Genomic DNA, 57671 nt, shown 5'->3' on the forward strand with positions numbered 1-57671 from the left:
AGGCCATGGCCCGTATGCGTAACGCCCTGGACGAAATCGTGGTTGATGGCATCAAGACCAACATCCCGCTGCATCGGGACCTGGTTCGTGATGAAGGCTTCTGCGAAGGTGGTGTGAACATTCACTACCTGGAACACAAACTGGCCAACCAGTAAGTGCTCCACCCAACAAAACCGCCTTCGGGCGGTTTTGTTGTTTCTGCACACCTGTTTTCCAGGATGCACACAGTCCAAATGTGGGAGGGGGCTTGCTCCCGATAGCGGTGGATCAGTTACAGATACTGAGGCTGGCACACTGCAATCGGGAGCAAGCCCCCTCCCACATTTGGTCCGCATTCACTCAGTAATGTCGTCTTATGCTGTTCGCTCGCGTAAACTTGCGCGCTTTCGCGACCTCGCTCGTCGCACACTCATTTTTTCAAAGGTGCCCGCCATGCCTTGGCTGCAAGTCCGTCTCGCCATCAGCCCAGAACAAGCCGAAACCTATGAAGACGCTTTCCTCGAAGTGGGCGCCGTCTCGGTGACCTTCATGGACGCCGAAGACCAACCGATCTTCGAACCGGAACTCAACACCACCCCGCTGTGGTCCCACACTCACCTGCTGGCCCTGTTCGAAGACGGCACCGATGCCGCCGCCGTGCTGGCCCATATGGAACTGCTCACCGGCGGCCCGCTGCCTGAGCATCACAGCGAAGTGATCGAAGACCAAGACTGGGAGCGCAGCTGGATGGATAACTTCCAGCCGATGCGTTTCGGTCAGCGTCTGTGGATCGTGCCGAGCTGGCATGCCGCCCCAGAGCCTGACGCGGTCAACCTGCTGCTCGACCCCGGCCTAGCGTTCGGCACCGGCACCCACCCCACCACCGCACTGTGCCTGGAATGGCTCGACGGCCAGGACCTGACGGACAGCAACGTGCTGGACTTCGGCTGCGGCTCGGGGATCCTGGCGATTGCCGCCCTGCTGCTGGGCGCAAAGGAAGCCGTGGGCACCGACATCGACGTGCAGGCTCTGGAAGCCTCCCGCGATAACGCCGGGCGCAACAACATTCCTGAAGGCAAATTCCCGCTCTACCTGCCTGAAGACCTGCCCCAGGTGCAGGCCGATGTGCTGGTGGCGAATATCCTCGCCGGGCCGCTGGTTTCCCTGGCACCGCAACTGTCGAGCCTAGTTAAGCCGGGTGGGCGTCTGGCGCTGTCGGGCATCCTTGCCGAGCAAGGCGAAGATGTCGCTGCCGCCTATGCCCAGGATTTCGAGCTGGATCCGATCGCTAACCGCGATGGCTGGGTACGCATCAGCGGGCGTCGGCGCTAGAATGAGCGCTTGCCTGAATCGGATGGCCGCATGACCGACAGTTTCGTCACCCAGTGCCCGCATTGCCAAACACGCTTTCGCGTCAACCACGCTCAATTGAGCGTGGCCCGTGGCGTTGTGCGCTGCGGCTCGTGCCTGCAAGTGTTCAACGCGGCTCGCCAGTTGCTGGAGCAGCGCGCCCATGCGCCGGAGCCTGAACAACCGGTGATCGCGCTGCCCCCTGAGGCACCGCGCGCCATCAGCCAAAAGCAATGGACCGCCGAAGAGCTGGACCTCGACAACCTGGACCTGGACGAAGAACTGGCCAAGCTGGAGCGCCGCGAGATTCAGCACACGCTGCCCGTGGGCGCGGAGCGTCGCCAACCGGGTGCCGAGCGCAGGCAGAAAGAAGACGCCCTTAGCGCCAGCCGCGAGACCGTCAAGGCCGAAGAAGAAAAATGGGCCGCCAGCCTGTTCAGCGAGCCGCCTGAAGAGCGCACCAACGTCTCGGAAGACGAACCGGAATCGACCAAAGTCCCAGCAACCAAGCAGCGCACCGAACCGTCCATGTCGCATCACATCGACACTATCGACGACGAAACGCCGTTGCGCGCTTCGCCCGATGATGACGACATCGACCCACCGTTCACCCCGCTCACCCAGTCAGCGGACGAACCGGAACCCGAAGAGCGTCCCCAGTTTCGCCGCAAACGCCCACGCCCCGAGGCCGGCGTTCACGACGACCTGCTTCAGGACCTCGAAGACGATCCGCTGCACCTGTATGCACAAAAACGCCCGCAGGGCTTGGGCCGCCGCCTGATCTGGATGCTGCTGGTGCTGATCGCCGCGGCCGGTCTGGCAGGCCAGTACATTGCCTACCAATTCGACGACCTGGCCCGCCAGGACGCTTACCGCCCATGGTTCCAGCAACTGTGCCCCACACTGGGCTGCACGGTGCCGTCACGGGTCGATATCGCCCATATTAAGAGCAGCAACCTGGTGGTGCGCAGCCACCCGGAATTCGCAGGAGCGCTGGTAGTGGATGCAATCATCTATAACCGCGCGACGTTCTCCCAGCCGTTTCCGCTGCTGGAGCTGCGTTTTGCCGACCTCAATGGCAGCCTGATTGCCAGTCGTCGCTTCAAACCCGCCGAATACCTCAGCGGCGAGTTGGCCGGTGTTAGCGAAATGCCATCTCAGACCCCGATCCATATCTCCTTGGACATCCTTGATCCGGGCAACAAAGCCGTGAATTACAGCCTGAGCTTCCACTCACCCGAGTGAGGCGACCCATGCGCCGAAGCTTGACGGTGGATTATTGACTCGGCGCCGCGCATCCAAACCGGTGGCGATAAAGAAATAACTGTTCAGATTTTATCCAATCCAGCCTTTATCCAGTCATCGAGAGCGGGTATCATGCCAACCCTTTTTCGAACTCTAATGATCCGGCCCCACAACAGGGAAGTCCTATGTCGGCGGTACGCATCGGCCCATATACATTGCAGAACGGCTTGATCCTCGCCCCAATGGCGGGCGTCACCGACCAGCCCTTTCGTCAGCTGTGCAAGCGTTTGGGCGCGGGTCTTGTAGTCTCGGAAATGGTCACCAGCGACATGAGCTTGTGGAACACCCGCAAATCGCGGATGCGCATGATCCACGAAGGTGATCCCGAGCCCCGCTCGGTACAGATCGCCGGCGGTGATGCGCAAATGCTGGCGGATGCGGCCCGAGCCAATGTGGAGTTGGGCGCACAGATTATCGACATCAACATGGGCTGCCCGGCCAAGAAGGTCTGCAACAAGGCCGCCGGTTCCGCACTATTGAAAGATGAGCAGTTGGTTGCCGAGATCCTGCAGGCCGTTGTCGCCGCAGTGGATGTGCCGGTAACCCTGAAGATTCGTACCGGCTGGGACCGGGACAACAAAAACGGCCTGACGGTGGCGAAGATCGCCGAACAGGCAGGCATTACAGCGCTGGCAGTGCATGGCCGCACACGCGCCGATCTATACACCGGTGAAGCCGAGTACGACACCATCGCCGCAATCAAGCAGGCAGTGTCGATGCCCGTGTTTGCCAATGGCGACATCGACTCAGCCGAAAAAGCCCGGCGCGTGCTGCACGCCACCGGTGCCGATGGTTTGTTGATTGGCCGGGCCGCCCAGGGGCGTCCATGGATTTTTCGTGAGATCGAACATTTTCTGCGCACCGGTGAAGTCTTGCCTGCGCCGGAGTTGGTCGAGGTGGAACGTATTCTGCTTGAGCATCTGGCTGCACTTCACACCTTCTATGGAGACGTGATGGGCGTGCGCATTGCTCGCAAGCATGTGGGTTGGTATCTCGCAACCCTGCCGGGCGCCAGGGAGTTTCGCGCCGGGTTCAATCGTTTGGATGAAACGCAAGCACAGGTCACCGCCGTTCGTGAGTTTTTTGCCGAGCGAGACAAGAGCCTGAGAGCAGGGGACGGAGAAGGGGTGGCCGCATGACGATGATGACCGAGACTTTAGTGAGTGGAACAACACCCGTGAGCGACAACGTCAATTTGAAACAGCACCTCAACACGCCGAGCGAAGAAGGCCAGACCCTTCGCGGGAGTGTCGAGAAGGCGCTGCATAATTATTTCGCCCACCTTGAGGGCGCTTCCGTCACGGACGTGTACAACCTGGTGCTCTCCGAAGTCGAGGCGCCCTTGCTCGAATGCGTGATGAACTACGTCAAGGGCAACCAGACCAAAGCCAGTGAGCTGCTGGGCCTCAACCGTGGCACCCTGCGTAAAAAGCTCAAACAATACGATTTGCTGTAAGCATTCAATCCAACCAGAAAGGCGCCCGCGTAAAACCGGTCGCCTTTTTTGCTGACTCCTTTGCTTTTGATGGAAATTGAAATGACCGACCAGACTACCCGCCTGCCGATCCGCCGCGCCTTGATCAGTGTCTCCGACAAGACCGGGATCCTCGAATTTGCCCGGGAGCTGGAAGCCCTGGGCGTGGAAATCCTCTCCACAGGCGGGACCTTCAAACTGCTGCAGGACAACGGCGTGGCCGCAGTAGAAGTCGCGGACTACACCGGTTTCGCAGAAATGATGGACGGTCGGGTCAAGACCCTGCATCCGAAAATCCACGGCGGCATCCTCGGCCGTCGCGGCATCGACGACGCCATCATGACCGAGCACGGCATCAAGCCGATTGACCTGGTAGCGGTTAACCTCTACCCGTTCGAAGCCACCATCAACAAGCCAGGCTGCGACCTGCCGACCGCCATCGAGAACATCGATATCGGCGGCCCGACCATGGTTCGTTCGGCAGCCAAGAACCACAAAGACGTGGCCATCGTGGTGAACGCCGGTGACTACGCCCAAGTACTGGAAAGCCTGAAAGCCGGCGGCCTGACCTACGCCCAGCGCTTCGACCTGATGCTCAAGGCGTTCGAACACACCGCCGCCTACGACGGCATGATCGCCAACTACATGGGCACCGTGAACCAGGCCGCCGAGACCTTGAGCACAGAAGGCCGCAGCCAGTTCCCGCGCACCTTCAACAGCCAGTTCATCAAGGCCCAGGAAATGCGCTACGGCGAGAACCCGCACCAGAGCGCGGCGTTCTACGTGGAAGCCAAACCTGCCGAAGTGGGTATCGCCACTGCGACCCAACTGCAAGGCAAAGAACTGTCCTACAACAACGTGGCCGACACCGACGCCGCGCTGGAATGCGTGAAGAGCTTCGTCAAGCCGGCCTGCGTGATCGTCAAGCACGCCAACCCATGTGGCGTGGCCGTGAGCCCGGACGCGGAAGGCGGCATCCGCCAGGCGTACGAACTGGCCTACGCCACCGACACCGAGTCGGCGTTCGGCGGCATCATTGCCTTCAACCGTGAACTGGACGCCGAGACCGCCAAGGCCATCGTCGAGCGTCAGTTCGTTGAAGTCATCATCGCCCCTTCCGTCAGCGAAGAAGCCCGCGCCATTGTGGCTGCCAAAGCTAACGTGCGTCTGTTGGCCTGCGGTGAGTGGTCGGCTGACCGCGCCGCAGCCTGGGACTACAAGCGCGTCAATGGCGGCTTGCTGGTACAGAGCCGCGACATCGGCATGATCGGCAGCGAAGACCTGAAAGTGGTGACCAAGCGCGCCCCTACCGAGCAAGAGATCAACGACCTGATCTTCGCCTGGAAAGTCGCCAAATACGTTAAATCCAACGCCATCGTCTACGCCAAGAACCGTCAGACCATCGGTGTCGGCGCTGGCCAGATGAGCCGCGTGAACTCGGCGCGTATCGCCGCGATCAAGGCTGAGCACGCTGGTTTGCAGGTTGTAGGTTCGGTGATGGCATCCGATGCGTTCTTCCCGTTCCGTGACGGCTTGGACAATGCAGCCAAGGCCGGCGTAACCGCCGTTATCCAACCGGGCGGATCGATGCGCGACGCAGAGGTTATCGCCGCTGCTGATGAAGCTGGCATCGCCATGGTCTTCACCGGCATGCGCCACTTCCGTCACTAAACACCACTGCTTTCCTACTGTAGGAGCGAGCGGGACGCCTAGTTCTTGCTCGCGAAAAGCCCGAGAACGCCACGGGGAGTCAGATGCCCCCCGTTATCGTTGACGATCTTCGCGAGCAAGAACTAAGCGTCACCCTCGCTCCTACAGAAAGCACAGCGTTTCACAGAGGTTTTTGAAATGAATGTTTTGATCATTGGCAGCGGTGGCCGTGAACACGCCCTGGCCTGGAAAGTTGCCCAGGACCCACGTGTCCAGAAAGTTTTCGTAGCACCCGGCAACGCCGGTACCGCCATTGAAGCCAAGTGCGAAAACGTCGCCATCGACGTGCTAGCCCTTGAGCAACTGGCCGACTTCGCCGAGAAAAACGTCTCCCTGACCATCGTCGGTCCGGAAGTCCCTCTGGTCGCCGGTGTTGTGGACCTGTTCCGCAGCCGTGGCCTGGACTGCTTCGGCCCTACCGCTGGCGCTGCCCAGTTGGAAGGTTCCAAAGCCTTCACCAAGGATTTCCTGGCACGCCACAAAATCCCGACCGCCGACTACCAGAACTTCACCGAGATCGAGCCGGCCCTGGCTTACCTGCGTGAAAAAGGTGCGCCAATCGTGATCAAGGCCGATGGCCTGGCCGCCGGTAAAGGCGTGATTGTCGCCATGACCCTGCAGGAAGCCGAAGACGCCGTGCGCGACATGCTCGCCGGTAATGCCTTTGGTGACGCCGGTTCGCGCGTTGTCATCGAGGAATTCCTTGATGGCGAAGAAGCCAGCTTTATCGTGATGGTCGATGGCAAGAACGTACTGCCGATGGCCACCAGCCAGGATCACAAGCGCGTCGGCGACGGCGACAGCGGTCCGAACACCGGCGGCATGGGCGCCTACTCCCCTGCCCCGGTGGTCACCAGCGAAGTGCATCAACGCGTGATGGACTTGGTGATCTGGCCGACCGTGCGTGGCATGGCCGATGAAGGCAATGTCTACACCGGTTTCCTCTACGCCGGTCTGATGATCGACAAGGCCGGTAACCCGAAAGTCATCGAGTTCAACTGCCGCTTCGGCGATCCGGAAACCCAACCGGTGATGCTGCGCCTGCAATCGAGCCTGGTGCTGCTGGTGGAAGCCGCCCTGGCTCAAGCCCTGGACAAGGTTGAAGCACAATGGGATCCACGCCCGAGCGTTGGCATTGTGCTGGCGGCCGGCGGTTACCCTGCCGACTACGCCAAGGGCGATATGATTGAAGGCCTCGACGCTGCCGCTTTGCTGGAAGGCAAGGTGTTCCATGCGGGCACCGCGCTCAAGGATGGCAAGGTTGTGACCGCCGGTGGCCGTGTACTGTGCGCCACGGCAATGGGTGCCAGTGTCGACGCTGCGCAGCAACAGGCTTATGCACTGGCCAAGAAGATCGACTGGAAAGGTTGCTTCTATCGCACGGACATCGGCTACCGCGCCATTGCCCGCGAGCGTGGCGAAACCCAGTAACACTAGCTATCCGTTCGGTTAGGCAAGGGCCCAAGGCCCTTGCCGTATAAGGCTGCCCCGCGCATAGTTAACCGTGCATCAACCTACGAAGGGATTTCGCCGTGCGCTGGCTCAGGATCGCCATAGGTTTCACTGTCAGTCTGCTGACGCTGCTCTGCTTGCTCCCGGCCCAGGCCGCCGCGCAAGGCAGTGGCTGGGTAGTATTGCTTGATGAACAGGCCGACCTGCAACTGAGCGACATCCGTTCGCCCCGCTACACCAATCAATTCAGCCCCATCGAACTGGACCGCGTTACTGCTGCGCAGCCGGACGGTGCGTTGTGGGTGCGGTTCAAGCTGCAACCCGGCAAGCACGAACAAGTGCTGCGGATATTCGCTCCGGACCTGTCGCACCTGAGCCTCTACGTGCTGGACGGCGACACACTGGTCGAGCAACAAAGCACCGGCACCCGCCAGCCCCAGTCGGAACGCCCGTTACCCAGCAGCGACTTCATGCTACCGATGCCCCAAAGCCAGAAACCTCTTGAGGTCTACCTGCGTCTGGTGTCGGAACACGAACTTCGCCCCTATATCACCCTGGAACCGGCCGTGCTGGTCGCCGCCGACCAGACCCAGACGCTGATCTACGGCCTGCTGTTCGGCTGTCTGTTGATGCTGATCCTGCACAACCTCACACGCTTCGCTTACCACCGCTCGCGCAGCAGTCTATGGCTGGCAGCATCCGAACTGTTGTTGATGCTCAGCCTGGCGCTGCTGCTCAACCTGGTGGGCCCATGGCTGCCGAATTGGCACGGGATTCAGACCCCTGGCGCCTACCTGGCCCTGCTGCTGACCGCACCGTGCGGGCTGATGTTCGCCTATCGTTTCTTCATGCCCCTGGGTCCACACCCGCTGAACAAATTGTTGATGGCCGATATCCTGTTTATCGTGCTGTGTGGCCTGCTGTTGTTGTTCGTCAACACCCTGCCGCTGAACATCATGACCTACGCGCTGGTGGCGCTGGCGGGCCTGAGCATGCTGTTTGTCTCGTCATATCACTGGCAGAAAGGCTACCGCCCGGCACGCTTGTTCGTAGCCGGCATGGTGGTGTTCAACATCGGCACGCTGATTATCCTCCCCGCGTTGCTGGGTCTGACGATGGTGTCGCCCCAGGGGTTGATCATCACGCTGCTGGCGTTCATCTGCCTCAGCGGTCTGTTGATGAGCCTGGCCATGGGCGAGCGCCAGCGCGCGATTGTTGAGGCTCGCTTCAGCCTCAGTCGCGACCTGGCCGCCAGCAACGCCGAGATTGCCGCCAAGGCCGAGTTCCTGGCCAAGATCAGCCACGAAATCCGTACCCCCATGAACGGCGTGCTGGGCATGACCGAGTTGCTGCTGGGCACGCCGTTGTCGGTGAAGCAGCGCGACTACGTGCAGACCATCCACAGCGCCGGCAACGAGTTGCTCACACTGATCAACGAAATCCTCGATATCTCCAAGCTCGAATCCGGCCAGATCGAGTTGGATGACGTGCAGTTCGATCTCAATGCCCTGATTGATGACTGCCTGAGCATCTTCCGCGCCAAGGCCGAGCAGCAGAATGTCGAGTTGATCAGCTTTATCCAGCCCCAAGTGCCGCGCGTCATCAGCGGTGACCCCACACGCCTGCGCCAGGCGCTGCTGAGCCTGCTGGAAAACGCCCTGCACAAGACCGATGAAGGCGAAGTGCTGATCGTCGTTGCCCTGGACGACCGCAGCACCAAGCCACGCCTGCGCATTGCCGTGCAGGACAGCGGCCTGCCGATGGAGGCCGCCGAGCGCGACGCGCTGCTGCACAGCGAACTGCACAGCAAGAACTTCCTCTCGGCCACTCGCCTGAGCGGCCACTTGGGCCTGGTGATCGCACGCCAACTGATCATGCTGATGAACGGCGAGTTCGGCATCAAGAGTGGCAGCCATCAAGGCAGCACATTGTGGCTGACCCTGCCGCTGGACCCGGAACGCCTGGAACACCCTACCTCCGACCTCGATGGCCCGCTCAAGGGCGCGCGCGTGTTGGTGGTGGACGACAACGACACCTGCCGCAAAGTGCTGGTGCAGCAGTGCACGGCCTGGGGCCTGAACGTCAGCGCGGTGCCATCGGGCAAGGAAGCCCTGGCATTGCTGCGCACCAAGGCGCACCTGCGTGATTACTTCGACGTGGTGCTGCTGGACCAGAACATGCCCGGCATGACCGGCATGCAACTGGCGGCGAAGATCAAGGAAGACCCGAGCCTGAATCACGACATTCTGCTGATTATGCTCACCGGCATCAGCAACGCGCCAAGCAAGGTCATCGCGCGCAACTGTGGGATCAAACGCATCCTCGCCAAGCCGGTCGCCGGCTACACGCTCAAGACCACCCTGGCCGATGAACTGACTCAACGCAGCAAAGGCGGCGTGCAGCCTCGCCCAGTGTTGAACGCCCCGGCTGCGGTGATCGTACCGAGCGATTTCAAAATCCTGGTGGCCGAAGACAACAGCATCTCAACCAAAGTGATTCGCGGCATGCTCGGCAAACTCAACCTCAACCCGGACACCGCCAGCAACGGCGAAGAAGCGCTGGAAGCGATGAAGGCCCAGCGCTACGACCTGGTGTTGATGGACTGTGAAATGCCGGTCCTCGATGGCTTCTCGGCCACCCAGCAGCTGCGTGCGTGGGAAGTCAGCCACCAGCGCATTCGCACACCGGTAGTGGCGCTCACGGCGCATATCCTCTCGGAACACAAAGAACGCGCACGCCAGGCAGGGATGGATGGGCATATGGCCAAGCCGGTGGAATTGTCGCAGCTGCGTGAGCTGGTGGAGTTTTGGGTGGCACAGCGTCAGCAGCGGGCGGAACACAGCACGGTTTCATGATCTGGAATGCAATGCCAATGTAGGTGGGGGCTTGCCCCCGATGGCGGTGGTTCAGTGACAGGTAATCTGACTGTTACACCGCCATCGGGAGCAAGCCCCCTCCCACATTTGAAGCCTATCGCCTGATAGACTCTCCCCCACTTTTCCTGCCGCGAGCCACTCCCCATGCTCCACGTGTTATTCAGCGTCTACCTGAAAATGCTGGTGCTCTACAGCCCGTTCTTCGTGCTGTCCTGCTTTATCAGCCTGACCCGTGGCTACTCCAGCAAAGAGCGCCGACGCCTGGCCTGGAAAGTGGCGCTGGCGACCCTGGTGTCGAGCGTATTGCTCTATCTGTTCGGCCGGGTGATTTTCAGTGTGTTCGGCATCACCGTGGATGCGTTTCGCATCGGTGCCGGCAGTGTGTTGTTTATTTCGGCCCTGGGCATGGCCCAAGGCAAGTCAGCGGTGCAGACCGACAACGTGCAGCAGGACGTGACCATCGTGCCGCTGACCATTCCCCTCACCGTCGGCCCCGGCACTATCGGTGCGTTGCTGGTGATGGGCGTCAGCCAGCCCCATTGGGATGACAAGATCACTGCCATCCTCAGCATCGCCCTGGCCAGCTTCACCGTTGGCGTGGTGCTGTACCTGTCCAACCGTATTGAACGCATTCTCGGTGACCAGGGCTTGCAGATTGTCAGCCGGTTGATGGGGTTGTTCGTGTGCGCCCTCGCCGCGCAAATTATCTTTACCGGCGTGCGTGGTTATCTGGTGCCCTAAATCCGGTACTTGGCAATTGCCAACTGCACTTTGTCGCCCGCACTCTCGCGCATCAATTGGATGGTTTTTTCGTTGACCACCGAGGTATTCAGCACCAAGCAGGTTTGCCCGCTGAAGGCCTCGACCGAGGAGCTGTCCCATTCAAGGAACGGCAACCCCACCTGCTTACTCACGCTCTGAGTGCTGTAAGTCACCAGCACCATTGTCAATTCGCCGTCCGCTTCTACGCAGGACGCCAGGCCGAAATCACCGCCCTGGTGCATCGTACTGTTGCGTTTGAACAGCTCAAAGGACGCCGGTTGTTGCTTCATGGCCTCCAACGCATCGGCCGCCAGTTTAGGCAGCGCCGTGATCAATGGTCCCGAAACCGACATCGATGCCAGCATCGTGGCGATGATATTCAGGGCCGCCAACTGCACCGACAAACCCTTGCCCGAATGTGAGACCCGCTCGAAACGGCTGCGCACCGGCAGCCAACCCAGGCTGATCATCACCTTGATAAATTCGTCGTACCAGGCCTCGGTACCTCGGTGAATCTTCAATACATCGCTGACGTAGCTGCTGGCCAACAAATAGCTTTTGCGGATGTATTCCCGGCTCAGGCCGGACAGCCCCTCGGCAAACGACATGACGCTGTTGTTCACCACGGCAGCGTTGCAATCATCCTCGGCATTGATCGCCAGGGACGGCTGCTTGCCCGGCGCACCCGGCAGTTTGTAGGCGGCGATCAACTTGCGCCTTTTCGTACTGTTGATCCTTTTGTGTTGTCGCTCCATTTCAGTTCTCCACAAGCACCCCACATGGGGCTTGCTTGAACACTAGTCCAGGGGGCGATGGGCTTTCCAGACGACAAACATCCCTTGGCCAGACACGCCAACCAACCCACCCCAGCAATCACGCGGTGGCCCCGTGAGCGCTCGGTTTTTCCTCGTGTAAAAAAGAAAAAGCCCCGAACAACAGCAGAACAATCACTGCGTCATTCGGAGCTTTCCAGCAGCCAAAAGGCCGTTTCAGGAGACGGGTTTTTCGCCGTACCAGCGAGGCGTATATACCCACTCACCACCACTGGCACGGGGGAATGTGCAGGTGGTGGACGAGCCGATCAGCACCATGGTGCGCATGTCCACTTGGTCAGGCGTGAGTTGCCCAAGGGTGGTGACACGCAATGTCTGGCCCGGCCGGCCGATATCGCGGCCCAGCACCACCGGTGTTTGCGGCGTACGGTGCAGCGCGACGATTTCCAGGGCGCGGCCCAACTGCCACGGGCGTGACCGCGAGATCGGGTTATAGAACGCCAGGGCCAGGTCGGCCTGGGAAGCCAGATCCAGGCGTTTCTCGATGATCGACCACGGCTTGAGGTTGTCCGACAGCGACATGACGCAGAAATCATGGCCCAACGGCGCACCCGCCTGAGCTGCGGTGGCCAGAGAGGCCGAGACACCGGGCAGGATTTCCAGGTCGACCTGATGCCAGGCAGGGTCGCTGGACTCGTGCAACGCCTCGATCACCGCCGCCGCCATGGCGAACACGCCAGGGTCACCGGACGACACCACCACCACCGAACGCCCTTGGGCGGCCAGCTCGAAGGCATGGCGCGCGCGCTGCATTTCTTCGCGATTGTCGGTGCAGTGCTGAACCTGATCGGCGCGAAATGGCCCGGCCATGCGCACGTAGGTTTCATAGCCCAGCACATCGGTGCAACGTGCCAGTTCGGCTTTCACCGCCGGCACCATCAATTCGGCGGCGCCGGGGCCCAGGCCGATCACGGCAAGGCGGCCACGCGGGCGGCCAACGCGCGGCAGGTCTAACGGCTGCTCGGCAACGTCAATCACGATGTCGGCATCCTGGATAACCCTGGTGAAACGCAACGGCACTCCCAATGCCGATGCGGCTTCATGCAGCGACGCCTCGGCCATCTGCGTGTCGCTGGCCAGCAGGCACGCCAGGGATTGCACGGCGATGCCGGCATCATGCAAAGCCCCTCGCACTCGCGCAGCCAAATCCGCACCCGGCTTGCAGGTGACAGATACCGTCTTCGGATAGATCAGCAATTCATTGGCCGCCGGCACGCGCTCGGCAGTGCCCACGTGAATCGCCAAACGGGCTTGCTGGTCTTGCGGCAAATTCGCTTGATCCAGCCACGGCGCCGCGCCTTCGATACGCACGCGTTCGCCGGCCAGCAGGTCGGACACGAAGCGCTTGCCCAGCTCCAGATCCGCCAGTTCATAACCCGCAGGCGGGTTGAGCAAACAAGTGCCGAAACGCAGCTCGCCACTGGTGGTGATCGCAGCCGCCACGTTGAGTGCGGCCGCGATGTCCCGCGCCATCACGTTCACACCGCCCAGGCCACCGAGCAACGGCACCACGGCGCTGCCATCTTCCGCCACGGCCAGCACGGCAGGTTCTTCGCCTTTTTCCAGCAGCAGCGGCGCCAGGGTGCGGATCACGATACCGGCGGCGCACAGGGCAATCAGCGGCGTGCCTTGCTGATACAACTGACGCAAGGTGGCGCCGAATTCGCTATAAGCCTGGTCCGCACCTTCAACCCGTCCGGCCAAGCCGTGGATCACTGCGCCGGGGTACACCTGCTGGATCTTGCGCGCGGTCGCCAGGCTGCCCTGGCCGAGGATGACAATTGCCGGATTTATCACCCTTGCCACCGTTCACCGGGCACGATGATCAGCGAGAAGTACGGTGAGGACGACGGGTCAACCTGATCCAGTGGCACGATCTTCTGGTTGGCCATGGTGGCGCGCTCCACATACAACGCGCGCTCGGCCAGGCCGAGTTCTTCCAACACTTGGCGCACCTTGGGGAAGTTGCGGCCCAGTTTCATGATCACCGCCGCGTCGGCATCCGCCAGGCGGCGCTTGAGGTCTTCATGGGGCAGCACACCCGAGAGCACCGACAGGCTCTGGTTGCGGTACACCAACGGCGCGCCCAGCACGGACGCGCCACCGAGCATCGAGCACACCCCCGGAATGACCTGCGCTTCGTAGCGCTCGGCCAAACGGTCGTGCAGGTACATGTAGGAGCCGTAGAAGAACGGATCGCCTTCGCAGATCACCGCCACATCGCGGCCGGCGTCCAGGTGCGCGGCCACGTCGATGCTGGCGGTGTCGTAGAAATCGCTGATCACTTGCTCGTAGGACAGCGGCGCCGGCAGTGCCTCGGTGGTCACCGGGTACACCAGCGGCATCAGGGTCTGTTGCGGCACCAAGTGGTCCTCGATGATGCCGAACGCGTTGCCCTTCTTGCCCTTGGCGACGAAGTACGCCACCACTGGCGATTCACGCAGCAGGCGCAGGGCCTTGAGGGTGATCAGCTCCGGGTCGCCGGGGCCGACGCCCAGACCGATCAAACGTCCGCGTGCCTGCATTATTCGACCTCCGTGGCGAGTGCATTGACCGCCGCAGCGGCCATGGCGCTGCCGCCCAGGCGGCCTTGCATGATCACGAACGGCACACCACGGCTGTCAGCGGCCAGCATCGCCTTGGATTCGGCAGCACCGACAAAACCCACGGGGAAACCGAGGATCAACGCCGGTTTCGGTGCGCCGGCGTCGAGCATTTCCAGCAGGTAGAACAACGCGGTCGGCGCGTTGCCGATCACCACCACGCTGCCTTCCAGGTGCGGGCGCCACAGCTCCAGGGCAGCGGCGGAACGGGTGTTGCCCAGCTCGCGCGCCAGTTGCGGCACGCTGTCATCGCGTAGGGTGCAGATCACCTCGTTGTTGGCCGGCAGGCGCGCGCGGGTCACGCCTTCGGAGACCATCCGCGCATCACACAGAATCGGCGCGCCAGCGGCCAGCGCATCGCGCCCGGCCTTGCCGGCGCCTTCGGAGAATTGCAGGCCGTCGATGGCGTCGACCATGCCGCAGGCATGAATCACCCGCACCGCGAGTTTTTCCAAATCAGCCGGGATACGGTCCAACTTGGCTTCCGCGCGAATAATGGCGAAGGAGTTGCGATAGATCTCCTGACCGTCGCGGATGTAATCAATCATCGGTGTTGCTCCGTGGACGAGCGCGCAACAGGGCGCTCGCCGCTTCAATGGAAAGAGTGCGCGCGTGCAGCCGGCCGAAACCTGGGTGGGCTGCATCGCGAAAATAGAGGTCGTAGTGGCCGGGGCTCACCGCCAGCAAGGTGACCGGCGCAGTGTGCGCGGCGGCGCAGGAGCGCGGGCAGCCGGTCAGGTGCACGTCATGGTCGAGTTGCTGCGCAGCCAGTTGCAGGGCATCGGCCTTGGTATCGGCCAGGGCCTTGGCGCAGCCGCTGGAACCGGTGCAGGCGGTCAGGCGCGCCAGCGGTTGGTCGATGGTGCAAAGAAAGCCCAACTGCGCCAAGCGCTCGGTCACGGCGTGAGGTTTTTCGACGTTGGGCAACAGCACGCCTTGCCAGGGGGTGAAGCGCAAGGTGCCGTCGCCATAGTCGCGGGCGAGTTGTGCGGCGCCCTTGAGCATCGTCGAATCCAGGCGACCCAAGGGCGCGATAGCAGCGACATAGAACTGATTTTTTTGAGGCTGTGGATAAGTGCCAAGGTGCAGTAAAGCGCCACTGGGCGGGCGTTTGAAGCCATCGATCGGCAGCAGCGGCAGGCGCAGATGGCTCAGTAAGTTATCCACAGGCAAATGGCGCATGCGTGTTTGTTCTGGGGTGGCCAGGTCGAGAAAGGCTTCCAGCACGGCCACCACCAGCGCGTGGCCCTGATCCAATGGCACAGCTGCCAATGGCGCATCCAGGCCCGGACAGCCGGCCAGACCGAACGCGAGCAGCGTCTCGCCATCGCGTAGGAACGCCGACAGCCACAGATCGTGATGATGTTCGAGCATCGCCAGATCCTCACCGCCATCCAACTGCACGGCGAACTTCGCCGACAACTCATGGAAACGCGGGTGGTTTTGCAGGGTGGCGAGGATCTGCTCGGCCAGCGGGCGGGTGTCGAACAGCATCTGCGGGTCGATGCCGGCGCTGGGGCTGAGCATCAGATTGCGCACATCGTCACCGGCGGCGTTGCTCGGGCCGAGGCCTGCGGCCAGCAGCATGGCAATCAGCGCATCCTGCTCGGCGCCGATCCCGCGTATTTGCAGATTGGCGCGGTTGGTCGCCTCGATCACCCCGCCGGCATAGGCCTGGGCGGCATCGGCCACAGCGTCGGCTTGGGCTGAGGTGATCGAACCACCGGCCAATTTGATCCGGCAGATACCGCCATCCAAGGCCTGGACGATACGCAGCAACCCCGGACAAGCCGAGGGGCGCAAGGTATTCAGAGCGGGCGTTGGGTTCACGGGGCTACCGGTTCACAGGTAAAGGCGCGGTATTATGCCTGCTTTGTCCGGCGGCATGAAAAGCCTGCCCGTCGGATGTCGCTCAAGGAATGGATATGTCGCCCTGGCTGACGGTTGTAGGCATCGGTGAAGACGGCTTCAAGGGCCTGGGCAGAAATGCCCGGCATGCCCTGCTGCGCGCCACGCGGATTATAGGTGCTCAGCGCCAGTTGGACCTGTTGCCGGTGTGTATTCGCGGCGAGCGCCAAGTGTGGCCGAGCCCGTTTTCCCTTGAGCCGGTGCTGACGCAGCGCGGTACGCCTGTGTGTGTACTGGCCAGCGGCGATCCGATGTTCTATGGCGTGGGGGCCAGTCTGGCGCGGCAGGTCGCGGCTGAAGAACTGCTGATTTTACCGGCGCCGTCGTCGGTGTCGTTGGCGGCAGCGCGGCTGGGCTGGCCGTTGCAGGAAGTGGTGACGTTATCCGTGGTGGCCCGACCGTTGGCGGCGATCAATGCGCATCTGGCGACGGGGGTGCGGTTGCTGGTGTTGAGCAATGACGGCAGCAGTCCTGCGTTGATTGCTTCGTTGCTGGCTGAGTCCGGGTTTGGGCCCAGCCGGTTGAGCGTGTTTGAACACCTGGGCGGTGTCGACGAGCGGCGCATCGATGGCTTGGCTGATGATTGGCAACACGCGCGCGTCGCTGATTTGAACCTGATCGCCATCGACTGCCTGGCCTGCAGCGACACACCGCGTCTGTCGCGCCTCGCTGGCCTGCCCGATTCCGCCTTCCACCACGACGGCCAACTGACCAAACGCGATGTGCGCGCCATGACCCTCGCCCGCCTCGCCCCGATGCCCGGCGAACTGCTGTGGGACGTGGGCGCGGGCAGCGGCTCCATCGGTATCGAATGGATGCGCGCTCACCCGAGCTGCCGCGCATTGGCGATTGAAGCCGACGCAGGCCGCCAGGGCCTGATAGAACACAACCGCGACGCCCTCGGCGTGCCCGGTCTGCAACTGATTTGCGGCAAAGCGCCGGACGCCTTGCATGGTCTGGAGGCACCGGACGCCATCTTCATCGGCGGCGGCGTCACCCGCGACGGCGTGCTCGACACCTGCTGGCAACACCTGCGCCCCGGCGGTCGGCTCGTCGCCAACGCCGTGACCCTGCAAAGTGAAATGACCCTGATGAACTGGCGCGCTCAACATGGCGGCGAACTGACGCGCATCCACGTCGCTCAGGCCCAGCCGCTGGGTGAATTCGATACGTGGCGGCAGGCGCTTCCGATCACCTTGCTGGAAGTGGTCAAGCCGCGATGAAACGGATTCTGCTGTTGGGTGGCGTGACCGAAGCGCTCGCCATCGCTCGCACGTTGGGCCCGGAGCATATCTACAGCCTGGCGGGCGTGGGCCGTGTGCCAACGGATCTCACCTGCCAAGTGCGTGTCGGCGGTTATGGCGGCGCCGAAGGATTGGCGCAATTTGTTCGCGACGAACAGATCAGCCTGATCCTCGACGCGACCCATCCGTATGCGGCGCAGATCAGCCGCAATGCCGCCGAGGCGGCAAAGGTGTGCGGTGTGCCGTGCTGGGCATTACGTCGCCCGGCGTGGCAACCGCAGGCCGGTGACGATTGGCGTGAGGTCAGTGACTGGGCCGAGTTGATTACGGCGTTGAAACCCTTCAAGCGCCCGCTGTTCACCTTAGGCCGCGAGCCATTGCAGCATCTTGATGAAATCCCCGCCGACCAGTTCTGGACGCTGCGCGCGCTGGATGTGTATCCGGGCAATGAGCGGTGTGAAGTGATCGGCGCCCGTGGACCGTTTTTGATTGAAGACGAGCGGGTGTTGTTTGAACGGCGTGGGATTGATGTGCTGATCAGCAAGAACAGTGGCAGCACAGCCACCGAGCCCAAGCTGGAAGTGGCGCGCGAGCGTGGAGTGCCGGTGTTGGTGTTGAAGCGGCCGGTGTTGGCGGCGGTGGACCGGGAGTTCCCAACGGTGGCGGCGGCACTGCAGGCAATCCACTCGCCTTGAACACCGAAGTTCAAATGTGGGAGGGGGCTTGCTCCCGATTGCAGTAGATCAGCCAATAAATCAGTGACTGACACACCGCAATCGGGAGCAAGCCCCCTCCCACATTTTGAACTGCATTGTTAGCTGCTTGCGGCGGACACCTGCCCAACGCCGCTGTGTACACGATCAGCCAACAACTGCGCCAGCTCAATCAACTGCGCAACGCCCAGCAACTCCTCTCGTTTTCGACCTTCCAGATCAAACGCCAAGTCACAACTCAGCGCGTTAGCCGAGGCGAGTGTTTCGCTGAGGTTGACCAACAGGTCTTCGGTGCTGATGCCATCGGCCACGGTGAAGAGCCGGACGGGGGGATTTGGGGTGGGCTTAATCATTGTGAAGCTCCTTAGGAAAGTGGAGCTGCCACTGATTCGCCGCGACGCGATAGGGTGGCAGCTGTACGCAGGTTCGCGGACCGGTCCTAAGGCAACCCGGCATACCCGAAGGTATCCCGCGCACAGCCACCATTGCGCCGCACAGTAGACGATAAAAAAGCGCCAACTGAAAGCAGACGATGACGCTCAGCGTCCATAGGAACCCGGGCCGCGACGCCCGTCCGCTGCGTTTGCAGCGGTGCGCGGAGACTAGAGACCGAGTGTCCTAGGGACAACCTCAAATCCCTGTCGGAAATTTCTGCTTGTACGAATAACTAGCCAAACGACTAGCTATTTGGCCTCCCTCCAAAAAGTCGATTCCCCCTACAAACACTTCCGAACCAGCTGGCTGGCTCAGCCAAAAGCCCCCGCCCTAACCTCCACCCTCGCGGTTTTGGGTTAACTCCCCGCGAGGGGGCACGCCGTTTCGACAACGTGTCACAGCTTGCCATTTTGTATCCTGAGGAATACGATCCGTGACAATTGAGTTCAATGAAACCACTGAGTTTGTCAAATGGTTGGAAGCAGTTCGGGACCCGTTCGTAAAAGTTCGCGTAATCAAGAGAGTGCGAATGGCTGAAGCCGGAAATTTTGGTGACTGCGAGTCAGTGGGGGATAGCGTGTTTGAAATGCGGATCCATTACGGCCCAGGATATCGCGTTTACTTCACCCGCCGAGACGAGGTGGTTTATCTGTTGCTAATCGGCGGTGACAAATCAACACAGAGCAGAGACATCAAACGTGCAAAGCAAATCGCAATAAATTTTGGTAGCGAGGAATAAATTATGAGCGAGTCCTTTACCCGCTTCGATGCGGCAAAATATCTGAAAACCCCTCTGGAGATGGCTGCATATTTAGAGACCTGCTTTGAGGATGATGCTGGTGATGGTCTATTGATTCGTACCGCTCTCAACGATATCGCCCGCGCCCAAGGCATGACCCAGGTAGCCCGCGACGCCGGCCTCGGAAGAGAAAGTCTATACAAAGCCCTCTCCAGCAATGGCAATCCCGAGTTCGCGACTATCATGAAAGTCATGAAGGCTTTGGGCCTCAAGCTTCACGCCACAGCGATCTGATAGCACTGCGACACCAAACCACACCACCGCTTTTTACTTATCCCCCCCGATCAGGCTAAATACCCGCCTGATCGTTTAACCCTACGGATTGTCCGCCATGGCCCGTCAACGCTTTGCAATTGCCTGGATCGCCTGCCTTGCAGTGCTGTTCAATGCGTTTGCCATGCCGATGGCCAGTGCGATGCAGCAGGCGGATGACCCGGTCAAGCAATTGCTCTGGGGCAGTTTCTGTTCTTCCAATGGTGCGAGTCTCAAGACCATCGCCCTGGGCAAACTGGAGATTCCGGCGCCGCAGCAGGATGATCACTCCACCATGCAGCATTGCTGGTGTTGCTCAGGTTCGGCGCCGTTGGTGGCCTTGCCAGGGCATGTGCCCCAGTTGTATGTCACGCGGTTCGATGCGTTCCAGAATCTGCCGTCGTCTTCGCCCCAGCAACCCACCCCGCGCCAGCAATGGCCGAGCCTCAACCCCCGCGCGTCTCCAACGGTCTGATTGTCTTCGCAAGTGAACTGCGTTTAGAACCGTTCTGGAGAACTGCCATGCTCAAATCTTCCCTGCTTCTGGCCGCGTTGTTGCTGCCGGTGTTCAGTGCCGCCAATGCCGAGGACTACAAAGCCGGCGACTTGCTGGTCAGCGATCCCTGGTCCCAGGAATTGCCACCCAATGCACCCACCGTCGCTGCGTATTTCGTGATTCACAACACCGGTGCTGAGCCGGATCGCCTGGTCGGCGTCGCCACGCCGGTGGCCGAGAAGGCCGAGTTGCATGAGCATGTGATGCAGGGTGACTTGATGAAGATGCAACAAGTACCGAGCGTCACCGTGCCAGCCAAAGGTGACCTGACCTTCGCGCCCATGGCCTATCACGTGATGCTGCTGGGTCTCAAAGACCGCAGCCTGTTGGCCGATGGCAAGCAATTCCCCCTGATCCTGACCTTTGAAAAAGCCGGCAAGGTCGAGGTGGAAGTGTCCGTACAGAAAGTACCGCCGATGGCCGGCCACGAGCATAAGCACGCTCAATAGGCCAACACTCGATGGGCGCCCCTCGCGCCAGGCTCTCTCCACACCACCGCGTGAAGCGCGGCAGTTGGATCAGCCTGTTTGCCATGCTGATGATCTTTATCGGTCCGCTGATTTCCCAAGCGATGCCGATGGATCATCACGCCGGTGTGTCGATGTCGATGTCGATGTCGATGCCAATGAGCATGTCCATGGACATGCCGGGCGAGCATGGCGAATCCCATCACCCTAAAGCGCCCGACGAACATCACGCGCTCTGGGCCAAGTGCGGTTACTGCGACCTGCTGTTCAGTTGCCCCGCCCTGCCCGGCAGCGTCTCCTACGTCACCCTCAACACCCCGCCGCCGGCCAATGCGCTCACCCCCGCTACGCGCCTGGGTCATGCCCGGCAGAGCATCTTCCCCGGCGCCCGCAGCCGTGCGCCGCCCATCGCCTCGTAAACCCTAAGCACCGTTACTTCACCCCGGCCGACTTTAGACAGACAGCCGCAGGCTGCTGGCCGTGTTGTTTACGATTGATTGATGGAATTTGTCATGTCCAGGTTTTCTGCTGACACCCGTTTGGGATGTACCCCTGTGCTCGCCGTTTTATGCGGCGCCCTGCTGACGCCTCAGGCCCATGCCGAAGAGCATGAACATGAACTGAGCCCCACTGTGATCACCGCGATTGCGCCCAGCTCCCCCCTGACCGTGGTCACGAACCCGAAAGACCCGCGCCAACCGGTGCCCGCCAGCGATGGTGGCGACTACCTCAAGACCATCCCCGGCTTCGCCCTGGTGCGTAATGGCGGCACCAATGGCGACCCGGTGCTGCGTGGCATGTTCGGCTCGCGCCTGAATATCCTCACCAACGGCAGCATGATGCTCGGCGCCTGCCCAGGCCGCATGGACGCACCCACTTCGTATATTTCCCCGGAAACCTACGACACCCTCACGGTGATCAAAGGCCCGCAAACCGTACTCTGGGGGCCAGGCGCCTCGGCCGGTACCATCTTGTTCGACCGCGAGCCCGAGCACTTCGGCGAACTGGGCACACGGCTCAACGCGAGTGTGCTGGCAGGCTCCAATGGGCGTTTCGACAAGGTCATCGATGCCGCTGCCGGTGGGCCTCTGGGCTATGTGCGGGTGATCGGCAACCAGGCCCATGCCGACGATTACAAAGACGGCAACCACGACACCGTTGCTTCGCGCTACGACAAGTGGAACGGCGACGTGGCCGTGGGTTTCACCCCCGACGCGGACACCCTGCTAGAACTCACCGCCGGCCGTGGCGACGGCGAGGCGCGCTACGCCGGACGCGGCATGGACGGTTCACAGTTCCTGCGCGAAAGCCTCGGGCTGCGTTTCGAGAAGTCCAATATCGGTGAGGTGCTGGATAAGGTCGAGGCGCAGGTCTACTACAACTACGCCGACCATGTGATGGACAACTACAGCCTGCGCACGCCGTCGGGCACCGGGATGATGGCCGGGCCGATGGCCTCCAACGTTGACCGTCGAACCCTCGGTGCGCGGATCAAGGCCACTTGGCGCTGGGCCGATCTGCAGTTGATCGGCGGCCTGGATGCGCAGACCAATGAACACCGCCAACGCAGCAGCATGGGCATCGACACCTACAAAGAGTTGCCCAAGGTCAAGGACGCCAACTTCCACAACTACGGCGTGTTCGGCGAACTGACCTGGTACGCCGCCGACCGCGATCGACTGATCACCGGCGCACGTCTGGACCGCGCCTCGGCCAAGGACTTCCGGCAAACCACCGGCTCCGGGATGAATGCACGCGCCAACCCGACCGCCGACGACACCCGCGCCGATACCCTGCCCTCGGGCTTTATGCGCTACGAGCACGACCTGGCCGACAGCCCCACCACCCTCTACGCCGGTCTGGGCCACTCGCAACGCTTCCCGGATTACTGGGAGTTGTTCTCTCCCTACACCGGCGCGGTCGGTTCGGCGAATGCCTTCGACGGCGTGAAACCGGAGAAGACCACCCAACTCGACTTCGGCGCGCAATACAAAGCAGACGACCTTGAGGCCTGGGCTTCTGGCTACATCGGGCAAGTGCGTGACTTCATCCTGTTCGACTACCGGCCGGGCATGATGGGCACCACCTCCCAGGCCCGCAACGTCGATGCTCGCATCATGGGCGGTGAAGTGGGCGCGGCGTACAAGCTGACCCGTCATTGGAAAGCCGACGCGACCCTCGCCTACGCCTGGGGCAAGAACAGCAGCGACGGCAAGGCCCTGCCACAAATGCCGCCCCTGGATGCACGCGTGGGCCTGACCTACAGCGAAGACGACTGGAGTGCGGGCGCGCTGTGGCGAGTGGTCGCCGCGCAGAACCGTATCGATCAGAACAAGGGCAACGTGGTCGGCAAGGACTACGACAAGAGCAGCGGCTTTGGCGTGTTCTCGCTGAACGGCGCCTATCGCATCACAAAAAACGTCAAGGTCAGCACCGGCGTCGACAACCTGTTCGGCAAGGCCTACGCCGAGCATTTGAACCTCGCGGGCAATGCCGGCTTCGGCTACCCGGCCAACGACCCGCAAGCCATCAAGGAGCCGGGGCGAACCCTCTGGACTAAAGTCGACATGAGTTTCTAAAGCACCGCAGTAGGAGTCGGCCTTACCGACAGCGGGGTTGCCTGGCAGCCCCACACCTAAGATCTATAGCCTTGCGGAGCACTACCTGATGAAGACTCAAAAAATCTCTTTCTACAACCTGGCCTGGCGCTGGCATTTCTACGCTGGCCTCTTTGTCGCCCCCTTCATGGTGCTGCTGGCCGTGACCGGCATCATCTACCTGTTCAAACCCCAACTCGACCCGCTGATGTACGGCAACCTGCTGACCGTACCCGCAGCCGAACACGCCTTGAGCGCCGACGAACAATTGATGCGCGCCCAACGCGCTTACCCCAAAGGCGCGATCAGCAAATACCTGCCGCCGGCCGACGCCACCAGCAGCGCGCAGTTTGTGATGCACAACGAGGGTCGCGAAGTGACGGTGTTCGTCGACCCTTATCGCGGCACCGTACTCGGTGAGCAGGACGCAACCTACAACCTGCAAGCCATCGCTCGTGCGCTGCACGGTGAACTGATGATCGGCACTACCGGCGACCGCCTCATAGAACTCGCCGCCGGGTGGGGCGTGATGTTGGTCGTGTCCGGTGTGTATCTGTGGTGGCCGCGTGGCAAGTCTTCAGCGGGGGTGCTGTGGCCACGCCTGGGCAGTCGCGGCCGGGTGTTCTGGCGCGACCTGCACGCGGTCGCCGGGTTCTGGGGCGCGGCATTTTTGCTGGTGATGCTCCTCAGCGGCATGACGTGGACAGGCTTCTGGGGCAAGCAGTACGCGGGGCTGTGGAATACCTTCCCAGCGGCGATGTGGAACAACGTGCCGCAGTCCGACCAGCAGGCGCGAGTGCTCAACACTGCGACCCAACAGACCGTGCCCTGGGCCATGGAAAATACGCCGATGCCCATGTCCGGCGACCACGCCGAACACATGAACCACGGCGCCATGCACGCAGGCCCGGCCGCGCCGACCATCCGCCTGCAACAGGTGGTGGATTTGGCCTCCGCACGCAAGGTCGAGCCAGGCTACAGCATCACCTTCCCCACCACCGCCACCGGCGTGTTCACCGTCGCGGTGTTCGCCAACGACCCGCGCAACGACGCCACTCTGCATGTGGACCAATACACCGGCAAAGTCCTCGCCGATGTGCGCTGGGAGCACTACAACTGGGTAGTGCGGACCACCGAGACCGGCGTGATGCTGCACGAAGGCAAGATGTTCGGCTGGGTCAACCAACTGATCGTGCTGGTGATCTGCCTGATGATTTTGCTGAGCGCCGTCAGTGGCGTGGTGATCTGGTGGAAGCGCAGGCCCCAGGGCGGCCTGGGGGTGCCGCCGTTGCGCCACGACCTGCCGAAGTGGAAAACCGCGATGGTGATCATGCTGGGCCTGGCGATCATTTTCCCGCTGGTGGGCGCTTCGCTGATCGCCGTATGGGCCTTGGATCGTCTGGTGCTGTCGCGTTTTTTTGGCCCGCGTGAGTCCGCCCCAGGTTCTGCATGAACCCGGCGAGGACCCAAGGCAGAGGCCTTCTTTAGCCTTGCGCGACTCTCGTCCCGCAGCGGATAAGCGCTAGCTCATCACACGTTCTGCGTCATCGTTGCTCGCCGCTCATCGCGGCGAGCAACCCTCCAAGCAAAACAAACGACCGATCACCCAGTACCTTGCCAGCGGCCTGATGCACACGCGCTGAGCACGGGATTACAGCTCATCACGGTCACGCAGTTGAAGCGGTTCGTCGACCAAGGGTTCGTCGGTTCCCACCTCTTTGCGACGGTCCTTTAGCACCTCGGAAATCAGCCCCTCGTTATGCCAGTAGCCATCCCGATCGAGTACCGACAGTTGACCGACTCCAGCCAATCGCCTGAAAAACTCAACAGGCGTGAGACTGGCCGCAGACGTCATCAGCTCATTTTCCGGGGATGAAAGCCCCAACACGTATTTCAACAGCGCGCCCCCCCGAGTCATCAGGTAAAAATTCGTCGTAGAGCGTGACTGAGCCTTGAGAATGCGGATGCAATAAGCCAGGAATGTCGGTTCGATAAAGTTGCTGTTCAGCGAATCATCCTCGGACGCCGCACTCTCGACGGGCGCCGTGTCCCGGTAGGCCAACTGCGCACCCACCACCCGGTAAAGGTCCGGAAAGTCCGGGTAAGGTACCGGCCCGCTCGCTGGCGGCGACATCGGCTGCACAGGCCCCGAAGGCCCGGTGTAAAACAGGCGGAACAGGCGCGTCGCATCCAGCCCCGGCCACAGCGGCAAGGTGGTGATGAACGATGAGTCGTTCGGGTTGGCCAGGACCGCGGCGACATAGTTATGGCCCTGGATTGCCGACAGCCGACGTTGAACGTAGCGGGCGGCATCGTCTGGGTGGGAAAACAACGGACCGCAACCCATCGGGTAATCGAAGAATCCTTCTCCCGTTCCCGGCTGCCAGCCGGGCGTGATTCGTCGCGTACCCGCCCAGACCGATCCCTCGACCAGGACATCAAGGTTGCCGAGTCCAGCCAGCTCATGCACATAGTCAAGCAGCGTGATCTTGCCCTCGTGCAGTTGCTGGCGAAGCGTCGGGAAATGGCTGCGATCGTCCAGCGCCTCGTCCGTTTGCAGGTATTGATACCTGAGCAACGCCCCCTCCGGGCAGGACAGGTACAGCGATAGCTGCTTGCCCTTCACACCATGGCGGGCGAAGCGAATGCCATTGTCGATGACCATGGGCGAATGAATCATTTGCCCATGGGGGTCGTGCCCCGGTGTCAGTGTTTCAAGGGCCGCACATAGATAGATACCTTCCAGGACATAACCCTGGGGCAGCAGGCCGCTTGGAAACACCTGCTCGAACTTCCAATAACTGCTACGCACCAGCGGCATCGTCACCATGTACTGCTCTTTGCGCGCGTCCTTGAACACGTAGCCGAACTGCAACGCCGACCCGTACTGACAGCGTTCATGGGCATAACGCACAGCCGCCCGCTCCTGGGCAAATACCGGACTGAAGGCAGGATCCGCCAGGGCGTTTTCGATCTGAGCCCCAGGCAAGCGAAACGCTTTGGGAACAAACCCCTGAAGTAAACGCGGCGGCCCCCAGACCTCGCTGCCTTCCACAACGCGCAAGCGCCCCGCCTTGCTCAAGCGCTGGACAAACGCTTCTGGCGTGACCTCTCCTGCGCGGATCTGTTGCTCAAGCGTGTTCTCCAGGCGGTCCTCCCGCACCAGATTCAGGGGCGCCAAATCGTCTTTCAACGTCGCTTCCAGCAACGAGTTGCTGCGGCTGTAACTGATGATGCTGCCGTCGGCGCCGAACAGGTACTCACGGCTCAAGCTGGCATGGGCAGTGGTCAGCACAGCACTGATCACCCGGGTCGAGAGCATAGTGCGGTAGATGTCGCGTTGCGTGGCATCCAGGGTAAACGGCAGTTCGCGCCCAGGGCTTGAGCGGTAGCGCGCCACCAGGGTATGGGCCGCGGGAAAGCCGCCAACCGCTACCATCTCATCAGGGAAAATCCAGGTGTGCTCGAAGTCTTCGCGCGGCACGCTGACCGGTTCAGTGGCAACGAACAGGCCGTCAGGACGCTGGAGAATCAGGCCGCCGAACAGCCGCCGTCCATTGACAGCCTGAAGGCGAGAATGGGCATACCGCGCCGCGTCATCCTGCTCGTTGAACACTGGCCCCAGACGGCGGCGAATAAAGTGGGCGTAGGGTCGCCAGCGCGAAGATTCCTTGCTCACCGCGCCCCGACGGTCCCAGCATTGACTGGAGTACAGCACCGTCAAATCACCGGTTTGCGCCATCAACGTCACATAGCGGCGAATATCCAAAGTGCCGCTGCGCAGGCTCATCCCCTGCACGCTGACTTCGCCGCCATTCTCGCCGCCACTGAACAGCGAGGTCTTGGCCGGCTGATAGCGCAATAGCGCGCCCTCAAGCGTCGACAGATAAACCGGTAACACGTCGCCGGTATCCGCGCCCAGCAAATGACGGGCATCTTTCTCGGCCCGTTGCAGCAATTGCGGAGTCGCGAAAAAGCGGGTCAGCCAGGCTTCAGAAGAACTCACGCCGCTGGGCAACCATTGCTGGGAATAGAGCATCCCGGCCACCACGAAACCATGAGCGAAATCCCCTCCTTCAAGATAAGGCGCGCCAAGCGATGCGTTACTTAACCGCCCCTCAGACGCCTGCGGCGCCAGCTCGCTGACCACGTATTCATTTTTTTGCGGGTGCTTGAGCAAGTAAGCCGTATACCCCTGAGCCTCCAGGCTGCGCCCATGGCCACGCTTATGGGCATTGATCGCCGCAGCGTCCAGGGTGGTGAAAATGGCGCTCAACGACGGCGTTTGCGGGGCTACCTGGGCGTATTCGAAATTTGGCGTCCAGTCGTCATAGACTCGCAGGCGCGGCCCCCACAACCGTGTATGGCTGAGCACCCGCAGTTCGCCTGCGTCCGCCAGGCGGATCACGATATCTTGCGGCTTGAGCGCACCGCGTTCCAGGCGAAGACGGTAGCTATCAACCCCCGGCGTTTGACGGGTATTGGCCAGTACCAACGCTTCCTTTTGTGAGCCGCTGGGGATGTAACAGATCAGGTTGTTGGGCGTTCCGCTCAAGTACGCCGGAAGCCCGGACTGGATCACCGAACGGATTTCCTGATCGGCGAACATCGTGACGGTGATCTCAAGATCGGTCAGTGTCCAACCCAGACGGCGCCAACGTTCCAGGTCAGCTTGGGACAGCGGTGGATGGGAACTGTAGCGCCCACAAATGACATGCTCGGCGGGCGGTACGACTAACCCATTGTCGGACGATGACAGCAGCAAGTCTGCGGCAAAGCCATTGCCCTGGAAACGTACCGGTTCGGTGAACGTGAAGCGCTGGTCGGGACGCCGCAGGATGTAGCCGCCATACCCCGCATCACGCCGTATGCCGATGCGCTCGTGGGCGTGCCGCGCGGCATCGTCGGCACTCAGGAAGGTTGCATCGACGCTATCACGCTTGCCCGCACCCAATGGCAGGACTTCACTGTCATACACCACCCCTCGCTCGGTCCAAAGCTGGCCTGTCTGGCGTACCGTCAGCTCGCCCGCACGAATAACACGACGCACAAACGCCCGGGGAGACAACGAACCGTCCATCAACGCTGCCTGATTGCCGTTATCCGTCACCGTGCCGTCAATGGCCACATTGAACAGTTCAGTGGCCGCCTTGGCTTCGGGCGCTTGCCATTGCAAAAGCGCCCCGTCGTCAGTGTGCAAAAACAGCTTCAAGCCCATCTCGGCAATCTGCAGGCTCTTCGTGGCGGCCGCCTGATTCATCGCCGTGACCAGCAGTTGAGGGCTGACGAAACGCTTGTACAGCCAGGGTTCCGTGGCGGGTAACGGCGTGTCGGCCAAAGGCGCCGGGGAATAATAGAAGCCCACCACGCGATGATTGGAGGGCAGCCGGGGCTGGCCGTTGTTGCGTACCGGGAACAGCCCGGTCAACGCAGCGCCCAGGGCCGTGGGTTCAGTGACGACATAGGTCGAAGCCGTCAGGTGCTTGAGGACAACCCCCTGATAGCCGGTCCGGGGCAAACCCGCCGAAAAGCTCAAGGCCACCAACACCGCCGCTTGCGCGGTACTGACGATCGGGGTGAAGAACGGTTGTGCCTGCGCAACCCCGTCGCTGCTGACTGGACTGCGCAAGGTCCAGTCCTGAGGCACCTTGCCGCGTACACCGCCCCACACGGGCGAGGGTACCAGCACGTGTAACTCGCCGGCTTTCGCCAACCGCCACACAGCGCCTTCGAACGCGGAGAATGGCACGACCGGCTCAGTGCCTGTCAGTTGAGCCTTGAGGCTTGTCTCCTCGGCCGAGCCGCTGCTCACATATTTGAGCAGCGAGTTGACCGTCCCAGACAGGTAATGCACGCGCGCAAAGTTACGATGGGTGATGACAAACACCTGGTCGGCGTTGGAATAAAAACTGTTGAACAGCTCAACCTGATCCGCGGTGAAACCGGGGTTGAATTGTCTTATCGAGCCTTCGTCGGCGGGGTGGGAATGGTAGAGCGCATGGCACTCGTAAGGATGAGGCGCGATAAAGTTGCCCTCATCGTCCACTGCCAGGATCGTGCTGAAATCGAACAGCACCTGCTCACCGCTGGCCGGATGCGTGGCGAAGTAGCGGTTGCCGCGTTTGAGAATGAGCCCGCCATACTCTTTGTCACGCCGTGTGCCGATCTGGTTGTGTGCCCAGCGCGCAGCGTCATCGGGCTGAATGAAGGCCGGCCCCACTGTTACCTCCGGGACATCGGTAAACGGTCGCCACGCTGCGGTAACCACACCCGCGCGGTCCCACATGCGGTTGGTGGCGAGCACGGTCAGCTCACCGACGGCCGCGACCTGCCGGACATAGTCCTGGGGTGTGAGGCTGCCTGTGAGCAGCGCGTTATCGGCCTCAGGGCTGCTGCCGAAGCGTTCGACTTCTGCAGGCGAGAAGTTAAATCGGTAGCGCAACAGCGCACCATCTGCGGTTTGCTGATAGAGCCCAAGCGGCTGATCCGGCACCTGCAGGTTAGCGATAAGACCAGCCTGCTGAGCCGCGCTCCCCAAACCCAACGGCGGAAAAAAGCTGCGGTACAACCAGGGTTGGTTCACCGCCACGCGGCCGTGTTCGGCAGGAGGGTCGCAGTAAAAACCAACAATGTGATGCTCGTCCGGCAGCAGGTAATTGCCGTCCGCATCCGTCGATAACAGATGGCTCACATAAAAGCGTGGCTCGTCGAGGAGGTGGGCCTGGGTCGCGACGAATTCATCCTTGCCATCGCGCTTGAGGACCAGCCCAAGGCGCCAGGACGTCCTGGAGCCGGTGCCGAGCGCCACGCCCGCTTGAATGGCATCGCTGACCGTGGCGCAGACGTGGGACAACAGCGGCAACAACCCCGGCGCTGGCGCAGCGAACGCCTGATAGGGCTGCCAGTTCTGCGGAACCACCCCCCGAGAGCCGCCCCACAACGGGTTGCTGGTGACAAAGCTCAACTCACCCACCGCGAGCATTTTTTTAAAGTGACCTTCTATCGAGCCATCCGTGCCCCACGCTGCCTCACTGACCTTGCCCAAAATCCACTTGGCGTATTGCGCCTCGGCGAACGACCCACTGGGGCGATAGCGCACCAGGGAATCATCGGGACCCGACAAGTAAGACAATGCAAAGTTGTGCTGATAGGTGATATCCCCAGCGGCATCCCATGGAGAAAAGAAATTCAGATAGGCCTTCACCTGATGCTCGGACATCTTCGGGTTGGCACTGGCAACCTGTTCGTAATCCGCCGGATGGGAATGATAAAGCCCGGCGCGGCGGTAACCGGCAATCGGCAAGAAACTGCCATCCTCGCGGGTGCCGAGGACGTCGCGGATGTCAAACTCAAGCCCCTGACCACTGACCGGCTCTGTGGCAAAAAAATACCCTTGCAGGTTGCGCAGAATCACACCGCCGTACTCACGATCACGCCGTGCACCAATACGCCGGTGCGCCCACAACGCTGCGTCATCGGCATGAATAAAGGCCGGGCTCAACGCGGGCAGCGTCACCGATGTGCCGCCGGAGCCCGGCGTGGTGGTAGATGTGGGCTGTGTAACGGTCTTGTCCGGCACCCAGTTCTCATCGACGACACCGGCCACACTCCACAATGCGCTGGTCTGCTCCACGCTCAGTTGCCCGGTGCTCGCCACCCGCCGTACAAAGTCGCGCGGGCTCATCTGGCCGCTCAACAGCGCGGCGTCCAAACCGTCATCCACGACAGAGCCATCCGCCTCAACCTTGAACAGTGCCGCTTCGGCACTGGTCAGGGAGCAGCGGTATTTGAGCAACGCTCGCCCCTGGGTACGGTAATAAATCGACACGCCCAAGGCCTGATCCACCGTCTCCAGCGTGTGCGCCTGGTAGATGCCGAGCGCCAGCGCCCGTGGCGCGAAGAATGCCTGGTAGAGCTCTGGCTCCTGGACGGGGAGCACGGTCGCCGGTGGCGTTGGCCCCAGGTAGAAACCCGCTACCCCATAATCTGCGGGCAATGCGAACTTGCCCTCGCGACTGGGGAACAGTTGCCGCAAGAAAGGCTGGTGAGGGTCGAGGGTCCTACCGACAGTGGCGATATAGGCCTCCTTGTCGCGAGCCTTGAGCAACACGCCGCCAGCACCACCGCCGGCGAGGGCCGAGCGAATGGCCTTGGTAGCTTGATCGAAGACGGCGGTAAACAAGGGCAACTCGGTCAACGTGGACGAACTGAAGGGTTCGAACACCACCCAGTTCGCCGGCACCTTACCGAAAGAACCGCCCCACAGTGCAGTAGGCACGATCAGGCTCAGCTCGCCCAGCGTGGAGACCTTTTTCACAAACTCATTGAAGGGCCCATACACCCCCACCCGACTGCCGGCCGGTTTTCCCGCCCGCAGCCACAGTGCGAAGCTGCGCTCCGGGGACGAACCGCTGGGCGCGTAGCGAATCAGTGAGCCGTCCGGCCCCGATAGATACGCCGCCGGAAAGAATTCGCGATCATCCACATCGTGGCTGAAGTCCGAACCTGAAAAAAAACCGAGAAACGCCTTGGCCATTCGCTCGTCAAACGACGGATTGCGCTCACGGATCAACGCGTGCTGGGCCGGGTGCGAATGGTAACTGGCGACGCAGGTGTAGCCCCTGGGTTGCTGGTAATAACCTTCGGCGCTGATGCCCAGAACGTTGAGCAGATCGAACTGCATGCCATCCCCTGGCACCGGATCGGTGGCGAAGTATTTACCGACGGGGTTTTTCAGGATGACGCCGCCGTACTCGCGGTCGCGGCGGTCGCCGATTTTCCGATGGGCCCAGTAGGCGGCGTCGGCCTCATGCACAAACGCCGGGCTTAACGGCGGCAAGCGCGACGCTCCCCTCCCGGCACCGGCAGCGCGTTCCTGGCGTGATAATCGAATAGCCATACACATTCCTTTTGACTGAGTGTTGGCGGCCATTCTTGTACCTCTGGGAAGGCGTCGAGCGGTAAGTAGTTAGCCCGCACCGTTAGCGTGCGCCAGCGCGCACATCATCCGGCTCAAAGCCCCGATCTGGTGCGCGAAATCCTGGGCAAAACGTCAAGCACGCGTGAATGCATCGCGTCAGCACTGATAGGCACAGCCCTTGCAATTGCTCCCACATAACAACATTGACCTATGGAGACCGCACCATGAAGCGTCGCAGCTTGATCAAGGCTTTCACCCTGTCGGCATCCATCGCCGCCATGGGCATGACCTGGACTATCCAGGCCGCCGAGACCATTAAGGTCGGCATCCTGCATTCGCTGTCCGGGACCATGGCCATCTCGGAAACGTCCCTCAAGGACATGGCGCTGATGACCATCGACGAGATCAACGCAAAGGGTGGGGTGAACGGCAAGATGCTTGAACCGGTGGTCGTGGACCCAGCCTCGAACTGGCCGCTGTTCGCCGAAAAAGGCCGCCAGTTGCTGACCCAGGACAAGGTCGCGGTGGTGTTCGGTTGCTGGACGTCGGTGTCGCGTAAATCGGTGTTGCCAGTGTTCGAAGAACTCAATGGCCTGCTGTTCTACCCGGTGCAATACGAAGGTGAAGAGATGTCGCCCAACGTGTTCTACACCGGTGCGGCGCCGAACCAGCAAGCGATCCCGGCGGTGGAATACCTGATGAGCGAAGAAGGCGGCAGCGCCAAGCGCTTCTTCCTGCTGGGCACCGACTACGTGTACCCGCGCACCACCAACAAGATCCTGCGCTCGTTCCTGCATTCCAAAGGCGTAGCGGATAAAGACATCGAAGAGGTCTACACCCCGTTCGGCCACGCCGACTACCAGACCATCGTTGCCAACATCAAAAAATTCTCCGCCGGCGGCAAGACCGCTGTGATCTCCACCGTGAATGGCGACTCCAACGTGCCGTTCTACAAGGAGCTGGCCAACCAGGGCCTGAAAGCCACCGACGTACCGGTCGTGGCGTTCTCCGTGGGCGAAGAAGAACTGCGCGGCATCGACACCAAGCCGTTGGTGGGCAACCTCGCCGCGTGGAACTACTTCCAGTCGGTGGAGAACCCGGTCAACCAGAAATTCGTCGCAGACTGGAAAGCCTACGCCAAGAAACACAACCTGCCGGGCGCGGACAAAGCCGTGACCAACGACCCGATGGAAGCCACCTATGTGGGCATCCATATGTGGGCCCAGGCAGCAGAGAAAGCCAAGTCCACCGACGTCGACAAAGTACGTGAAGCCCTGGCCGGCCAGACCTTCGCCGCGCCGTCCGGCTTTACCCTGACCATGGACAAGACCAACCACCACCTGCACAAGCCGGTGATGATCGGTGAGATCCAGGCGGACGGGCAGTTCTCGGTGGTGTGGCAGACCCAGGAGCCGATCCGCGCCCAGCCGTGGAGCCCGTACATTCCTGGCAATGACAAAAAACCGGATCACGCTGTGAAGAGCAACTAAAGCCCTACCACAAGTTAAATGTGGGAGGGGGCTTGCCCCCGACGGCGGTAAGTCAGTGACAGAAGTATCACCTGACACTCTGCTATCGGGGGCAAGCCCCCTCCCACACTGTCCACGCATGATCAGGACATTTGTTTATGCCCACTGCCCTCACACGCTACTTCCTGACGCTGCTGCTGTTGCTGCCCCTGGCCGCACACGCCAGCGACGCCGAAGACTTCCAGGCCGCCAACCCGACGCAACAAGCCAAGCTCCTCCAGGACTGGGCTGCAAAGCCTGACCCGGCGCGCATCGAGTTGGTGGACGCCCTGCAACAAGGTCAGCTTACGGTCAATGGCGAAACCAAAACCGTGCGCCTGAACAACCGCCTGCGCGGCTTGATCGATAACGTGCAAGCCAGCCAGCAACTGCTCGCCGCCGACCCCAAGGTGCGCTTGGCGGCTGCGCAAACGCTGCAAAAAACCGCGCAACCTGCGCAGCTCAAATTCCTCGACCAGCAAGTTGCCGCCGAAACCGACGAAGGCGTGCACACCGCCCTGAGCCTGGCCCTGGCCAACCTGCAACTGGTCGACACCGACCCGGCCGTGCGCCTGGCTGCCGTGCGCTTGCTTGGCAGCACCGGCGACCCGCTGGCCCGCACGCGCCTTGAAGCCCTGCTCGCACCTGGCGTCGAAACCGATGCCGCCGTGCACACCGCCGCCGAAACCAGCCTGGCCCAGGTCAAACGCAAATTGATGTTTGGCGAAATCCTCGGCCAGGCCTTCAGCGGCATGTCCCTGGGCTCGATCCTGCTGCTCGCGGCCCTGGGGCTGGCGATCACCTTCGGCCTGCTCGGCGTGATCAACATGGCCCACGGCGAGATGCTGATGCTCGGCGCCTATTCCACCTACGTGGTGCAACTGCTGATGCAGCGCTACGTGCCTGCGGCCATCGAGTTCTACCCGCTGATCGCGCTGCCGGTGGCGTTTTTCGTCACCGCCGCGATCGGCATGGCCCTCGAGCGCACGGTGATTCGTCACCTGTACGGCCGGCCATTGGAAACCCTGCTCGCCACCTGGGGCATCAGCCTGATGCTGATCCAGGCCGTGCGCCTGGTGTTCGGCGCGCAGAACGTCGAAGTGGCCAACCCTGAATGGTTGTCCGGCGGTATCCAAGTGCTGCCCAACCTGGTGCTGCCTTACAACCGCATCGTGATCATCGCCTTCGCACTGTTTGTCGTCGTCCTCACTTGGCTGCTGCTCAACAAGACGCGCCTGGGCCTCAACGTGCGCGCCGTCACCCAGAACCGCAACATGGCCGCCTGCTGCGGCGTGCCCACCGGGCGCGTGGACATGCTCGCCTTTGGCCTGGGCTCGGGCATCGCCGGGTTAGGCGGCGTCGCGCTGAGCCAGATCGGCAACGTTGGCCCGGACTTGGGCCAGAGCTACATCATCGACTCGTTCCTGGTGGTGGTATTGGGCGGTGTCGGCCAGTTGGCCGGTAGCGTCACGGCGGCCTTCGGCCTGGGTATCGCCAACAAGATTCTGGAACCGCAGATCGGCGCCGTGCTCGGCAAGATCCTGATCCTCGCGCTGATCATTCTGTTTATCCAGAAACGCCCGCAAGGACTCTTCGCACTGAAAGGACGGGTGATCGACTGATGAACCAGCCATTGATGCTTACGGCCGCGCAAAAGGCCGGCCCCAAGGCGACGATTGCCACCGGTGTGATCATCCTGATCCTGCTGCTGGCCTTGCCGCTGTGCTCGCTGCTCTCGCCGGAAAACCCGCTGCATGTCTCGGCCTACACCCTGACGCTGGTGGGCAAGATCCTCTGCTACGCCATCGTCGCCCTGGCCCTGGATCTGGTGTGGGGTTACGCCGGGATGCTGTCCCTCGGTCACGGTTTGTTCTTCGCCCTCGGCGGTTATGCAATGGGCATGTACCTGATGCGCCAGGCGTCCGGCGATGAGCTGCCGGCGTTCATGACCTTCCTGTCGTGGACCGAATTGCCCTGGTATTGGGCCGGCACCGATCACTTCCTCTGGGCGCTGTGCCTGGTGGTATTGGCCCCGGGTTTGCTCGCTTTGGTGTTCGGTTTCTTCGCCTTCCGTTCGCGGATCAAGGGCGTGTATTTCTCGATCATGACCCAGGCCCTGACCTTCGCCGGGATGCTGTTGTTCTTTCGCAACGAAACCGGGTTCGGCGGCAATAACGGCTTTACCAACTTTCGCAGCATCTTGGGTTTTGGCATTACCGAGCCGGGCACACGGGCAGCGTTGTTCCTGGCCACGGTGCTGCTGTTGGTCGCCAGCCTGTACATCGGCTGGCGCCTGGCCCAGAGCAAGTTCGGCCGGGTGCTGACCGCCCTGCGCGACGCGGAGAACCGCCTGATGTTCTGTGGCTACGACCCGCGTGGTTTCAAGCTGTTTGTGTGGGTGTTGAGTGCGGTGCTGTGCGGTTTGGCCGGCGCCTTGTACGTGCCACAAGTGGGCATCATCAACCCGAGTGAAATGTCGCCGACCAACTCCATCGAAGCCGCCGTGTGGGTGGCCTTGGGCGGGCGCGGCACCTTGATCGGCCCGCTGCTCGGCGCCGGTGTGGTCAATGGCATGAAGAGCTGGTTCACCGTGGCCTTTCCGGAATACTGGCTGTTCTTCCTCGGGGCGCTGTTCATCATCGTCACCCTGTACCTGCCCAAGGGCGTTATCGGCTTGCTGAAGAAATGAGGAACGTCATGCTCGAACCTATTTTTGACGCGGGCAGTGGCCGCGATGCCATCGGCATCGGCCAGGCCGCGGGCAAGGGCCTCAACACCCGCCATGGCACCATCCTGACCCTGGAAGACATCAGCGTCAGCTTCGACGGTTTCAAGGCACTCAACGACTTGAATCTCTACATCGGCGTCGGTGAACTGCGCTGCATCATCGGCCCCAACGGCGCGGGCAAGACCACGATGATGGACGTGATCACCGGCAAGACCCGGCCCAGCCACGGCAATGCCTGGTTCGGCGAAACCCTGGACCTGACCAGCATGAGCGAAGTGCAAATCGCCCAGGCCGGTATCGGCCGCAAGTTCCAGAAGCCAACGGTGTTCGAAGCCTTGAGCGTGTTCGAAAACCTGGAGCTGGCGCAGAAGACCGACAAGTCGGTGTGGGCCAGCTTGCGTGCACGCTTGAGTGGCGAGCAGAAAGACCGGATTGATGAAGTGCTCGATACCATCCGCCTCACTGCCTCGGTGCATCGCCCCGCCGGGTTGCTGTCCCACGGCCAGAAGCAGTTCCTGGAAATCGGCATGCTGCTGATGCAAGACCCGCAACTGTTGCTGCTGGACGAACCGGTGGCGGGCATGACCGACGCCGAAACCGAATTTACTGCCGAACTGTTCAAGCGCCTGGCGGGCAAGCATTCGCTGATGGTGGTGGAGCACGACATGGGCTTTGTCGGCTCGATTGCCGACCATGTGACGGTGTTGCACCAAGGCAGCGTGCTGGCCGAAGGGTCGCTGGAACAGGTGCAGGAAAATGAGCGGGTGATCGAGGTGTATCTCGGTCGCTGAACAGCTTCAGGCGGATGCGAAAATGTGTGTTGCGCAGGACTTTGTGGTGAGCAGGACTGACTATGTGCTGAGTAGGACTTTGTGGTGAGCAGGACTATTTGCTGAGCAGGACTATGTGGTGAGCGGGCTTGCCCCGCGCTGGGTCGCGAAGCGGCCCCAAAACCAGGCAATGAGTTTTACCTGATAGAACGCGGTGAATGGGAAAGGGGCCGCTTCGCGGCCCAGCGCGGGGCAAGCCCGCTCACCACAAAAAGCCCGCTCACCACAAAAGTCGGTTCACCATAAAAGCCAGCTCACCACAAAAGTCGATTCACCATAAAAGCCAGCCACCGGCACGATTTGAGGAGGGGTTGAACATGCTGCAAGTCGACAAGCTGCACCAGTATTACGGCGGTAGCCACATCCTGCGCGGGCTCTCGTTTGACGTGAAGATCGGCGAAGTCACCTGCCTGCTCGGCCGTAATGGCGTGGGCAAGACCACCCTACTCAAGTGTTTGATGGGGTTGCTGCCCGCCAAAGAGGGTGCGGTGAACTGGGAAGGCAAGGCCATCACCGGTTTCAAACCGCACCAGCGCGTGCACGCCGGTATCGCCTACGTGCCTCAAGGCCGGGAGATTTTCGGGCGGCTGACGGTGGAAGAAAACTTGTTGATGGGCCTGTCGCGCTTCCCGGGTTCCGAGGCCAAGGAAGTGCCGGCGTTTATCTACGAACTGTTCCCGGTATTACTGCAAATGAAGCATCGGCGCGGCGGTGACTTATCCGGCGGCCAGCAGCAACAGCTTGCTATCGGGAGAGCCCTGGCCAGCCGCCCACGCCTGTTGATTCTCGATGAGCCCACCGAAGGCATCCAACCGTCGGTGATCAAAGAGATCGGCGCCGTGATCAAAAAGCTCGCAGCGCAGGGCGATATGGCGATTCTGTTGGTGGAACAGTTCTACGACTTCGCCGCTGAACTGGCCGACCAGTACCTGGTGATGTCACGGGGCGAAATCGTGCAGCAGGGCCGTGGAGAAAATATGGAAAGCGAGGGTGTACGCGGTCTCGTAACCATCTAATCTGTAGCGTCCTAACGATAAGCATAAAGACATGAACCTGCCCGTTACCCCTGCCCTGTTCACCCCCAGCTGGCACGCCGAGCTGGAACTCGGCTATGCGCGTTTCGGCGACACCACACGCCCGGTGATGCGCCGCCACCTCGGCCCGCTGCGGGTGCAAAAGCACCTGTATGCCGAAGGCCCCGAGGTGTGCCAGCACATCATCGTGCACCCGCCCGGCGGGATTGCCGGTGGGGATCGCCTGGACATCAGCGCCCACGTCGCCGAGGGTGCCTGGGCCCAATTGACCAGCCCCGGCGCGGCCAAGTGGTACCGCGCCAGCGGCCCGGCCTTCCAGCAACTCGAACTGACTGTCGAAGCCGACGCCACCCTGGAATGGCTGCCCCAGGAAACCATCGTATTCAGCGCCGCCCAGGCCGAACTCACCACGCGCATCGACCTACAAGGCGATGCCCGATTGTTCTACTGGGACGTGATCGCCCTGGGCCGTCCGGCCAGTGGCGAGCGCTTCGACTTGGGGCACTTTCAATCGCACCTGGATATCCGCCGCGACGGCCAGTTGCTCTGGCATGAACGCCAGCGCATTGTCGGCGCCGATGGGTTGCTCGACTCGCCTATCGGCCTGGACGGGCAGCCGGTATTTGCCACCCTGTTGGTGACTGGCGAAATTACCCCTGAATTGCTTGAGCAATGCCGCGCTCTGCCGAATGCAGTACGCGGCGACCTGACCCAATTACCCGGCTTGCTGGTCGCCCGCTGCCTGGCCAGTGAAGCGCTGCTGGCGCGGGGATGGTTGATTGATTTATGGAAATTGTTACGTCCCGCTCTGTTTGGGCGAGAGGCGGTCGCACCACGAATCTGGAGCACATGAAGATCAACATGTGGGAGGGGGCTTGCTCCCGATAGCGGTGGGTCAGTGACAGATGTATTGCCTGACATTCCCCATCGGGGCAAGCCCCCTCCCACAGGGGATCTACGGTGTTTTTATGAATGATGTTTGAAGGACCTTGAACCATGGACCTGACCCCACGGGAAAAAGACAAACTGCTGATCTTCACCGCAGGCTTAGTGGCCGAGCGCCGCCTGGCGCGCGGGGTGAAGCTCAACTACCCGGAAACCATCGCCTATATCTCCGCCGCCTTGATGGAAGGCGCCCGCGATGGCCGCACCGTTGCCGACTTGATGCACTACGGCACCACCCTGCTCAGCCGTGAACAGGTGATGGAAGGCATCCCGGAAATGATCCCGGATATCCAGGTGGAAGCGACCTTCCCGGACGGCACCAAACTGGTCACCGTCCACCAACCCATCGCCTGAGGCCCGGTCATGATTCGTGATGCAAGTGAAAGCGACCTGCCAGCCATCCGCGACATCTACAACGATGCGGTACGCAACACCACGGCGATCTGGAACGAACAACCGGTAGACCTGGCCAACCGCTTGGCATGGTTTAACGCGCGTCAGGCCCAGGCGTATCCGATCCTGGTATCGGTCGAGCACGATGAAGTCACCGGCTACGCCTCGTTTGGCGACTGGCGCCCTTTCGAAGGCTTTCGCTACAGCGTCGAGCACTCGGTGTATGTGCGTAACGACCAGCGTGGCAAAGGCCTTGGCCCGCAGTTGATGGCGGCTTTGATCGAACGCGCGCGCATAGGCGGCAAGTACGTGATGGTCGCCGCCATCGAAAGCGGCAACCAGGCTTCGATCCGCCTGCATGAGCGCCTGGGGTTTATCACCACCGGGCAAATGCCGCAGGTGGGTATCAAATTTGGTCGCTGGCTCGACCTGACCTTTATGCAACTGGCCTTGAACCCGGGCGCCGAACCGCCCAAGGAGTGATCGATGAGCGCTGCGCAACTGCGTCGAGTCAATGCAGAGAGTTTTGCCCATTACCGCGAGGGCCTGATTGAGCTGTTGCTGGACGCGGTCAAGCACGGCGCATCGGTGGGTTTTATGGCCGACTTCGATGAAGCCCAGGCCCGCGAGTATCTGCGCGGCGTTCAGTCGAGCATCGAAGACGCCAGCCTGTTGCTGTGGGTGGTGGTGCGCGACGAACAGGTGCAGGCCAGCGTGCAATTGGCGCTGTGCCAGAAAGCCAATGGCCTGAACCGCGCCGAGGTGCAAAAGCTGCTGGTGCACAGCAGTGCGCGCCGCCACGGCCTCGGCCAACAACTGATGCACACCCTGGAACTTGCCGCGCGCCAGCACAAGCGCGGCCTGCTGTACCTGGACACCGAAGCCGGCTCCGGGGCCGAAGCGTTCTACCAGGCGCTGCGCTACACCAAGATCGGCGAACTGCCCGATTACTGCCAAAGCCCGGACGGGCGCTACAGTCCGACCGCCATCTACTTCAAGACCCTGGGGCAACCTGCATGATTCCTGGCGAATATCAGATCCAGCCCGGCGAGATCGAACTCAACGTCGGCCGTCGCACCATCACGCTCAGCGTGGCCAACAGCGGCGACCGGCCGATCCAGGTGGGCTCGCACTATCACTTTTTCGAAACCAATGACGCACTGACGTTTAACCGTGCGGCAAGCCGCGGCATGCGCCTGAATATTCCGGCGGGCACGGCGGTACGGTTTGAGCCGGGGCAGAGCCGTGAGATCGAGTTGGTCGATTTGAGCGGCGGACGGCGGGTATTCGGGTTTGCCGGGCGGGTCATGGGCGATCTTTAGGGCCTCATCGGGGGCAAGCCCCCTCCCACATTTGAATGTGTTCACACATCAAAGGTGGGAGGGGGCTTGCTCCCGATAGCGGTGTCACATTCAACACATTCTTCTCAGGGCACACACATGAAAATCAGCCGCCAAGCCTACGCCGACATGTACGGCCCCACCGTCGGTGACAAGGTCCGCCTGGCCGACACCGAGCTGTTCGTCGAAGTCGAACAGGACTTCACCGTCTACGGCGAAGAAGTCAAATTCGGCGGCGGCAAAGTGATCCGCGACGGCCAGGGCCAGAGTCAGTTGCTCGCCCATGAAGTGGTGGACACCCTGATCACCAACGCGCTGATCATCGATCACTGGGGCATCGTCAAAGCCGATGTCGGCCTGAAGAACGGTCGTATCCACGCCATCGGCAAGGCCGGCAACCCGGACATCCAGCCCGGCGTGACCATGGCCATCGGCGCCAGCACCGAAGTGATCGCCGGTGAAGGCATGATCCTCACCGCCGGCGGCATCGATTCCCATGTGCACTTCATCTGCCCGCAGCAGATCGAGGAAGCACTGACCAGCGGCGTCACCACCATGATCGGCGGCGGTACCGGCCCGGCCACCGGCACCAACGCCACCACCTGCACGTCGGGCCCGTGGCACCTGGCACGCATGCTTCAGGCCAGTGATTCATTCCCGATGAACATCGGTTTTACCGGCAAGGGCAACGCCAGCCTGCCGGAGCCGTTGATCGAACAGGTCAAGGCCGGCGCCATCGGTTTGAAGCTGCACGAAGACTGGGGCACCACGCCCGCCAGCATCGACAACTGCCTGAGCGTCGCCGACCAGTACGACGTGCAGGTGGCGATCCACAGCGACACCCTCAACGAGTCCGGCTTCGTCGAAACCACCCTCGCCGCGCTCAAGGGCCGCACCATCCACACCTACCACACCGAAGGTGCCGGTGGCGGCCATGCGCCGGACATCATCAAGGCCTGCGGCTTCCCCAACGTACTGCCAAGTTCGACCAACCCGACGCGGCCGTTCACGCGCAATACCATCGATGAGCACCTGGACATGTTGATGGTCTGCCATCACCTGGACCCGAGCATTGCCGAAGACGTGGCCTTCGCTGAAAGCCGCATCCGCCGCGAGACCATCGCCGCCGAAGACATCCTGCACGACCTCGGCGCGTTCTCGATGATCAGCTCCGACAGCCAGGCCATGGGCCGCGTGGGCGAAGTGATCACGCGCACCTGGCAAACCGCCGACAAGATGAAAAAACAGCGCGGCCCGCTGCCAGGCGATGGCGCCGGTAACGACAATTTCCGCGCCAAACGGTACATCGCCAAGTACACCATCAACCCGGCGATCACCCATGGCATCAGCCATATCGTCGGTTCCATCGAGGTGGGGAAATGGGCTGACCTGGTGCTGTGGCGGCCGGCGTTCTTTGGCATCAAGCCGACCCTGATTCTCAAGGGCGGCGCAATTGCCTCCAGCCTGATGGGCGACGCCAACGCGTCAATCCCCACCCCGCAACCCGTGCACTACCGCCCGATGTTCGCCAGCTTTGGCAGCTCGTTGCACGCCACCAGCCTGACCTTTATCAGCCAGGCCGCGCTGGACGCCGGATTGCCCGATGCCCTGGGTTTGAAGAAGCAGATCGCGGTGGTTAAGGGCTGTCGCGATGTGCAAAAAACCGACCTGATCCACAACGATTACCTACCGGAAATCGAAGTGGATCCGCAGACCTATCAGGTCAAGGCCGATGGTGTGCTGCTGTGGTGCGAACCGGCGGACGTGCTGCCGATGGCACAGCGTTACTTCCTGTTCTGAATCGTCACCCGCTCATGGGCTCAAGCTTCGCTGCCCTGAGCGGGTTGCGGGCTGCGGCCCATGATTTGATCGGTCATGGTGTAGAGCAGTTGCAAGCGCTCCTTTTGCAAGGCGCTGATGTCGGAGAAATACTCCTCGTCACTCATCACGTGCCCCGACACGGAGTTCACCGACGATTTGCCCAGCGCCAGCACCGTGGTATCGATCGTCTCGCGCAGCGCTTGCTTTTGCTGCGGCGAAAGATCGCCGTCATTCGCCCATTCCTGTTGGGCGACCTGCAAACTGATCAAGTCATCGCCCCTGACCTGCAGCACCTTGAAGGGTTCGGGGTTCAACGACTCGACGAAGTTGGCCCAAAAGGATTCCTCCACGATCTGGTTGCGTAACTGGTCGCCTTCCTCCAGCGCCCGCACACGCAGGTAAGCCTCGTCCACCATCGCGCTTGTGACATCCGGCTCGTTGAACATCATGCTCTTGGACTGCCAGGGTAAATCCAGAGGCCCGGCCAGCCGTGTGGCATAGGCCAGGTATATCTCGACTTCGTCGATGCTGCGCAGCGCATTTCCCTGGGCGTCGTACTGCCGCACCAACTCACCCTGCGCGTCGTATTGAGGAAAATTGCGACCCTGCGCGAGCAGTTCGTTGACTCTCGCTTGAGCGATCCGGCCCAACTCATGGAGCCTTGCGCGCCCCCTGGCCAGGTCCAGCAGTTCGATCTTTTTCAGCTCGACATTGGGAATTGCGTTGGCTTGGGACACCAGCACCTCCCCGCCCATAGCATTGAACAACTGGGCCCCGGCGTCGACACACGTGGTGGGTGCAGCGGCCATTTTGAACAAGGTGTCACACAGCACACTGTCTTCATGCATGGCCTCGATCATGCGCCACACCTTGGCTGTCAAATCGTTCCTGTATTCAGGCGTTCCCGCATCGGAAGATTCGTTCAGTTTGCGCAGTTCATTGAAAAACGGCTCGCTGCCTTCGAGCTCCTCGACCGCGTCCCAGTAGCGGGCTTTCACCACCCACTCCTCTTGCGTCAGGCCAGCCATCCAATGGGCGCTGTCCTGCACGCCCCTGGGGGGAAAACGTCGCCCGGCATCCATCCCGATGGACTCTATATAGAGCTTGAGCCGATCGAGTGCCTCAGGCGCCAACAACTCACGGGTCACCACGATTCTGGCGATGGTCTCTGCCCTGTCCGAGCCCGGCGCCACATCAGGCATTTCAGTGATCGGATTACCCGTCAGGTCCAGAACAAAACCTCGCGGCCTGGGGTGGGCGAAAAGGCCTGCGGGCAGTGCCTTCAAACCGCAACCCGCCAGTTCCAGCCATTGCAGAAAACGCAGACGCTTGAGGTTCAACCATTCACCGATGGGGTTACCGGCCAGTGTCAGCGAAATCAGTCGGGTCATATTGTTGATATGCTGCGCGGTCTCTGCCGTCAGAACCAAGGCGTTATCGGCCAGGTCCAGCCCTTCCATGAACGGCATGTTCGCAAGGGCGGGCGGCAGGACAGTCAAACGATTTTCGCTCAGGTCCAACAGCCGCACTCTGCGGAACGCCGACAGAAAACGCGCGCCCTGGTCGGTCAGGTCGCACCGGGTCACCTGCAGGTTGGTGACATGATCGAAGTTGCCTGGCAGCTCTGGCAGGGTTGCCAACTGCGCCCCGAGCATCCGCTGCTGGTCGCGAGCGCCGCCTCGCAGTTTGATCCGCTGCCCTAGCACGTTACCGAGGGGATCGATGTCCAGCTCGCCGGTCATTCTCCAGGCGTTCATGATGGCATCCACAATCCGATACCGTGCGCGCAAAATCGACGGCGTTTTCGGCCCCTCCAAAAGCCAGTTGTAAAACGTCGCTTCAAGGTGTGCGAAATCACGCTCCAACGCACGCAGCCAGGCGTCGTCGGTGAGGCTGCGGTCCTGCAGAAAGGCCTCAACCTGCTCCTCCGTCAAACTGGGGTAAAGCGTTCGCAGCCGACGACGGAAAGTGCCCTCAACTCCGCCCACCCCGCGTCCGCTCAACGGATAGCCCGGCTGGCCGCTCGGTGCGCGCTGCGGGAACCTGAAGAACGGCTTGTTCCGCGGCGCAATGCGCAAGGCGTTGCTTAAGGCATCCCGTGGCAGCGCCCGCTGAATGACCAACGCATGCAACTGATCACCTTGGCCGACATGGGGCAGGCTAATCGCATTGCGATGGGCATCGGGCAAGGCGTGCTGCAACGCTCTATACAAGCTGTCGGTACCGTGTAGTTCATTGCCCTCTTCATCGAAGGGTTGATAAAGCCCATCAGCCACACGCGCCAGCACTTTGCGCTGGCCTGCATCCTCGGCGCCAAACACCGCGCGCAAGCTGCCATCGAACGAACCCTCGCGCACTTCAAGCCGGATGTTGTCATGCCAGCCGGGCAGGTTTTCCAGGGAGTGCAGCACCAGGGTTTCGGTATCCGGGTTGTCCAACCGCTCCAGATACAACCCTTCATAAGCGTGCAACAGACGCATCTGCGCCTGCAGCTTGCGCGCCTCTTCGGCCAGCCGTAAGGGGAGTCGCCCCTTGGCAGTGATGAATTCCAGCTCTTTGGGGGAAGCCGAGTCCAGCAGTTCCTGGGCGATCAGGCTCGGCAAGCGCTTGAAGTCGCGCTGCAAAACCTGCACGGCGGGGCTTTTAGGCGCAAGGCGCTCGCTGTACAGGCTTTTGAACAGCCGGGTGTGCTGGGTGGCCGCATACTCCGCCAGTCGGCGAGTCAATTCCGCCGCACGCGACGGGGTGTCGAGCCCTATACGCTCACCCAACAGTGGCGTTAACTGTTCGTGGCTGAGGTGCTCGACAATGCGCCTGGACAGCTGGCCCTGCATCAGCTCGGCACGGCTGATCCGGATCAGGTCCCGCCCCGTCGCCAGCCGGTTGCCGTAGCGCACCGCCGAAGTGTCGAGCCCGTCCTCTCCCAACACTTCAATACCCGTGCTGGCCGGCCAATGGGCAAGCTCTGTGACCAGGCTGGCGGCATAACCGGTCAACTCGGCAGACAGACGTCCAGCCGTGATCTGCCGGTTGAGTTCCTTCGCCTGCCCGTAGGCGCGAAATTGCTGCGCGGTGTCCAGCAACACCGCCGGCACCGGCTCACTCTGCGCGTGGATTCGGCGCAACTGATCCTCATGGACATCGCTGACCTGACGGATCTGCTCAAGCTCCTCGTCGCTGAAGCCCTCCATCGCAGGGCCGATACGCCGCATCAGCGTCGCCCCTGTCCACTCCTGGGGCCGGTCGGCCTCATGCAGCCACCCGCCCTGGTTGTTGTGGCGCAGCAACGGCTGGTAGGCCTCTGCTCGCGTCGGGTGCTGGATACGGTAATGCCCGGTGGTGGCGTCCTCGACAATACGGTAATGCTTGCCCTCAATAGCGAGCACAGATTGTCCATTCTGGCGATACACGCCGTGCTCGTCTGCTTGCCCCTGCGGCTCGTAATCCGGTAGTTCATAACCGTCGAGTCGTGGACGCCAAAGGGTCTTCCCGCCTGTGGGCAGGCGTACGTTTCTCAGGCTTTCGACCTGGCCCGACCATTGAACATGCGGCAATACCGCAGCGCCCGCGGCAAAAAATGCGGCATTGAGCGCTACCGAGGAAAAGCAGCGCCACATCTCTTTGATTTCACCCTGTTCATACGCCTCGATGCCATGGAACACGTCAGTCATCATCTGCCCAGCGCCCACCGCCAGCATGATCGGTCCAAGCCCCGGCACCACAAACGCCGCCAGGTTGAATACATTGAGCACCGCGTCCAGGAAACCTGCCATGCGCCTGGCCCGCGCCTGCGCGTCCTCGTCGCCGGTGGGCACGGCCACCGCCCTGGCATCGCTGAGCAGCTTGCGCATATGGGCCTGACGCTGTTCGATCCACACGTCGCCGGTGATCTCGAACGCTTCGATCGGCAATCTGGCGGGCTCGGCTTGCAGTACGAAATCCGTCTGCGTGTCGTCGCTTTCCTTTGGTTGATAGAGCTTGTTGAGTTGCTGAAAGAACTCACCTTGATGCTGCACGGGGATGAACTGGCTGAAGAAACGGCGGTAGGCGATGCTGTGCAGGCGCGCTCTCAAATCGGCCATGAACGCGTCGCCGGAGGCATATTCGCGCATCGGCTGCTGCGGATCGTTGGGGATATACACCACCACCCGCTCGGCATCGACACTGCTCAGGCGCTCTGGCCCGATCAGCAATGGCCCGACGAGCACAATGCCGAAGATTTTCAACGCCGCAAACGTGACCGGGCTGCCATCGAGGTAAGCGTTGCGCGAGCCGCTGAGCACCTGATCGAGCATCCGCCGTGCGCTGGCACTCACACCCGCTCTCCCGTTGGCGTCAGCCAACCGTTGCCGGCTGGCAATATCGAGACTCAGGGTAAATTGCTGGCGTTGGTGCGCATGCAATTGGTTCTCCAATGCGGTGCGCTGGGTTTGATCCTGCGGCTCAAGCACCGCCTTGAGATGCTCCTGATACAACTTACCCACGTTCAACGAGCGACACAGCTGGGCAAACTCGTGGGGCAGGATGGCCACGGCCTGATCCTGCAGAACGTCGAACCCCGGGATCACCTCCCCTTCGAACGCGCTGAATCGAGTGATGATCGAGCAATCGCGGCAACTCAAGGGTTGTTCTTCAGAAGGCTCGAAGTTGGCCAGGGCGGCTTCAAGCAGTGTTACGCCGCGATAACGGTAATTGGCATCCGGACTGCTGGTTTGATCGACGGTAAAAAATCCACCAAAGGCAGCTTGCTCTTTTCCGGGGGTGTACTTGCGGGCGAAGTACACCTGCCTGACATCCAGGTCCATGTTGAAACGTTGCTGAATCTGCGCTTTAAGCAGCGGCTCGGCGAAATCGAGCACGTCGTCAATGCGGGCAAGGTTGTCTTCGAGGTCGCGCTGAGCGTCGCGAAAGCGGGTGTGAGCGACCGCGAGGCTGGCTCGACCTGCCGAGTCGGCTTTCAGGTACCAATCCGGCAGTTGCAGCGGGTGGTCGGCCAACTCTTGCTGGCGCTGCTTGGGCGCCTGCAGAAACCAGGAAGGGACGCGGCTTTTCAGGAAGTCGTAATGCACTCCGCTATAGCCGGGCGAGGAAGAAGCGGGCGAAGGTATGTTTGGCATTTGGGCTCATCCGTGGCCAGGAATTAAGCCCTCAGCCTATCGAACGCCCTTGCGCCAAAAGGCACATATAGTTGTGCCGTTTGGCGCTTTTGCGTCAGTTCAGAACTGTTCGCGCGGGTTGAACGCGGCTTTCTCCGCCAGCGCCTGCCACAAGGCCTTGACCTCGTCGTCGGCAGCTTTGGGCATCACAGCCTTGAGCTGCACGAACAGGTAACCGCGCTGGCCCGCCTTGTTCAGCAAACCGTGGCCCTTGGCGCGCATGCGCTGGCCGTTCTGGCTGCCCGCCGGCACCTTGAGGTTGATTTTGCCGGTCAGCGTCGGTACGGCCACTTCAGTGCCCAGCGCCAGTTCCCACGGCGCCAGCGGCAGGTTGATGATCAGGTTTTCGCCATCCACTTCAAACTTGCTATGGGGCGCAAACTTGATGATCAGGTACAGATCGCCGTTGGCCCCACCGCCGATGCCCGGCGCGCCCTGCGCCTTGAGGCGGATGCGCTCGCCGTCGGTCACACCGGCGGGGATCTTCACGTTCAGGCTCTTGGTGGTATTGCTCACATGCCGGCCCGAGGCGTCGTATTGCGGCACCTGGAAGCTGATCTGCTTGGACTCGGTGGACAGCGTTTCTTCAAGCGACACCGTCAGTTGCATCTCGACATCCTGGCCTTTGCGCCCGGCCGGACGGCGCTGGCCGCCGCCGAAAGCATCGCCACGGTTACCGAAGATCGAACTGAAGAAGTCCGAAAAGTCCTCGCCCTGCCCGCCGCCGCCAAAGCCGCCACGGCTCTGCCAGCCCGGTGGCCCCTGGAACGGCTGGCCGTGCTGGCCGTATTTGCGCAGTTCATCGTATTCGGCGCGCTTATCGGCGCTCTTGAGCGCTTCATAGGCTTCGGACGCGTCCTTGAACTTGGCTTCGGCGTCTTTTTCCTTGCTCACATCGGGGTGATATTTACGCGCGAGTTTGCGATAGGCGGCCTTGATTTCCTTGTCATCGGCGCTCGGCTCGACACCCAATATCTTGTAGTAGTCTTTGAAATCCATCGGCGGTTCACCATCCTTCATCGAGATCGCACAGCCCTGGGCACAACGTGCGCTGCTTTGCACCTGTTGAGTCTTGTGGCCTGGGGGTACGTCAGAGTTTTATCGGCACTTGCCGTATGCACCAGATGTGGGGGCAAATCCCACACTTTCAAGCACGATTTAACGGATGGTCGGCCTACGCATCCGCCTTCGACTGGCATACACTGCGCGGCCGTTTTTCGACCGGAACCCGATAGACATGAAAAACCCATCCCCAGCCCGTGCTTGTGGTATCGACTTTGGCACGTCCAACTCCACCGTCGGCTGGATCCGCCCCGGCGAGGAGACGCTTATCGCGCTGGAGGACGACAAGATCACCCTGCCGTCGGTGGTGTTCTTCAACTTCGAGGAGCGCCGCCCGGTATACGGTCGCCTGGCGCTGCACGAGTACCTGGAAAACTACGAAGGCCGCCTGATGCGCTCGCTCAAGAGCCTGCTGGGTTCCAAGCTGATCAAGCACGACACCAGCGTGCTGGGCACGGCAATGCCGTTCACCGACCTGCTGGCACTGTTTATCGGCCAGCTCAAGAGCCGCGCCGAAGCCAACGCCGGCCGCGAGTTCGAAGAAGTGGTACTGGGCCGCCCGGTGTTCTTCGTCGATGACGATCCGATGGCCGACCAGGAAGCGGAAAACACTCTGGTGGATGTGGCGCGCAAGATCGGCTTCAAGGACATCTCGTTCCAGTACGAACCAATTGCCGCCGCGTTCGACTACGAGTCCACCATCGAGAAAGAAGAGTTGGTGCTGATCGTCGACATCGGCGGGGGTACGTCCGACTTCTCCCTGGTGCGCCTGTCGCCCGACCGCCGTCACAACGACAACCGCCACGACGACATCCTCGCCACCGGCGGCGTGCATATCGGCGGTACCGACTTCGATAAGCAACTGAGCCTGCAAGGCATGATGCCGCTGTTCGGCTACGGCAGCCGTATGAAAAGTGGCGCCTACATGCCCACCAGTCACCACATGAACCTGGCGACCTGGCACACCATCAACTCGGTGTACTCGCAAAAATCCCAGCTGGCCCTGGGCAGCATGCGCTATGACATCGAAGACACCGGCGGCATCGACCGCCTGTTCAAGTTGATCGAACAGCGCGCCGGGCACTGGCTGGCGATGGAAGTGGAAGAAACCAAGATCCAGCTGACCCACGCAGACAGCCGCCATGTGGCGCTGGACCGTATCGAAGCGGGCCTGAGCGTCGACTTGAGCCGGGCGCTGTTCGAATCGTCCATCGACGCCCTGCTGGAGCGTGTGCGCGGCAGCGTGACGCAACTGCTCAACGACGCTTCCGTGACCGTGGCGCAAGTGGACACGGTGTTCTTTACCGGTGGTTCCAGCGGCATTCCGGCGCTGCGCCACCGCATCTCGGCGATGCTGCCGAATGCGCAGCATGTGGAAGGCAATATCTTTGGCAGCATCGGCAGCGGTCTGGCGATTGAGGCGAGCAAGCGGTACGGGAACTGATCAACACCCGCGCCCTGCGTGCTTGCTCGCAACAGCGATCGGCCAGTCGACGGCCTCTCGTCATCGTGAGCAAGCACGCATCCCTGACCGCTTATCCCGGGTCAGTCCCACTTATAGAAAGGTCCATAGTCCAGCAGCAACTCCTCGCCCTCCTCAATATCCCGCCAGGCCACAAAAAACGTCATGTAACGACCGACGTAGATACTCCCCACATTTTGCTCGCCTACTGGTACTTGCCCTGGGGCAGCCGGGCTGTTGATCAGGCTAAGGATATTGCCACTGCCATGAGCGCTTAGTGTTCCGTCATTGGAAAAGCTCTGAAACGAGTAAGTCTCCACCGGCCGGCGCCCCTTGGCTGCAATCTCCTTCATCAGCGTCGGATCGCCTTGATGCAACTTTCCTGAATAAGGCCCCAGCACCTCAAACCTGCGAATCCTGCGTAGCGCAACGACCGACAGCCCTCGATCAGGGCCATCCGTCATCTTCCTGGCCAGTAGCTTGCCTAAGAAACGCGCGGCGTGACGCCCCTCATCTCGAATCCAATTTCGAACATCCTGGGTTATTTTTTCAGACCATCTCAGGCGTTCCTGCGTCCCGAACTCGTCGAGCAAACTGTTCCAGTAAGTCACTTCAATCTGGTCAACCTCACCCTCCAGTTCTGCGGTCAAACTGCGCGTGACATCGCTCGGATCTTGCAGGATGGGCAGGTCGTTATTGATTTCATGCTCAAGGAGAAGCGTTGCATCTTTGCTCTCATTAGCCACCGTCGGCTCGCGCCTGGGCACCTTGATCTGCGGTGAGAGCGGGCCCTGCGCAGGACGTTTGACGGGGACTCTGGAGCTTTTGCGTGCCGTGAATATCCGCGTCTCAAGGCTTTCGGGATTGAGGGGATTGGCGGGCAACTGCCCCGGTTCACCAAAGATCAGGCGGTTTTTTCCGATCAACGTGAACTTACCGTTTGCCCTCACGTGGCGCGCCCACTCCAATGGGTCGATATTGTTGCGTTGAACAAACTCACTGGACGATACCGTTTGACCCTCCTTGCTTTGCAAACGGTACCACTTGTCCAGATGAGCCTCGGTCAGCGGATCATAGTTAGCCCGTTCGAAAATAAGCTCGGTCATACCTTGCTTGGTAAAACTGCCATCTTGCTTTACGTAATCGCCCCACATGATCGGGTTGAGGTTATGCCGCGTGGCAAAATCACGGGCCATCAATTGGCTGCCGGGGGTTTCATACAGCGTTTTCCATTCACTGAGATGCTCACGAGTAATGCTTGTATAGGCACCACCGCCGGCATGTTTGAGCAGTACTCTCCCTATGTCGTTGATCGAGCCATCCTGAGCGATATGCAGCATGAGAGCATCTGGCTCAATCAAGTACTGATTCGCAAAACCCTCACGAGTCAACTCATGCCGCTCCCTGGGTGACAGTCGCTCCCATGCAGACAAATGCTCGGCGGTAACACTGGTACGCACTGCGTGCTCATTGTCGAGAAATGCCACCCCCTCAGGCGTGGTAGATCCGTCCGCTAATACGTAACGTCTCAAGGTGGGATAGAACAGTCCGCGCTGCCTGGCAAACTTGCGCATTAAGTTGGCAGAACGGTCGACTTCAGATAACTCGCTCCAATCACGGACGTCATCCCCCGTTATCAAACGGTGAGGCTCGACGCCGCCCTTCAACCCGATGGACTCCCATTGGTCGGGACCTACTCGCCGCAACCAGTAACCTGTCTGCCGGTTGGTTTGAGCATCGACGACGTTCACATCAAAAATGTCGGCCTCTATCCTGAAGTTATCGCGGATCTGGTACACCTGCTCTCGACCATCACCTCTTACGTCCCGGATATAAAACTGTTGGCCATCAGCCGTCCGATAGATGCCCTGGGCGCTGGGTGTAAGCGTCGAGATCGTGGACTGATCTACTGCGTACTCCCGGTACCCAAGAGGGGTGACCTCGGCAGGCTCGTCTACTGGGATGGGCGCTTCAAGCGCAGGCTCAACCTGCGCAGGCAGGTCAGGGGTCGGCTCAGACGACGTATACGTGATATGCCCCTCCTCGCTGGAGGCGGGGATAGCGACCTTCTGTAAACGAATGCGCCCATCTGGAGACGTGACACGGCGGAACATATTCATTTCTTCGGGCACGACGTAACTGAGCGCCAGACCGGTGACAGTAACCTCGACCAGGGCGTTAACCACACCGACAATGTGTGCCCAGCCCATCACCTTGTCCCCCACGGACAAGTCCTCGATACCTTCCAGCACCTCATTCATCAGCTTGACCGCCGTCGCCCCCAGCAGTACTACGCCAAGCGCAGGCACAGCAAAGGCAGCAACGCCGATCACGGCCATGAGGTCTTCCAGCAACTGGGCAATCCACTCCCTGCGACTCTTCGCATCCGCATCTTCAGTGGGGACTGCCTGACGTCTCGCATCGGCCAGCCCCCTTTGTCGCCACTGCCGGTAGAGGCAAGCCCACAGGTCCAGGCCTTCTTCCCAGATATCCAGAGATGTCCCCATGGGCCGGAACTGCAAGAGAAAGTCCAACTGCTCTTTTTGCCGCAGCACCGGCGCGTGACGTGGGGATTGCCCAGGTACTCGTTCGGTGAAGTAATTGAAAAAGGCTGGGCGATCTTCAAAGGCGACAAACCGACTGAAAAACAGCTGATAGTCAGAGGGCGCTGCAGTGGAAGGCTTTGCTGCTGGGGCTTTTCGCAGAAATTGCGTCTTCATCTGCGCCTTGAGCTGCGCCAGGGAAGAGTAATGCTTTACGGGATGATCAGGATCATCAGGGATGTAAACAATGAAGCCGGACTCTGACTCGCTGTCCAAGAATGGCCAGATCACCTTCACTGGCAAACTCTGGCTTTTCTCAACGATCTCAAACACCACACAACCGTTCAGGTTCATTCCCATGAAGTTCAAACCGCGCAACCACAGCGGGTGGCCGTCTACTGCAACCTCTTGCTGTTGGTCGATAAGGGCAAGCAGAGCTTGATAGTGTTTCGCCTGAATATCTGTTTTTAACAGCGCGATGTAACTCGCGGTTTTAAGCGATGCTTTCTGATAGCGGATAAAGGCATCTTTTTCGGCCTCCAGCTTCTCAGGATCGCTCCAGCCTAGTGCGTCCTTTATGTGCTGTTGGTACTTTGCACCCAGATCCAGATCCCGACATAAGGCTACAAATTTCTCGATCGTCAGCCCCTGGATTTTTTGGCGAATACCTACTTTCTTCCCGTAGTTAAAAAACTCGCTGATATAGAAAGCCCCCGCTCTTCCTTCAGAGGCCTCAAAATTATGCAGCGCAGCTTGCAACAGGGTAAAACACTCGATTTTTGGGTTACTGAAAAAACTGGCATGGGTATAAAGCTCCAACCAGACCTGATTGACATCCAGATCCAGGCCAAAGATTTTTTTGATTTCCTGCGTTAACAGTGGTGCAGCGAAATCATTAATCGCCTGCACATCAGCCATGATGCGAACGTAAGCGCTGTGCGCCTCGATGCTCAGCGCGGCATAGCTCGCAGCCGTCGCACGCTCAGCGGGCGAGGAAGACGTCCACCACTCGGGCAGCTGAGGAGTCATCCCCCCGAATGTTTTTAAAGTCTGCGCGGGCGCGTTTAACAAAAATGAAGGAACAGCAGACGCCACGATATTTATGTAGTCGTTGCTAACACCGGAGCCATCACTGGCAGTCGTTCCGCTACCATCGTTATCAGTACTGGAATCACCCATCAAATGCAGTCCTTCTGTTCGCGTTAGTTAAATCAAACGCTATCAGCGGGTCCTGCCTATTGAGGGTTAGATAATTACAGCGTGCCGCATCATTGATCAGGCCTTGGCAGTGGTGACGACTGCACTACCGTGCTCAACTCTGCCGTTCGCGCAGCGTAGGTAGGGTCGTTCACCTTAGTAAATCAAACCATCCCACCGAGTTTCAGCTCACTCTTCAGATACGCATAGTAGATCGGCCCTGCCACCACGCCCGGCAGACCGAATGCGGCTTCAAACACCAACATCGCGAGCAGCAATTCCCACGACTTGGCACTGATCTGCCCGCCAACAATGCGCGCATTGAGGAAGTACTCGACCTTGTGGATCACGATTAAATAGCCCAACGCCGCCACTGCCACCCAGATCGACAGCGACAGCGCGACGATGGTGATCAGGGTGTTGGACATCAGGTTGCCGATCACCGGCAGCAGGCCGAGCAGGAAGGTCAGCACGATCAGGGTTTTGGTCAGCGGCAGGTGAATGCCACACAGCGGCAGCACCACGGCGAGGAATATGGCGGTGAAGGCGGTGTTGAGCGCGGCGATCTTGATCTGAGCGAAGACGATGTTGCGAAAGGCCTGGACCAGCAGGTGCAGGCGGTCGAACAGCGCCGCCGCCAGGGGCTTGCGCTTGGTCAGGTCAGGCACGCGCTGCAGGGCGATGATCGCGCCGAGCACCATGCCGATCAGCAGGGTGACGAACATGTGCGCGGCGTCTTTGCCCACCAGTTGCAGCTCGCTCAGGTGTTTGCTCAGCCACTCACCGATGGCCACACGGAATTCGGCGGCGCTGGCCGGCAGGTAGGCGTCGAGGAATGGCGGAAGTTGGCCCCGCGCGCGGTCGACCACGCCCATGAATTTGTCGAGGGAAGCCCCGGGATTTTCCGCTTCGTGGAGCAGGAAGCTAATGGCGCCGGCGAAGATCAGCGCAAGCACGCTGACAATCAGGGTCCCGAGCAACGCCACTGCCAGCCAGCGCGCGCGGCGGCCTTCGATCAGCCGTTGCAGTTGGGGGGTGAGCATGTTGACCAGTTCATAGACCAACAAACCGGCCAGCAGGCTGGGCAGCAATTTCAGCGGCAGCACCAGCAGCAGTCCGCCGAAAATGATGATGTAGCTGGCCAGCAACAACACATGACGCTGAGAAAACGTTGGCATACAGCCTCAAAACGAACGGCGTTAAAGGATGGGCAGTCTGCCAGCCTTCAGAGAATCAAGCGAGTGGATAGGTTGTGAATGCGATCAAGTGTGAGAGGGGCACCTCCCCTCCCACATTTAATCTTCAGCACCGACGAAATCGTGATCAACCTTTGAGGCAGGTGCTCATGAACGTCTTGCGCGCATCGCCGGTCAGCGCTTTGGTTTTCGCCGACGCATTGCAATCCTTCATCTTCTGCTGCTGCGGCGTCAGGGTCTTGGCGTCATTGGCAGCCGGGGCCGACAGGCAGGTTTTCATGAACGCCTTGCGCTCGTCGCCCTTGAGCGTCTTGGTGGTGGCCTCAGCATTGCAGGTGGTCATTTTGTTTTGCTGGGCAGTGGCGGCAAAGCCTTGGGAACACAGCAGCAAGCCCATCATCAATAACGGAATACGCAGCATCTTCATGGAGTTTTCTCCCTGTTACCACGCCGATGGGCATGGCCTATCCGCAGTGTAGTCAAAGCCTGTTACATCTTCATCCACAGCGAATATTCGTCCGGCGGTACTGCTCCGGCGTGCAGCCAGCATGGCGCTGAAACATCGCGATAAACGCCGAGGCGGTGCTGTAGCCGAGGTCGAACGCCACCTGCTGCACGCTGCGTTCGCTGTCGAGGGCTTCGATGGCCGCCAAGTAGCGCAGACGCTGGCGCCATTCACCGAAGCTCATGCCCAACTCGCGCACAAACTGGCGCGCCAGGGTGCGCTCGCTCACATGCACCTGTTCAGCCCATTGCGCCAGCGGGCGGTTATCGCCGGGGTCGGCCTGCATGCCTTCCAGGACGCCAAGCAGCCCTGGGCGGCGGGCGTAGGGCAGGAAACCGTCGTGGATCGGTGCCTGCCGCAGTTGATCCACCAATACTTGGGCCAGGCGGATATCGGCTTCGGAATGCGGAATATTCACGTCACGCCGGGCGAAGTCGCGCAGGATCGCCTTGAGAATGTCGCTGATCGCCAGTGTGCATGGCTGTTGTGGCAGTTGCTCGCAGAGCTCGGGGGCCAGGCCGACCGAGTGATAGACAATCGCCTGGGCGTTGTAGGAGCTGTGCTCAGTATTGGGCGGGATCCAGACCGCGTACTGCGGCGGCGACATAAAGCGGTTACCGGCCACTTCCATGCGCATCACACCGCTGGCGGAGTAATCCAGCGAGCCCCAGAAGTGCTGGTGCGGCGTGCACTCGGTGTCAGGGGCAAAGTCGGAATAACGGAAGTAGACCGGGCTGGGCAAGCTACGGAAATCGGCGAGGCGTACGGTGTGTCGGGCCATATTGTCTGGATGCAAAGGTGAGTTGTCTGGATCGCAGTATAGGCTTCGATCCAGACAGGGGATAATCCCGCTTCATCAACACACTTGGTTTCTTTCGATGCAGTACGCGTATCCCCTGCTGGCCATTTTTATCTGGGCCGGCAACACCGTGGTCAACAAACTGGCCGTGGGCTCGATTTTCCCGTCGGAGATCGGTTTTTACCGCTGGCTGCTGGCGGCGCTACTGTTCACGCCGTTCATGCTCAAGCCGGTGATCGCTCACTGGGCGCAGATCCGCCCGAATCTGGGCAAGATCGTCATCCTCGGCGTGCTGGGCATGGCCGTGTACCAAAGCCTGGCGTATTACGCCGCCTCCCTGACCACCGCCACCAACATGGGCATCATCCTGTCGCTGATGCCGTTGATGGCCCTGACAGCAGCGATCATCAGCCTCGGCCAACGCCTGACCTTCGGCGCACTCACCGGGGCTGTGCTGTCGTTTGCCTGTGTGGTCGTGGTGGTGTCGTCCGGCAGCCTGGGCGCGCTGTTGCAACACGGGGTCAACCTGGGCGACGCCATGATGCTGGTCGCCACCCTGGCCTACGCGGTCTACAGCACCTTGCTGAAAAAATGGCAGCTGCGCCTGCCGCCGTTGGTGTTGCTGTATTTGCAGATACTGGTGGCGGTGGTGGTGTTGTTTCCGCTGTTCCTGTTCTCGGCCAAAACCGGCCTGAGCTGGGCAAATATCCCACTGGTGCTGTACGCGTGTTTACTGGCGTCGATGCTCGCGCCGTTGGCGTGGATGCACTCGGTGAAGACCTTGGGACCAAGCCGTACCACGCTGTTTTTCAACCTGCTGCCGTTGATTACCGCGTTGATTGCGGCGGTGGTATTGAAGGAGGAGCTGGCGTTGTATCACCTGGTGGGCGGTTTGCTGACCTTGGGCGGGGTAGTCT

Annotated in this window: 43 protein-coding genes and 1 pseudogene (1 of these 44 running past the window's edge); 31 read left to right on the top strand and 13 right to left on the bottom strand. The window is 60.9% G+C overall.

Features of this window, described 5'->3' with window-relative positions:
- The 9 genes and pseudogenes from G9Q84_RS21600 to G9Q84_RS21640 form a co-directional block, all read left to right on the top strand.
- Positions 1-155: pseudogene (locus G9Q84_RS21600) on the top strand (acetyl-CoA carboxylase biotin carboxylase subunit); the annotation flags it as partial.
- A 277-nt stretch (positions 156-432) separates the two neighbouring features.
- A complete protein-coding gene (prmA, locus tag G9Q84_RS21605; protein ID WP_032890627.1) occupies positions 433-1311 on the top strand; it encodes a 50S ribosomal protein L11 methyltransferase in 879 nt (292 codons plus the stop codon).
- Between the two features lie 30 nt (positions 1312-1341).
- Complete coding sequence (locus tag G9Q84_RS21610; RefSeq protein ID WP_032890625.1) at positions 1342-2574, top strand: DUF3426 domain-containing protein; 1233 nt, start codon at positions 1342-1344, stop codon at positions 2572-2574.
- 185 nt (positions 2575-2759) lie between these two features.
- Positions 2760-3773 (top strand): tRNA dihydrouridine synthase DusB, encoded by a 1014-nt coding sequence (gene dusB / locus G9Q84_RS21615; protein ID WP_017527884.1) that lies wholly within the window; start codon positions 2760-2762, stop codon positions 3771-3773.
- A complete protein-coding gene (gene fis, locus G9Q84_RS21620; protein ID WP_032890623.1) occupies positions 3770-4090 on the top strand; it encodes a DNA-binding transcriptional regulator Fis in 321 nt (106 codons plus the stop codon). Before dusB ends, fis begins: the two co-directional genes overlap by 4 nt.
- 81 nt (positions 4091-4171) lie before the next feature.
- Positions 4172-5779, top strand: coding sequence for a bifunctional phosphoribosylaminoimidazolecarboxamide formyltransferase/IMP cyclohydrolase (gene purH / locus G9Q84_RS21625; protein ID WP_032890621.1), 1608 nt, complete (start codon positions 4172-4174; stop codon positions 5777-5779).
- A gap of 177 nt (positions 5780-5956) precedes the next feature.
- Complete coding sequence (gene purD / locus G9Q84_RS21630) at positions 5957-7249, top strand: phosphoribosylamine--glycine ligase (protein WP_181644075.1); 1293 nt, start codon at positions 5957-5959, stop codon at positions 7247-7249.
- 101 nt (positions 7250-7350) lie between these two features.
- Positions 7351-10125 carry a response regulator gene (locus G9Q84_RS21635; protein WP_181644076.1) on the top strand — a complete coding sequence of 925 codons (2775 nt, stop codon included), beginning with the start codon at positions 7351-7353 and terminating at the stop codon, positions 10123-10125.
- 165 nt (positions 10126-10290) lie between these two features.
- The gene (locus G9Q84_RS21640; RefSeq protein WP_032890615.1) at positions 10291-10887 is read left to right on the top strand and encodes a MarC family protein; all 597 of its coding nucleotides are present in this window, start codon (positions 10291-10293) and stop codon (positions 10885-10887) included.
- On the opposite strand, the gene G9Q84_RS21645 is transcribed toward G9Q84_RS21640, so the two are convergent.
- The 5 genes from G9Q84_RS21645 to cobG form a co-directional block, all read right to left on the bottom strand.
- Entirely contained in the window at positions 10884-11663 is a 780-nt protein-coding gene (locus G9Q84_RS21645) for a hypothetical protein (RefSeq protein ID WP_122764172.1), read from the bottom strand. The two genes, G9Q84_RS21640 and G9Q84_RS21645, sit on opposite strands and share 4 nt — an antisense overlap.
- 234 nt (positions 11664-11897) lie before the next feature.
- Positions 11898-13535, bottom strand: coding sequence for a precorrin-3B C(17)-methyltransferase (cobJ, locus tag G9Q84_RS21650; protein WP_181644109.1), 1638 nt, complete (start codon positions 13533-13535; stop codon positions 11898-11900).
- Positions 13535-14266: a precorrin-2 C(20)-methyltransferase gene (locus G9Q84_RS21655; protein WP_032890609.1), complete on the bottom strand. Its 732-nt coding sequence runs from the start codon at positions 14264-14266 to the stop codon at positions 13535-13537. The genes cobJ and G9Q84_RS21655 overlap by 1 nt, the downstream gene beginning before the upstream one ends.
- Complete coding sequence (locus tag G9Q84_RS21660) at positions 14266-14892, bottom strand: precorrin-8X methylmutase (protein WP_032890608.1); 627 nt, start codon at positions 14890-14892, stop codon at positions 14266-14268. The genes G9Q84_RS21655 and G9Q84_RS21660 overlap by 1 nt, the downstream gene beginning before the upstream one ends.
- On the bottom strand, positions 14885-16174 hold the full coding sequence (gene cobG / locus G9Q84_RS21665; protein WP_286819368.1) for a precorrin-3B synthase: 1290 nt from the start codon (positions 16172-16174) through the stop codon (positions 14885-14887). Before cobG ends, G9Q84_RS21660 begins: the two co-directional genes overlap by 8 nt.
- A 95-nt stretch (positions 16175-16269) precedes the next feature.
- Here cobG and cbiE point away from each other — a divergent pair, with 95 nt between their 5' ends.
- Both cbiE and G9Q84_RS21675 read left to right on the top strand, forming a co-directional pair.
- Positions 16270-17475: a precorrin-6y C5,15-methyltransferase (decarboxylating) subunit CbiE gene (gene cbiE / locus G9Q84_RS21670; RefSeq protein WP_181644077.1), complete on the top strand. Its 1206-nt coding sequence runs from the start codon at positions 16270-16272 to the stop codon at positions 17473-17475.
- Positions 17472-18191 carry a cobalt-precorrin-6A reductase gene (locus tag G9Q84_RS21675; RefSeq protein ID WP_122764176.1) on the top strand — a complete coding sequence of 240 codons (720 nt, stop codon included), beginning with the start codon at positions 17472-17474 and terminating at the stop codon, positions 18189-18191. The genes cbiE and G9Q84_RS21675 overlap by 4 nt, the downstream gene beginning before the upstream one ends.
- 119 nt (positions 18192-18310) lie before the next feature.
- Here the strand turns inward: G9Q84_RS21675 and G9Q84_RS21680 are convergent, their stop codons facing one another.
- Positions 18311-18562, bottom strand: a complete 252-nt coding sequence (locus tag G9Q84_RS21680; RefSeq protein WP_032890602.1) for a DUF6124 family protein — start codon at positions 18560-18562, stop codon at positions 18311-18313.
- 521 nt (positions 18563-19083) lie between these two features.
- On the opposite strand from G9Q84_RS21680, the gene G9Q84_RS21685 reads away from it, so the two are divergent.
- From G9Q84_RS21685 to G9Q84_RS21715, 7 genes are all read left to right on the top strand, one after another.
- Positions 19084-19383, top strand: coding sequence for a type II toxin-antitoxin system RelE/ParE family toxin (locus tag G9Q84_RS21685; RefSeq protein ID WP_032890654.1), 300 nt, complete (start codon positions 19084-19086; stop codon positions 19381-19383).
- A 3-nt stretch (positions 19384-19386) separates the two neighbouring features.
- Entirely contained in the window at positions 19387-19677 is a 291-nt protein-coding gene (locus G9Q84_RS21690) for an addiction module antidote protein (RefSeq protein WP_032890601.1), read from the top strand.
- A 97-nt stretch (positions 19678-19774) separates the two neighbouring features.
- Positions 19775-20170, top strand: a complete 396-nt coding sequence (locus tag G9Q84_RS21695; protein ID WP_095186039.1) for a DUF2946 domain-containing protein — start codon at positions 19775-19777, stop codon at positions 20168-20170.
- Between the two features lie 47 nt (positions 20171-20217).
- The gene (locus G9Q84_RS21700) at positions 20218-20700 is read left to right on the top strand and encodes a copper chaperone PCu(A)C (RefSeq protein ID WP_032890598.1); all 483 of its coding nucleotides are present in this window, start codon (positions 20218-20220) and stop codon (positions 20698-20700) included.
- 11 nt (positions 20701-20711) lie between these two features.
- Entirely contained in the window at positions 20712-21137 is a 426-nt protein-coding gene (locus G9Q84_RS21705) for a DUF2946 domain-containing protein (RefSeq protein WP_181644078.1), read from the top strand.
- 93 nt (positions 21138-21230) lie between these two features.
- Positions 21231-23297 carry a TonB-dependent copper receptor gene (locus tag G9Q84_RS21710; protein WP_181644079.1) on the top strand — a complete coding sequence of 689 codons (2067 nt, stop codon included), beginning with the start codon at positions 21231-21233 and terminating at the stop codon, positions 23295-23297.
- An 88-nt stretch (positions 23298-23385) separates the two neighbouring features.
- Entirely contained in the window at positions 23386-24768 is a 1383-nt protein-coding gene (locus tag G9Q84_RS21715; RefSeq protein WP_181644080.1) for a PepSY-associated TM helix domain-containing protein, read from the top strand.
- A 198-nt stretch (positions 24769-24966) separates the two neighbouring features.
- Here G9Q84_RS21715 and G9Q84_RS21720 read toward each other — a convergent pair whose 3' ends face one another.
- Positions 24967-32214 (bottom strand): DUF4329 domain-containing protein, encoded by a 7248-nt coding sequence (locus G9Q84_RS21720; RefSeq protein ID WP_181644081.1) that lies wholly within the window; start codon positions 32212-32214, stop codon positions 24967-24969.
- 245 nt (positions 32215-32459) lie between these two features.
- On the opposite strand from G9Q84_RS21720, the gene urtA reads away from it, so the two are divergent.
- The 11 genes from urtA (at position 32460) to ureC (ending at position 42813) form a co-directional block, all read left to right on the top strand.
- Positions 32460-33725, top strand: coding sequence for an urea ABC transporter substrate-binding protein (gene urtA / locus G9Q84_RS21725; protein WP_032890589.1), 1266 nt, complete (start codon positions 32460-32462; stop codon positions 33723-33725).
- A gap of 137 nt (positions 33726-33862) precedes the next feature.
- Entirely contained in the window at positions 33863-35365 is a 1503-nt protein-coding gene (gene urtB / locus G9Q84_RS21730) for an urea ABC transporter permease subunit UrtB (RefSeq protein WP_122756666.1), read from the top strand.
- Positions 35365-36432, top strand: coding sequence for an urea ABC transporter permease subunit UrtC (gene urtC / locus G9Q84_RS21735; RefSeq protein WP_095186044.1), 1068 nt, complete (start codon positions 35365-35367; stop codon positions 36430-36432). Before urtB ends, urtC begins: the two co-directional genes overlap by 1 nt.
- Positions 36429-37262: an urea ABC transporter ATP-binding protein UrtD gene (urtD, locus tag G9Q84_RS21740; RefSeq protein ID WP_095186045.1), complete on the top strand. Its 834-nt coding sequence runs from the start codon at positions 36429-36431 to the stop codon at positions 37260-37262. Before urtC ends, urtD begins: the two co-directional genes overlap by 4 nt.
- Positions 37263-37618: 356 nt before the next feature.
- The gene (gene urtE / locus G9Q84_RS21745; RefSeq protein WP_032890580.1) at positions 37619-38317 is read left to right on the top strand and encodes an urea ABC transporter ATP-binding subunit UrtE; all 699 of its coding nucleotides are present in this window, start codon (positions 37619-37621) and stop codon (positions 38315-38317) included.
- A gap of 31 nt (positions 38318-38348) precedes the next feature.
- A complete protein-coding gene (locus tag G9Q84_RS21750; protein WP_181644082.1) occupies positions 38349-39188 on the top strand; it encodes an urease accessory protein UreD in 840 nt (279 codons plus the stop codon).
- A 143-nt stretch (positions 39189-39331) separates the two neighbouring features.
- On the top strand, positions 39332-39634 hold the full coding sequence (ureA, locus tag G9Q84_RS21755; protein WP_003171437.1) for an urease subunit gamma: 303 nt from the start codon (positions 39332-39334) through the stop codon (positions 39632-39634).
- A gap of 9 nt (positions 39635-39643) precedes the next feature.
- Positions 39644-40156, top strand: a complete 513-nt coding sequence (locus tag G9Q84_RS21760) for a GNAT family N-acetyltransferase (protein WP_032890576.1) — start codon at positions 39644-39646, stop codon at positions 40154-40156.
- 3 nt (positions 40157-40159) lie between these two features.
- Positions 40160-40693 carry a GNAT family N-acetyltransferase gene (locus G9Q84_RS21765; protein WP_032890574.1) on the top strand — a complete coding sequence of 178 codons (534 nt, stop codon included), beginning with the start codon at positions 40160-40162 and terminating at the stop codon, positions 40691-40693.
- Entirely contained in the window at positions 40690-40995 is a 306-nt protein-coding gene (locus G9Q84_RS21770; protein ID WP_181644083.1) for an urease subunit beta, read from the top strand. The genes G9Q84_RS21765 and G9Q84_RS21770 overlap by 4 nt, the downstream gene beginning before the upstream one ends.
- 117 nt (positions 40996-41112) lie before the next feature.
- The gene (gene ureC, locus G9Q84_RS21775) at positions 41113-42813 is read left to right on the top strand and encodes an urease subunit alpha (protein ID WP_032890570.1); all 1701 of its coding nucleotides are present in this window, start codon (positions 41113-41115) and stop codon (positions 42811-42813) included.
- 20 nt (positions 42814-42833) lie between these two features.
- On the opposite strand, the gene G9Q84_RS21780 is transcribed toward ureC, so the two are convergent.
- Positions 42834-47951 (bottom strand): dermonecrotic toxin domain-containing protein, encoded by a 5118-nt coding sequence (locus tag G9Q84_RS21780; protein WP_185160184.1) that lies wholly within the window; start codon positions 47949-47951, stop codon positions 42834-42836.
- 99 nt (positions 47952-48050) lie between these two features.
- A complete protein-coding gene (locus tag G9Q84_RS21785; RefSeq protein WP_032890568.1) occupies positions 48051-48989 on the bottom strand; it encodes a DnaJ C-terminal domain-containing protein in 939 nt (312 codons plus the stop codon).
- Between the two features lie 238 nt (positions 48990-49227).
- Between G9Q84_RS21785 and G9Q84_RS21790 the strand changes: the two genes are divergently transcribed.
- Positions 49228-50496 (top strand): Hsp70 family protein, encoded by a 1269-nt coding sequence (locus G9Q84_RS21790; RefSeq protein WP_181644084.1) that lies wholly within the window; start codon positions 49228-49230, stop codon positions 50494-50496.
- Positions 50497-50597: 101 nt separating this feature from the next.
- Here the strand turns inward: G9Q84_RS21790 and G9Q84_RS21795 are convergent, their stop codons facing one another.
- From G9Q84_RS21795 to G9Q84_RS21810, 4 genes are all read right to left on the bottom strand, one after another.
- Positions 50598-54236: a dermonecrotic toxin domain-containing protein gene (locus G9Q84_RS21795; protein ID WP_181644085.1), complete on the bottom strand. Its 3639-nt coding sequence runs from the start codon at positions 54234-54236 to the stop codon at positions 50598-50600.
- A 182-nt stretch (positions 54237-54418) separates the two neighbouring features.
- On the bottom strand, positions 54419-55432 hold the full coding sequence (locus G9Q84_RS21800; protein ID WP_032890564.1) for an AI-2E family transporter: 1014 nt from the start codon (positions 55430-55432) through the stop codon (positions 54419-54421).
- 145 nt (positions 55433-55577) lie between these two features.
- The gene (locus tag G9Q84_RS21805; protein ID WP_017849707.1) at positions 55578-55877 is read right to left on the bottom strand and encodes a PsiF family protein; all 300 of its coding nucleotides are present in this window, start codon (positions 55875-55877) and stop codon (positions 55578-55580) included.
- A 70-nt stretch (positions 55878-55947) separates the two neighbouring features.
- Positions 55948-56736 carry an AraC family transcriptional regulator gene (locus G9Q84_RS21810; protein ID WP_032890562.1) on the bottom strand — a complete coding sequence of 263 codons (789 nt, stop codon included), beginning with the start codon at positions 56734-56736 and terminating at the stop codon, positions 55948-55950.
- Between the two features lie 97 nt (positions 56737-56833).
- On the opposite strand from G9Q84_RS21810, the gene G9Q84_RS21815 reads away from it, so the two are divergent.
- Positions 56834-57671: the 5' portion of a DMT family transporter gene (locus G9Q84_RS21815; protein ID WP_181644086.1), read on the top strand. The gene runs 41 nt beyond the window's last position; 838 of the gene's 879 nt are visible here — the first part of the coding sequence; the start codon lies at positions 56834-56836; the stop codon falls past the right edge of the window.

The organism is Pseudomonas sivasensis (genome assembly GCF_013778505.1).
Lineage (GTDB): Bacteria > Pseudomonadota > Gammaproteobacteria > Pseudomonadales > Pseudomonadaceae > Aquipseudomonas > Aquipseudomonas sivasensis.

Bases quoted from the DNA above. Each gene is read 5' to 3' on its own strand.
- prmA (WP_032890627.1), top strand. From the start codon at position 433: ATGCCTTGGCTGCAAGTCCGTCTCGCCATCAGCCCAGAACAAGCCGAA.
- G9Q84_RS21610 (WP_032890625.1), top strand. From the start codon at position 1,342: ATGACCGACAGTTTCGTCACCCAGTGCCCGCATTGCCAAACACGCTTT.
- dusB (WP_017527884.1), top strand. From the start codon at position 2,760: ATGTCGGCGGTACGCATCGGCCCATATACATTGCAGAACGGCTTGATC.
- fis (WP_032890623.1), top strand. From the start codon at position 3,770: ATGACGATGATGACCGAGACTTTAGTGAGTGGAACAACACCCGTGAGC.
- purH (WP_032890621.1), top strand. From the start codon at position 4,172: ATGACCGACCAGACTACCCGCCTGCCGATCCGCCGCGCCTTGATCAGT.
- purD (WP_181644075.1), top strand. From the start codon at position 5,957: ATGAATGTTTTGATCATTGGCAGCGGTGGCCGTGAACACGCCCTGGCC.
- G9Q84_RS21640 (WP_032890615.1), top strand. From the start codon at position 10,291: ATGCTCCACGTGTTATTCAGCGTCTACCTGAAAATGCTGGTGCTCTAC.
- G9Q84_RS21645 (WP_122764172.1), bottom strand. From the start codon at position 11,663: ATGGAGCGACAACACAAAAGGATCAACAGTACGAAAAGGCGCAAGTTG.
- G9Q84_RS21655 (WP_032890609.1), bottom strand. From the start codon at position 14,266: ATGCAGGCACGCGGACGTTTGATCGGTCTGGGCGTCGGCCCCGGCGAC.
- G9Q84_RS21660 (WP_032890608.1), bottom strand. From the start codon at position 14,892: ATGATTGATTACATCCGCGACGGTCAGGAGATCTATCGCAACTCCTTC.
- cbiE (WP_181644077.1), top strand. From the start codon at position 16,270: ATGTCGCCCTGGCTGACGGTTGTAGGCATCGGTGAAGACGGCTTCAAG.
- G9Q84_RS21675 (WP_122764176.1), top strand. From the start codon at position 17,472: ATGAAACGGATTCTGCTGTTGGGTGGCGTGACCGAAGCGCTCGCCATC.
- G9Q84_RS21680 (WP_032890602.1), bottom strand. From the start codon at position 18,562: ATGATTAAGCCCACCCCAAATCCCCCCGTCCGGCTCTTCACCGTGGCC.
- G9Q84_RS21690 (WP_032890601.1), top strand. From the start codon at position 19,387: ATGAGCGAGTCCTTTACCCGCTTCGATGCGGCAAAATATCTGAAAACC.
- G9Q84_RS21695 (WP_095186039.1), top strand. From the start codon at position 19,775: ATGGCCCGTCAACGCTTTGCAATTGCCTGGATCGCCTGCCTTGCAGTG.
- G9Q84_RS21700 (WP_032890598.1), top strand. From the start codon at position 20,218: ATGCTCAAATCTTCCCTGCTTCTGGCCGCGTTGTTGCTGCCGGTGTTC.
- G9Q84_RS21705 (WP_181644078.1), top strand. From the start codon at position 20,712: ATGGGCGCCCCTCGCGCCAGGCTCTCTCCACACCACCGCGTGAAGCGC.
- G9Q84_RS21710 (WP_181644079.1), top strand. From the start codon at position 21,231: ATGTCCAGGTTTTCTGCTGACACCCGTTTGGGATGTACCCCTGTGCTC.
- G9Q84_RS21715 (WP_181644080.1), top strand. From the start codon at position 23,386: ATGAAGACTCAAAAAATCTCTTTCTACAACCTGGCCTGGCGCTGGCAT.
- G9Q84_RS21720 (WP_181644081.1), bottom strand. From the start codon at position 32,214: ATGGCTATTCGATTATCACGCCAGGAACGCGCTGCCGGTGCCGGGAGG.
- urtA (WP_032890589.1), top strand. From the start codon at position 32,460: ATGAAGCGTCGCAGCTTGATCAAGGCTTTCACCCTGTCGGCATCCATC.
- urtB (WP_122756666.1), top strand. From the start codon at position 33,863: ATGCCCACTGCCCTCACACGCTACTTCCTGACGCTGCTGCTGTTGCTG.
- urtC (WP_095186044.1), top strand. From the start codon at position 35,365: ATGAACCAGCCATTGATGCTTACGGCCGCGCAAAAGGCCGGCCCCAAG.
- urtD (WP_095186045.1), top strand. From the start codon at position 36,429: ATGAGGAACGTCATGCTCGAACCTATTTTTGACGCGGGCAGTGGCCGC.
- urtE (WP_032890580.1), top strand. From the start codon at position 37,619: ATGCTGCAAGTCGACAAGCTGCACCAGTATTACGGCGGTAGCCACATC.
- G9Q84_RS21750 (WP_181644082.1), top strand. From the start codon at position 38,349: ATGAACCTGCCCGTTACCCCTGCCCTGTTCACCCCCAGCTGGCACGCC.
- ureA (WP_003171437.1), top strand. From the start codon at position 39,332: ATGGACCTGACCCCACGGGAAAAAGACAAACTGCTGATCTTCACCGCA.
- G9Q84_RS21760 (WP_032890576.1), top strand. From the start codon at position 39,644: ATGATTCGTGATGCAAGTGAAAGCGACCTGCCAGCCATCCGCGACATC.
- G9Q84_RS21765 (WP_032890574.1), top strand. From the start codon at position 40,160: ATGAGCGCTGCGCAACTGCGTCGAGTCAATGCAGAGAGTTTTGCCCAT.
- G9Q84_RS21770 (WP_181644083.1), top strand. From the start codon at position 40,690: ATGATTCCTGGCGAATATCAGATCCAGCCCGGCGAGATCGAACTCAAC.
- ureC (WP_032890570.1), top strand. From the start codon at position 41,113: ATGAAAATCAGCCGCCAAGCCTACGCCGACATGTACGGCCCCACCGTC.
- G9Q84_RS21780 (WP_185160184.1), bottom strand. From the start codon at position 47,951: ATGCCAAACATACCTTCGCCCGCTTCTTCCTCGCCCGGCTATAGCGGA.
- G9Q84_RS21785 (WP_032890568.1), bottom strand. From the start codon at position 48,989: ATGGATTTCAAAGACTACTACAAGATATTGGGTGTCGAGCCGAGCGCC.
- G9Q84_RS21790 (WP_181644084.1), top strand. From the start codon at position 49,228: ATGAAAAACCCATCCCCAGCCCGTGCTTGTGGTATCGACTTTGGCACG.
- G9Q84_RS21795 (WP_181644085.1), bottom strand. From the start codon at position 54,236: ATGGGTGATTCCAGTACTGATAACGATGGTAGCGGAACGACTGCCAGT.
- G9Q84_RS21800 (WP_032890564.1), bottom strand. From the start codon at position 55,432: ATGCCAACGTTTTCTCAGCGTCATGTGTTGTTGCTGGCCAGCTACATC.
- G9Q84_RS21805 (WP_017849707.1), bottom strand. From the start codon at position 55,877: ATGAAGATGCTGCGTATTCCGTTATTGATGATGGGCTTGCTGCTGTGT.
- G9Q84_RS21810 (WP_032890562.1), bottom strand. From the start codon at position 56,736: ATGGCCCGACACACCGTACGCCTCGCCGATTTCCGTAGCTTGCCCAGC.